Origin of the sequence: Pseudescherichia sp., from assembly GCF_031998825.1 — a bacterium.
Classification (GTDB): Bacteria; Pseudomonadota; Gammaproteobacteria; order Enterobacterales; family Enterobacteriaceae; genus Pseudescherichia.
In genome coordinates this window covers 1-57,671 of record NZ_DAMACX010000021.1, presented here as the reverse complement: position 1 = coordinate 57,671, position 57,671 = coordinate 1, and the positions used below count along the sequence as shown (strand labels likewise).

Genomic DNA, 57,671 nt, shown 5'->3' with positions numbered 1-57,671 from the left:
GATCGAGCGCCGCTCGGTGGCTGACGGTCCCTTCCGCGACTACCGTCGTTAATACTCTGACGTTGATGTACTTCGGGAGCCGGCTACTCTGGCTCCCGCAGCCACTCCCGGTTAAGCGTTTCGCTATCCCCTAAATAGTCCAGCAGCCAGCCCAGCGCGGGTGAGTTATCGTTCTGCTGCCACGTCAGGCAGCAGGCCGCGTCTGGAAAAGGCTCCTCCAGCTGCAGCTCCACCCACTCACCGCAATCGAGCCACGGCCTGGCAAAATGGCCTGGCACCATACCCACGCACAGTCCGGCACTCAGGCACGCGGAGGAAGAGGTCCAGTCAGGCACCACCATACGCCGTTGGTTATCCAGCAGCCAGGTGATCCGTTTGGGCAGCAGCCGGGAGGTATCCTCCCACACCAGCGACGGCCAGCCGCGCAGGACGTCATCGCTCAGCGGGCCACTCATACCCGCCAGCGGGTGATGGGCGGCCACGACGCAGCGCCAGTTGAGCATCCCCATATCGCGAAAAGCAAAGCGCCCACCCACCGGTATTGCTCGGGTGGCCCCAATGGCCAGCTCCACGCGCCCGTCAGCCAGCGCGTCCCAGACGCCGTTAAATACCTCTTTTTGCACCAGCAGCTCAACGTCTGAAAAATGGCGATAGAAGTCGACAATCATCTGCCGGGTGCGCTCGGGCCGAACAATGTTATCCACCGCGATAGCCAGCTGGCCGCGCCAGCCGTTAGCGATCTGCTGGCACTGTTGCCGGGTGACCTGCATTTTTTTGATGACAGAGCGCCCCTCCTGCAAAAACCAGCTGCCCGCTGGCGTAAGTACCACGTCCCGGTGCCGTCGCTCAAACAGCGATACGGCCAGCCACTCCTCCAGCTGACGTACGGTATAGCTAATCGCCGAGGGAACCCGGTGCAGCTCCTGCGCTGCGGCGCTAAAGCTACCGGTACGGGCAACGGTATCTACCACTTCAAGAGAGTAATCTGACCACATAATCTGCCTGCAAAAAATTTGAATGCACTGCGCAAATATTACCGTTTCACAACCGATAATGCACTGCCTACACTTTGCGGCTTTGTCACCTGCGCTGTTACACCACTATTGTGAAAAGATAAGAAGAAGGAAAGATGATGTTACCTGGTAAAGGATTTTTAGTCTGGCTAGCAGGATTAAGCGTGCTGGGCTTTCTGGCGACGGATATGTACCTGCCGGCGTTTACGGCCATTCAGCAGGATCTCAATACGCCTGCATCAGCGGTTAGCGCCAGCCTGAGCCTGTTTCTGGCCGGTTTCGCCCTCGCCCAGCTGGCCTGGGGGCCGCTCTCGGATCGCTTTGGCCGTAAGCCGATACTGCTCTGCGGGCTGGGGCTGTTTGCTTTCGGCTGCCTCGGTATGCTGTGGGTGCGTGATGGCACCACGCTGCTGGCACTGCGTTTTGTCCAGGCCGTGGGAGTGTGTGCCGCAGCGGTGACCTGGCAGACGCTGGTCACGGACTACTATCCGGCCCAGCGGGTCAACCGCATCTTTGCTACCATCATGCCGCTGGTTGGACTGTCACCCGCCCTCGCCCCGCTGCTGGGGAGCTGGATCCTTGCCCACTCCCACTGGCAGACCATCTTCGCGGTGCTGTTCGTGATTACGCTAGGGCTTATGCTTCCCGCGCTGCGTCTTAAAAAGCCAGCGAGGAAAAACCAGCCGCAGACGGCTCCCGTGACCTTCGGACTGCTGTTACGCTCCCGCTTTTACTGCGGAAACGTGATGATCTATGCCGCCTGCTCGGCCAGCTTTTTCGCCTGGCTTACCGGCTCGCCGTTTATCCTGAGCGCGCTGGGATACGGTCCTACCGCGATTGGCTTAAGCTACGTCCCGCAGACGATTGCCTTTCTGGTGGGCGGCTACGGCTGTCGTGCCGCCCTGCAGCGCTGGCAGGGGCCACGCATGCTGCCCTGGCTGCTGGCGCTCTATGCGCTGAGCGTGATTGCCGTCTGGCTGGTCTCTTTTATCCCGCAGGTTTCACTAACCCTGCTGCTGGTGCCGTTCTGCGTCATGGCGATGGCGAACGGTGCGATCTATCCCATTGTCGTGGCTCAGGCGCTAAGTCCTTTTCCACAGGGTGCGGGACGCGCAGCGGCGCTGCAAAATACTCTCCAGCTGGGCCTCTGCTTTTTCGCCAGTCTGCTGGTCTCAACGCTTATCGCTACGCCTCTGCTCACCACGACCAGCGTGATGCTGCTGACCGTCATGCTTGCCGGACTAGGCTATTGGATACAAAACAAGCAGTAAAATAATTAGTTAACTAATCATAATGGGTTGAACGACCCTTTTTTGCGGCCTATACTCAATTCGATAATTCTTAAGCGTTAAAATAATAGGTATTAACAGGCGTCGGAGTGCGCCTGTTCTTCCATGGACGGCATTTTCGGCAAGGGCGATCTCCCTTCCTCTGTTCTACGTCGGATATCAAGCTCACGGCCCGTTCCGTGGGATTTCTCACAAACCATTAAAAGCGTCTACGCTGTTTGAAGGTTCTGATCACATAGGGTGATGGAGAAGCTATGAGTTCATCGTGTATAGAAGAAGTCAACATACAGAGCGATAACTGGTTCCGTATCGCAAGCGAACTGTTAGGCCGCGCGGGCATCAACATTAACGGCACCGCCCCCTCGGATATCCGGGTTAAAAACCCCCGTTTTTTTAAGCGCGTGCTAAAGGAAGGCTCGCTTGGGCTGGGCGAGAGCTACATGGACGGCTGGTGGGAGTGTGACCGGCTGGATATGTTCTTTAGCAAGGTTCTCCGCGCTGGCCTGGAAAACCAGATGCCGCGCCACGTCAAGGATACCCTCCGCATTGCGGCAGCGCGGGTGTTCAACCTGCAAAGCCAGAAGCGTGCCTGGATAGTAGGCAAAGAGCACTACGATCTTGGTAACGATCTCTTTAGCCGCATGCTCGATCCCTATATGCAGTACTCCTGCGCCTACTGGAAAGAGGCGCAGACGCTGGAGGAGGCGCAGCAGGCCAAACTGCGGCTAATCTGTGAAAAATTGCAGCTGCAGCCCGGCATGCGCGTGCTGGACATCGGCTGCGGCTGGGGTGGCCTGGCTTACTTTATGGCTAAAAACTATGGCGTCAGCGTTACCGGCGTCACCATCTCAGCAGAGCAGCAGAAGATGGCCCAGGCGCGCTGCGAGGGGCTGGATGTGACTATCCTGCTGCAGGATTATCGCGATCTGAAAGATCAGTTCGACCGGGTGGTCTCCGTCGGTATGTTTGAGCACGTCGGTCCGAAAAACTACGCCACCTATTTTGCAGTGGTCGATCGCAACCTCAAGCCTGAGGGCCTGTTCCTGCTCCACACTATCGGCTCGAAAATAACCGATAACAACGTTGATCCGTGGATTGACAAGTATATCTTCCCCAACGGCTGCCTGCCGTCGGTGCGCCAGATTGCTAATGCCAGCGAACCCCATTTTATTATGGAGGACTGGCATAACTTTGGTGCAGATTACGATACCACGCTGATGGCCTGGCATGAGCGGTTTATGGCCACGTGGCCAGAAATTGCCGACAACTACTCCGAGCGCTTTAAGCGCATGTTCAGCTACTATCTGAATGCCTGCGCCGGTGCGTTCCGCGCACGTGATATTCAGCTCTGGCAGGTGATGTTCAGCCGCGGCGTAGAAAACGGGTTGCGGGTGGCACGCTAACGAATGCGATCAAAAAACCCCGGCTCGCCGGGGTTTTTTATTTAGTCACTCTTCGCTGCCGCTGACCGAGGCGGCAATCATCGCTGCCTCCCGGCTGGCCAGCACGCGCTCTACCGTATCGACAATGGCCTGAGTCTGCGGATCGATCTCAATATTCACCTTATGACCGAGCTTTTTACTGCCCAGCGTGGTGCGCTCAAGGGTTTCCGGGATCAGATGCACGCAGAAACGCGTCGGCGTGACCTCACCTACCGTCAGGCTAATACCGTCCACGCCGATATACCCTTTATAAAGAATATACTTCATCAGACTTGCATCCTGAACTTTAAACCAGATCTGACGGTTATTTTCGGACGCCAAAATCTTAACGACTTCGGCAGTAGTAATAATATGTCCCGACATCAAATGGCCGCCGATCTCATCGCTGAACTTCGCGGCACGCTCAACGTTCACTTCGCTGCCAACGCTCAGTTCGCCGAGGTTGGTGATACGCAACGTCTCTTTCATCAGGTCAAAGCTCACCAGCGGCCCGTTGATGCGGGTAACGGTCAGGCAGCAGCCGTTATGCGCCACGGAGGCACCGGTCTCCAGACCCGGCAGCATCGGCTCGGGCAGCGCAACGACGTGAGTGCGGAAGTTGGGTTTTTCATCAATGGAGACGACTTTTGCCGTGCCCTGTACAATACCAGTAAACATGCCTACCACTCCTGTAACCATTAATTCGGCGCAAGCCGTTTTGATAATTGCACAATAACAGGTGGAAAAAGAGGTTGCCAGCGCGGCACCCGCCCAGGCTGTTTTTTCTCTGGCATATTCGCTTTTCCCCGTTACAATGGACTGGCTATTTATCCTGCAACCTCTTCTTGCTGCCAGCTAAGGCGGCTTTTTTATGCTTCCCTATAACAACAATATACAGGTGTTTCCGTGCAGAAGTATTATATCGAAGCGCGCCAGCTGCTGGCGCTGGCTATCCCAGTGATCCTTGCGCAAGTTGCACAAACCGCCATGGGATTTGTTGATACCGTCATGGCGGGTGGCTACAGCGCCACCGACATGGCGGCGGTCGCGATCGGAACCTCCATCTGGCTACCGGCGATCCTCTTTGGCCACGGCCTGCTGCTGGCTCTAACGCCGGTCATCGCGCAACTTAACGGTTCAGGCCGACGGGATCGCATTGCCCAACAGGTGCGCCAGGGGTTCTGGCTGGCGGGCTTTGTCTCCGTGTTAATTATGATCGTGCTCTGGAATGCCGGGCATATTATTCATGCTATGCATAACATCGATCCAGAGCTGGCGGACAAAGCCGTACGCTACCTTCGCGCCCTGCTCTGCGGCGCGCCTGGCTACCTCTTCTTCCAGGTGGCGCGTAACCAGTGTGAAGGGCTGGCAAAGACCAAACCCGGCATGGTCTTTGGCTTTATCGGCCTGCTGGTGAATATCCCGGTTAACTATATCTTTATCTACGGTTACTTCGGCATGCCGGAGCTGGGCGGCGTCGGCTGCGGCGTGGCTACCGCAGCGGTCTACTGGGTGATGTTTATCTGTATGCTCTCATACATTAAACGCGCCCGCTCCATGCGCGATATCCGCCAGGATCAGCACTTTGCTAAGCCTGACTTCAGCGTTCTTAAACGCCTGGTACAGCTCGGCCTGCCTATTGCACTGGCGCTGTTCTTTGAGGTAACCCTGTTTGCCGTGGTGGCGCTGCTGGTCTCTCCGCTGGGCATTGTTGATGTGGCAGGCCACCAGATTGCCCTCAACTTTAGCTCGCTGATGTTTGTCCTGCCGATGTCGCTGGCGGCGGCAGTCACCATTCGCGTCGGTTTTCGCCTGGGTCAGGGGTCGACCCTTGACGCGCAGACCGCGGCACGCACCGGATTGGGCGTCGGCGTCTGCATGGCGGTGATTACCGCGATCTTTACCGTATCCCTGCGGGAGCAGATCGCCCTACTCTACAACGATAACCCCGAGGTAGTGCACCTGGCGGCGCAGCTGATGCTGCTGGCGGCAATCTATCAGATCTCCGACTCCATTCAGGTGGTGGGCAGCGGCATTCTGCGTGGCTATAAAGATACGCGTTCGATCTTTTTCATTACCTTCATCGCCTACTGGGTGCTGGGATTGCCGAGCGGCTACGTGCTGGCGCTGACCGACCTGGTCGTCGACCGCATGGGTCCGGCAGGTTTCTGGATGGGCTTTATCATTGGCCTGACCTCGGCGGCGATCCTAATGATGCTGCGGATGCGCTTCCTGCAGCGCCAGCCCTCAAGCGTGATCCTCCAGCGCGCTGCACGATAATTCACCATTAGCCGCCTGCGGGCGGCTGTTTTATCAACGTTTTGTGCAGTTGTTCCGCAATCGCGTGAAATCAGTGATAAAAGTGCTTTTTTCTGCTTGCCACAGCCGCCGCCTGCCGCTAATATTCGTCCCCGTTGTCACACACAACGTTGCGTTCATAGCTCAGTTGGTTAGAGCACCACCTTGACATGGTGGGGGTCGTTGGTTCGAGTCCAATTGAACGCACCATCTTCTTAGTGCGTCCGTAGCTCAGTTGGTTAGAGCACCACCTTGACATGGTGGGGGTCGGTGGTTCGAGTCCACTCGGACGCACCAAATCTTCGCAGTACCCTCCTCAATTCTGTTTTCATATTATTATCCAGCAAAATAGCAACCTTATTTTTTAACCAATATTATCGTCCTGCCCAAACTTTACTACCTAACATCTCTTCCCTTTTTTAAACATCCTACGTACTTTTTTTTGACCGACCGCAGCCTTCAATTATCGATATAGTTTCCGGGTTTCACAGTGATTATCTGTTATCTGGAACAATAGATTTTATATGAGGCCTGCCAGTCTTGCGCCCGATGTCAGCTACCAGGCTTGGAGTAGCGCAAGAGGTGAATGCTGAATCCTTAAATACTTAGGTAAATATTATGATAAAATCAACGACTCAACTTTATCTGAATGCCGCAACGGGCGCGCCTTGGCGGGATAATACCAGCGCGCCGGTTGTTCCCGTCAATACCCTAACCATTTCCGGTCCTGCCGGGGCTGGTGTTACTGTTTCGCTTTCACCAAATGCTTATTTCAACGAAACAGGCACCTCAATATGGCAAAATAATCTCGATGAGAACGGCAGCGCAATTCTGCATGTGTTTAGCCTTGCGCCAGGATTAACCAGCATTAGCGCCTATCTCACCACGAACCCCGGCATGACGGCAACGGCCAGCATGATGTTCGGTGACTATTTGCCGGGAACGGGCTCGTTAACGGGCTATGCGATCTCCACGGGTGCAGCGGCAAATGGCCGCTCTCAAGGGCATATTTATATTCGTTCTTACCCCTCTGAAGATATTACTACCGCCCGCGTTAGCCTTAACTCAAGTAATGCGACAATGGAGGGCTATCTTTTTTCCGTAGCCGATATCCCTCTCTATGAAGATGGCTCCTGTAGCGTCGCAATACTGGATACGATGGCCGAAACCGTGAATTTTACCATCAGCCTTCCCAAAGCCTCTGGTTCCGTGGTCAGTTCTGATATTGTTTTTATTTCATTCCCACCCATTGCTATTCAAACTGAAACGATCGCTGATATTTAACTGCTATTAACCCGCGCCTCTTTGGGTGAAGCGCGGGTTAAGCAGGTGTTCGAAACCGCACCGATTTACCTGCTGCCGGGAAGTTAAAATCACTGAAACACATCAATAGTAAGCAATTAAGAACGCACTTCTTCCTATTTCACTCCTTTTGTTGCTTTATTTGCCCAGCCTACTCTTCCATTGCCGTTACAGTTTCAGGGCCCTGTAGCTTCTTTCTATTTTTATCTTCTGTTTGAGGAATTTTATCATGGAATCATCCGTCACTGACGTCCAGTCTTCATTACTGGTATTCTACTCACTGGCTAATTATGCGGGTACTGCACTGCCCGTTGTGCACGGCCAGACGGGAATCGTCGCCTCTTCCGCAACCTCATGGGTAGAACAGTCTGTCTCCGTTCCCGGCTCCGATAACATGTTCGCTTTTTTGTGGAGCAGCGTTGACACCGGCAACCCGAGTTTCGTCTATAACGGCCATCTTGAGCAGTACATCACCGCCAATATCCCTGACATTGAATCTGCCTTTCCTGACCCACAGTACCCGGTGCAGTTTCTCGGTATTGATGCCAACTTTGCGGTACCGGTTTTTGTGCAGCTTAGCGGAGAGTTCAGCGCGCAAAACTGTTTTGCCTCCTCAACCCTGGTACCCGGATCGACTACCCACGTTTCCACCTTTACGTCACCCATCAATCAGGGTGCTATCGCCTTTATCCAGAATATAAACGGCGCGTCCGCGCTTGCCTCGCTTCTGTTCGGCTCGTTTGACGGATCATCGGGCACAGTGACCTGGACCGATTCCGGCTCCGTCATGCTCATCTACAATAATGACATGCTGACGTTCGCCTCTGTCTCGGGGCTTCCGGACGGCTGGTCCTTCGGTAATCCGGCGCGTCAGGCTGACGGCTCCTGGCTTGTCATGCTCTCTGCTACTTCCCTGCCCGCGACGGCAGAGATCAGCAGCCTGACCAGCAACAAAACCAACATAGAAAATAATGGCACCGACACGGCCATCTTCTCTGCCGCCGTCACCGACTCCGCATCCGGTCTGGCGCTCGCTAACGTCTCCGTTGAGTGGAATACGACGCTTGGCGATCTCAGCACCAGCACCTCGTTAACTGACAGTAGCGGCATTGCCACCGTTGCCCTGACAGATACAGGAGACGCCGGTACCGCTACGGTAATGGCGCGTATCAGCAGCGGCAGCGCTAAATCGCAGACAATTAGCCTGGTGACTTCGTCTGGTAACGCTACGTTTTACCGCGAGGCCAGTTATCAGGGAGAGATGTTGGAGCTTGAAGAGCATGGCAGTATCTATCTGCGAACAACGCTACGCCAATGGCTCTGGAAGTCAGCCAGAGTTGGTGCTGAACGCTTACTAAGTCGAACAGTTATTCAGGATGAAAATACTTTCAATTTTTGGGGCTATGCCGATAGCTTTGACGTAACGGATGTTGCCGATCTCACCTCGCTTTATGGTTTAGAGACCTTTTCTCAGGTCGCAGCAACCGCATTAGGCAGTAATGATATTGTCATACGAAGCACCCTGCTCTCTTCCGATCCCACATCCATGCTGGTTGCCTGTGCCAAACAAAGCTGGCCATCAGCAATGATAACCGCCACCTTCAGTGATGCGGGTAAAAGCAACATGGGTATTATTGCGGTTATGGACATAACCCAAAGTACGACAACAATACCGCTCCTGGTCGGTACGTTAGATGCTGCGGGGAGTGCAACCTGGACATATGAAACATCATTGATTGCCGCATGGGATAAAGAAAAACAGATGCCTGTCGTCATGCTCGCAGGCGGGGACTCACAGGATTTACGCTTAGGATCGGTAACCACAACCGCTCTTTCCGGAGAATATACCATTCCTCTTATTATAAAAAACGAGCAGAGTTCGATTAGCACACTGACGAGTAATAAAGATACACTTCTTGTGAATGGTAAAGATGTGGCGTTGATTACCGCAAACGTGGTTGATGGGCAGCAGCTCCCGTTGCAATATGCAACTGTACGCTGGACAACAACGTCAGGTAAATTGGCTAGCCAGGAGAGCGAAACTAACGCACAAGGCAATGCATCTACTTCACTCATAGCAACCCAAGAGGGATCCATTACCGTCACCGCTGCGCTGGAGAATGGCGACAGCAAGTCTGTCACCCTTCAAGCGATATCTGGATCGTCTGATTTCCCACAGTTTACCGCATCCAACGTCAAAAAAGGCTCAAGAGCAGGAACAATCAGCTTTGAGCTGATCGCGCGCAATTATCCAGGAGGGCAACATTATGTATTTAGATTTTATACAAACCCACTGAGTGGTAATAATCCAGGTTCTCCTACCACAACCCTTTACTTGACAGACACCTCGTCCGTTTATCTGAGCAACACAACCTATTCAGTCACCAGCAGCTATATTCAACAAAACGCCTCGACGTATATTTCAGGTTCGGACTGGACTGCAACACTGCATATTATTATTGACAACTTAAATCTTGCCACCTCTGATTGGGAGGGAGGCACTATCGATATGACTCTATCTAATGGCGGGGGCGCTTTCAACTCCGGACCAAGTATTTATATTCCGGCAATGTAGCGCAGATAAGGCCTGAAATTTAGGCCTTATCTCATTTTTTAGCAAGAATATTTCCCACGTAGGATAACGGGTTTTATTTTCATATTTTACACCCTTTCCCGCTTTATTTGCACAGTTCACCCACTCCTTGACGTTACAGTTTCTCCTGCTTGAAGGTTCTCTCTCATTCTATTTATTATTTAAGGAGTTTTTTCATGGAACCATCCATAACTGACGTCAATGATTCCTCACTGGTTTTCTACTCCCTGCCCAACTACGCGGGTAATGCGCTACGGGTTGCGCACGGGCAGACGGGTATTGTCGCCTCTTCCGCGACCTCATGGGCCGAACAGTCTGTCTCTGTTCCCGGCTCCGATAACATGTTCACGTTTTTGTGGAGCGGCGTTGACACCGGTAACCCGAATCTCGCCTATAGCGACCATGTAGAGCAGTACATCACCGCCAATATTGCCGATATATCATTGGCCCTCCCTGCCCCTCAATACCCGGTACAGTTTCTCGGTATTGATGCCACCCTCGCAGTACCGGTTTTTGTACAGCTTAGCGGGGAGTTTATTGCACAAAACTGCTTTTCCTCTTCTTCCCTGGTGCCAGGATCGTCCACCAGCGTTACAACTTTTGTTTCGTTTGCCACCCCCGGCGCACTCGCCTTTATTCAGAATGTTAATGGTGCGTCTACCCTTGCATCTCTGACCATCGGCACACAGGACAAGGCTTCTGGCACGGTCACCTGGTCCGGCTCCGGTTCTGTAATGCTTATCTATAACAACGATACGCTGACCTTCTCTTCTGTATCCGGACTTCCGGACGGCTGGAGCTTCAATGAACCCGCCTTGCAGCCTGACGGCTCCTGGCTTGTTGTGCTTTCCGATGCCTCTCTGCCTGCCACAACGCAAATCGACAGCCTGACCAGTGATAAAGCCACTATTGTAAACAGCGGTATCGACACCGCGACCTTCACGGCTACCGTCATTGATTCCACGACGGGCCTGCCGATGACTAACATCTCCGTTGACTGGAACACAACTCTCGGTAGCCTTAGCGCCAGCGCCACCCTGACCAACGATAGCGGCATGGCTACGGTTGCCCTGACAGATAAAGGCGATACCGGCACCGCTACCGTTATGGCACGCCTCGCCAACGGCAGCTCAAAATCGTACAGCATTACCGTAGCCTCCTCTGAAAAATTCGCTATTATCCGTGGCGCGCGCAGCTCTATCCGCGGGGCGGGTCAGGTACAGAGAGGCTATCTGGTCGCGCTCCATCCGCAAACGCTTATGCCGATATCCGTCGTCTGGCGTTATGAAAATGACGCTAATTACACCATTAATAGCTACTTTATCGATACGCAGCCCGATCAATATCTCAACGTTAGCAACATTCATGGCGATACCTTTACCCTCAACGTCGCTAATATTTTGGGCAACGGTGAGTGGACCGATACAGACATTTCCGCAGGCGCATTTGCTGCAAGATTAAATAGCGGCAGCTATGTGGGATGGGGTATGGCAACCAACGGTGGTTATACGCTTCCCGTCAGTATTAATCATGATGTGCAATCACTCTACGCTGCATACGGTTCTTTCGCGGCAATCCGTACCGATCGCTCTGTTTTCGCCTGGGGAGATACAGCCGAAGGTGGAGACATTCCTGCCAGCGTAGCGCTGCTGCGCAGCGTCGAGGATATTAAAGCCGCCCGAGGAACCTATGCTCTGCGTTCGCTACTCTATCCCTATATTCAAACCTGGGGGTGGGGAGCTGACGGCAGCGAATCGTTTGATCTATCCGTTCCTGAGAATATTGCAGCGATGAGTGACATCCAGTCAATCGTTGCCAATGAAAATGCATTTGCAGTTATTAATCGGGCCGGCAATATTTTTGCATGGGGCAGCACAGGTACTGGCGGGGCAGTACCTGAAACCGTTAGCTCTCTTAGCGGTATCGATGATTGCTGCGCCAGCCGCCGTGCTTTCGCTGTTCTCGTCAACGGTAAAATTGCAGCGTGGGGTGATACCGATTACGGCGGCAATGCCAATGCAGTAAGCACGATCGATAACGCCACGCGGCTTATTTCAACAGAGTCGGCCTATACGGCAATGCTCTCAAATGGCGGCGTTGCGTGCTGGGGTAACAGTAGCTATGGCAACAGCTTACCAGAAGAGTATAAATCGAGAACCGACATTATCGATGTAAAAAGCACCTATGGTGCCTTTGCCGCACTGTGCAGTGACGGTACCGTCATTGCGTGGGGAAATGAGGCCTATGGCGGAGATATAAGCGCAGTCGAGTCGTTGCTGAACAATATCGTCTCCCTTAGCGCGAACGGCAGCAGCTTTGCCGCATTGACCAGAGCAGGACGGGTTATTACCTGGGGGGATCCCGACACGGGTGGTCGCAATTCATTTATTCCAGGCCTGAATGATGTCGCCGCTATTTATAGTAATACCCGCGCTTTTGCCGCATTGAAAACCGATGATTCAATTTTTGTATGGGGTGACGCTACGTCTGGCGTGATTGATTTCCCTGCAAAAGATATCGATGGCAACATCTCTTATTATGCAAAATAACAACAGAAACAGACTGGCGGTTTTATTACCGCCGGTTTAATTTAATTAGAGAATACATTATGAAAACATCTATGTACCCTTATGTGTTACTTTTTGTATCCTTTACTCTTCTCGCACAAAACAACGTCACATTAGAGCAAAGTGGCTGGCAGGATCTGCATGGCCAACAGGTTGCGGTAAATTTATCTACACAATATAAGAATACTACTGCCGCCTGCAAGCAGAATAACTCACCTGCCTTTAACTGTTCGGGCGTAGAGTTAAGAGGAACCGATCATTCATCGAGCTATTTCGCATGGAATCCTAGTCCCTCTTCCGTTACCAGCGGCGGGGTTTCATTCTCTTATCTCCGAGCGGATTCAAAATATAATAAATTGGCCTATAGCTACTACAACGGTTTTTTTGTCTACCCCAACGATAATAAACCTGACGGTAAGATTGATCTCGATGTGCTCTGTTCATTCCCTATTGATGCTGCAACAAATAGCCGTAATGATGCAGGATGCGGAATGTATAATGGACAGAGTGAAAGTAAAGAGTGCCAGCTACAGGGCATTACTGATGCTGATGGCTGGTACGATCACTATGTGAAATATAACTCCTCGCATACTTCGCAGTGTGGTTTTGGTCTTACAAAAGATTATACCGGTGTAACGGATGCGTTTTACCAAACGATTTTGAGTATGACCAAGATAAGCAATGAATCTTTTCAAACGCAAAATGAGATGCGCATCGCCACGTGGCAGCAAGATATTCCTGAGCAGCTGCCTATCCAGTCCTTCTTCTATACCAATGCCAGCGGCCTGGCAGATGCCCAAGCTGACCAGCGTGATTTTTATGAACAAACCAACGGTATGTTCGTCCCGGTCATACAGCTAACCCTGCCAGCCTCGAAAACCGATGACGCCACCTTTACCTATGATCCAGGTGCTCAGGTAGAGACCGACGCTCTATCTGTAAGTAATATGCTGGCGATCCCCCCTACAATTGAGACATCCGGCGATAAAGCGGTGGCCCACTTAACAGCAAAAGTCCATGCGTCAAATGGTGAGGCCATTGCAGGGGCGATGGTGACGTGGGTAAATATGTCTGCTAACGGCAAGCTGGCGCACAATATCACGTATACCGACACAGCCGGCGTTGCGACTAATACGTTTACCGATACCAAAGCTGAAAATGCCATGGTATATGCCTATGGGCCAGATGGTAAAAGTCACCAGCTCAGGATTATTCCGGTGAAAGATAGCGCCGCTCAGGATCTCTATATTGATGCCCTGAACGTGAGTAAAACGACTATTAGCGCCGACGGGCAGGATAACGCGACGATCACGGCGTTCGTGAAGAGTAAAACAGGCGGTACCGTTGCCGGGGCAAGCGTCCACTGGACCACGACCCTGGGTAGTTTGGATTCCGCAGCGTCGACCACGGACGCAACGGGCGCTGCGAACGCCACACTACGCAGTGCTACGCCTGGAGAAGCGGTGGTAACCGCGACGCTGGACAACGGCAGCGAACAGTCTACCTGGATAGATGCTGTAAATTAAATTAACTTGCCAGGCTGGCTTTTCACCGCCTGGCAAACTGCTCTCCGGCCAGGGCTTACTCCACTGTCTATACTGTAGTGTTCTTGCGCTATAAACTGGAGGTAAAATGGAGTATTTGGCACGGCTAAACATCGTGACGGTGTTGATGTCCCCCGCTTTTTGGATCAATCTGGCTATCGTCTTTTTTGTCACTCTGCTTACCTACTGGCTGACGAACCGTCTGCTGAGCTTTGTCTATAAAACTATCCAGCAGGCCAGCAAAAAAGAGGGTAGCAACGCGCGCCCGCACTTTATTGCTTTCGACATATTAAAACGAACCAATAAGGTTCTGCTGTTCATAGCGGCTTTTCTTTTCAGCCTGCGCTTCGTTGACCTGCCTGACCGCCTGTTCTCAACGGTTTCCCACATCTGGTTTTTCGTTATTGCCATTCAGGTTGCCATCTGGCTCGACCAAGGCGTGCAGTCATGGATGCGTCATCTGCTCTATGCGCCAGGATCCAATAAGAATCCGGTGACGATGGTGATCCTGGGGATGATCCTCCGCGTCGTGGTCTGGTCAATGATGCTGCTGTCGATTCTGGCGAATATCGGCGTCGATATTACCGCGCTGGTTGCCAGCCTTGGCGTCGGCGGTATTGCTATCGCCCTGGCGGTGCAAACCGTGCTGAGTGATGTCTTCGCCTCCCTGTCGATCGGTTTCGATAAGCCCTTTGAGATCGGCGACTTTGTGGTGTTTAACGATGTTGCCGGCACTATTGAGCATATAGGGCTGAAAACTACGCGCATTCGCAGCCTCAGCGGCGAGCAGATTGTCTGCGCCAACGCCCAGCTGCTGCAGCAGACCATTCACAACTATAAGCGTATGCAGACCCGCCGTATCGTCTTTACCTTTGGCGTCGCCCTCGCCACGCCGCCGGAAAAGCTGCGCATTATCGGCGACATGGTAAAAACGATTATTACTGAGGTAGGCGAAACGAAATTCGACCGTGCTCATCTGCTGGCGTTTAATGCGGACCGCCTGACCTTCGAGGTCGTGCATATAGTGAATACGGCGGACTACAACAAGTACATGGATATTCAGCAGGAGATCAATATTCGAATTATTGAAAAGCTGAATGAACATGAGATCGAGCTGGCGCTGCCGAGCCTCGTCGTCAGAACGCCTGCCCAGCCTGAGGCGACGCCGTTCCCTGTCGCCATGCAGCGCTGGCCTAAGGAGGCGTGATTCAGGTGCAGGTTAGCATTTCTCGCCATCCCGAACGGATGGCATATAATGCTAAAGTATCCGTTCAATCGGCTTTTAAAAGGGGTAGCTAATGGAAATTGATCTCGACAACCTGGAGTTTGCCGGGCTTGACGAAGCGCAGGAGCGCAACGCGGAACGTCTGGAAGACGCGGATAAAAAAGCGCAGGCGATCGTTGCCGACGATGACTGCGGCGACGCCTGCAAAATCTGATGCACAAACCGGCCGTTCTGGCCGGTTTTTTTATAGGTTGATAGGACAGACGGCGGCGAACTCCGGGTGCTGCTCCGGCTCTGGCTTATACTGCTCCAGCCGCTCAAAGAGCGTTTGCACCACCTCCAGCCGCTCCCTTTGCGTGGCATACTCTCTCTGCTGTAGAGCGTTCTGGGTTAAATTGTCTACCAGTACCTTCGCCTCAGCTGCCGCCGCGCTACGCAGGGTGGGCGGATAGACAGGATCCAACGCGATATCAATATTCATGTCCGTCTGCAGCTGGTTGCTATTGACGACGATTGGGCTTTCCGGCGGGAACGTTGCAGAAACCAGACGGTGGCCTAGGGTGACCAGCTTGATGTTGTAGTCCTGACGGGAACGATCCCGAGGTCTGGCAAGATCGACCAGCTGCACGATATCGGCAGCAAAGGCAACCGCTTCGCGATCCGGCTGGTCAAACTGGGCCTGCGCAACCGAGAGCATCAAAAAGGCCAGCCCCACCGCCTGTTTGGCCTGTGTTTCTGCACGCTCGGCTGTAGCAAACCCCAGGCCGAGCACCACTAACCGTCGCGCCTGCCGCAGGTTGGCCTCATCCAGCCCCGTATCGCTTTTCAGCAGAGGATAGCGTTTGATAAATTCCAGCATCGCCTTCATACCGGCACCATCCTGCTGAATTTGATTCAGGCCATGTTCCAGCAGATGGATACGCTGTCGGGCAACGGTGCACATCAGTTGGGCGATATCATGCTCCACGCTGACCGTCGCTGAATAAGGGGGAAAACAGACCTTCTGGTAGTGCGCAATAGTTAGCCTGTCCGCCTCTTCACGTTGCCAATCGGTAAAGACGCCGTTATCCGGATCGCTGGCCCACGCCCAGGCGAAGCGTGCCTCTGCCAGCAGCCAGGCCGGAGGTGCCTCCATCTCTTCGATCTGTGCCAACGCGGCGCCTGCCTGCTGCCGATAAACCGTTCTGTCTAAGCCCGCTTCGGCTGCCACGTCGCCCATCAGGTAAACCTGGTCCAGCAGGCAGCGTCCACGCCCTACATCGTCTGGGCTACTGCTGCACTCCGCAGGGGGATCTGGCGGATAGAAGCCATAAGCGTACTGATTTGGCAGAGAGAGAATGCAGAGCAGAAGAAGGACGACAATGTTCTGGCTTCCATGCTGAAAAGCGAAAAGACGTTCTGTTAGCGACATTAAAAGAGACCCGGCGACGATCGGTCCCACGAGTATAGGCAGCCTGGGAGAGGCTAAAGTATGAAATTACCCCACCCTTTTGTTTCACATTCGTGTGACATACTATCGTGTATGTCAGCACACCCGTGAACAAGGAGATAATGATGTATAACAAGGGCGAAGGTCTGACGCCGGAGCAGGCGTTGGAGAAGCTTGACGCGCTCTATGAGCAGTCGGTGAACGCACTCCGCGACGCCATCGGCGCATTTATTGAAAAGGGCACGCTACCCGATACCCTGACGCGAGCCCAGGGCAAGTTTGTCTATCCTGAGCTGTCGGTCTCCTGGGATGGCAATACCACCAATCCGCCAAAAACCCGCGCCTATGGTCGCTTTACCCACTCCGGTCGCTACACCACTACCATCACGCGTCCAGGGCTGTTTCGTTCTTACCTGCTGGAGCAGTTAACTCTGCTCTACAATGATTATGGGGCCGTGATTGACGTTGGGCCATCCCAGCATGAGATCCCCTACCCCTACGTGATTGATGGCTCAGCGTTGACCCTGGATCGCTCCATGAGCGCGGGACTGACCCGCCACTTCCCGACCACCGAGCTGGCACAGATTGGCGATGAGACCGCTGACGGCCTGTTTCACCCGACTGAACTCTATCCGCTGTCGCACTTTGACGCCCGTCGGGTCGATTTCTCGCTGGCTCGCCTGCGACACTACACCGGTACGCCTGTTGAGCATTTCCAGCCCTTCGTGCTCTTCACCAACTACACCCGCTACGTGGATGAGTTTGTGCGCTGGGGCTGTAGCCAGATCCTCGATCCCGATAGCCCCTATATTGCGCTCTCGTGTGCGGGAGGAGTCTGGATCACCGCCGAGACAGAAGCACCGGAAGAGGCTATTTCCGATCTGGCATGGAAAAAGCACCAGATGCCCGCCTGGCATCTGATCACCGCCGATGGGGAGGGTATTACGCTGGTGAATATTGGTGTTGGCCCGTCGAATGCCAAAACTATCTGCGATCACCTTGCCGTACTGCGCCCCGCGCTATGGCTAATGATTGGCCACTGCGGCGGCCTGCGTGAAAGCCAGTCTATTGGCGATTACGTGCTGGCGCATGCTTATCTGCGCGACGATCATGTGCTGGACGCGGTACTGCCGCCGGATATCCCGATCCCCAGCATTGCTGAGGTGCAGCGCGCGCTCTATGACGCCACCAAGGTGGTCAGCGGTATGCCCGGTGAGGAAGTTAAACAGCGGCTGCGTACCGGGACGGTAGTGACCACTGACGATCGCAACTGGGAGCTGCGCTATAGCGCCTCAGCCCTGCGTTTTAACCTGAGCCGTGCGGTAGCAATCGATATGGAGAGTGCCACCATTGCCGCCCAGGGCTATCGCTTCCGCGTGCCGTACGGCACCCTGCTCTGCGTTTCTGATAAACCGCTGCATGGCGAAATCAAGCTGCCGGGCCAGGCGAACCGTTTTTACGAGGGGGCGATTTCCGAGCATTTGCAAATTGGGATCCGGGCGATTGACCTGCTGCGCGCCGAGGGCGACCGCCTGCACTCGCGTAAGCTGAGAACCTTTAACGAGCCACCGTTCCGGTAAGTAGAAAAGCAAAAAGCCCGCTAAAAAGCGGGCTTCTTTAAATTTGGCTCCTCTGACTGGACTCGAACCAGTGACATACGGATTAACAGTCCGCCGTTCTACCGACTGAACTACAGAGGAATCGTGTGAACGGGGCGAATATTAACGGCGGGGATGGGGCTTGTCAAAGGGTGATTTAAAAAAATCGTCCGATTGCCCAATTATTCCCCAGGCCGCACAAAAAACAGCAACACTGCGATGGTTTACTGTGTTTTTTGCCGTTTGGCACGTGGATATTTCCATAACCAGCGACCGCTGATCATACGCCAGTAAAAAAGCACCCCGCGCACCGCCCAGTCGAGGAACATCCCTAGCCAGACGCCAACCACGCCCATCCCCAGCACCACGCCCAGCGTATAGCCTGCAACAACGCGGCAGCCCCACATGCCGAGCATGGAGACCCACATCGCAAAGCGAGCGTCACGCGCGCCCTTCTGCCCTGCCGGCAGCACCCACGAGGCTGCCCAGATCGGCATAAAGGCGGCGTTAAGCCAGAGCAGAATTTTCACGACCTCTTGCACATCCGGCTCCGGGGTGTAGAACGAGGCCAGCAGCCCCGCAAACGGCGCGCTGAACCAGGCGATACAGGTCAGGCCAATAGTCGAAAGCCAAAAAACATGGCGCAGCTGGCGTTCGGCCTGGCCGATCTGCCCTTTACCCAGCCGCCTGCCGGTGATGATCGTTGAAGCAGAGCCGAGCGCATTCCCCGGCAGGTTGATCAATGCCGCCACGGAGAAGGCAATAAAGTTACCGGCGATAACGTTAGTGCCCATTCCCGCTACAAAGATCTGCGTCAGCAGCTTGCCGCTGTTAAAAAGCACTGACTCGATGCTGGCCGGAACGCCAATCCCCATCACCTCCCAGATAATGGCGAAATTAAGCGGCTTAAAATAGCTTTTGAGGGTAATTCGCAGCGCCGGGTTGAAGCCAATCATCAGCACCCAGATAATCGCCACCGCACCGATATAGCGGGAGATAGTCAAACCCAGTCCGGCTCCGGCAAATCCCAGTCCAGGCCAGGAGAAGACGCCGTAGATCAGTGCGCTACTGATAATGATATTGAGAATGTTCATACCGCCGTTAATCAATAACGGGATTTTGGTATTCCCTGCCCCGCGCAGCGCCCCGCTGCCGATCAGGGCAATCGCTGCCGCCGGGTAGCTAAGCACCGTCAGCTCCAGATAGGTCAGCGCCAGCGCTTTAACCTCCGGCGTCGCCTCTCCTGCGACAACGTCAATAATCTGCGCGCCAAAGTAGTGAATGACCGCCGCAAGTACCGCCGCAAACAGGGTCATGATCACCAGCGACTGTCGCGCTGCCGCCCGTGCCCGCCGCCGATCGCGCTTGCCCAGGCTGAAGGCGACAACCACAGTGGTCCCAAGGTCAATCGCGGCGAAAAATGCCATCACTACCATATTGAAGCTATCGGCAAGGCCTACGCCTGCCATCGCCTCTTTACCCAGCCAGCTGACCAGAAAGGTGCTAAGCACCCCCATTAGCAGTACGCAGGTATTTTCCAGAAAAATAGGTACCGCCAGCGGAGTGATCTCACGCCAAAAAAGGACTCGGTAACTATTGCGTTTTTTATACCAGGACGTGCGTACGACGGCCTGTCGTAGAGCGGCAGTGACGTTCAAAATGGACCTTAGCGAGAGTGCGAGAGAGAAAGTTGAAACTTCATTTCAAATGATGAGGGAGAAATGCCGATCCTGCAAAGTATTTTGCGCAGATTTTGTTGCGAAAAGCATCAGAGTGGTGAGAGAAGCAGCAGACAAACCCTGTTGATTAAAATGGGGTTTGACAAAAATTTTTATGCCGCTAATATTCGCTGCGTTCACACGATTCCTCTGTAGTTCAGTCGGTAGAACGGCGGACTGTTAATCCGTATGTCACTGGTTCGAGTCCAGTCAGAGGAGCCAAATTCTAAAAACCCCGCTTCGGCGGGGTTTTTGCTTTCGATGCATCGCCAGCCGCTCTGTGACTCTCGCTAAATACGCATTTGTTATCATCCTAAGCAGCGCAATTAAGAGTCAATTTACCTACTCCTGCCGTGACAAAGTGAGTTTCCGGGTGATCTGTTCATCGGGAATTCATTCAAGCAACAGGAGTCATTTATGTCACTTAATTTTCAAGCCTATCGAGATATGATTTTTTACAGCGAAACCGATTTTCAGGGCGATGCAGTGAGCGTCCCCGCCCATGAAGCGTTATCGCTATTTTCTAACAGCGTCTGGAGTTATCGCTCTGTAAAAATTAATGGTTATAAATTTTATGCAAACGTACGTTATAATACAGGAGATGAACAATATTATAACTTTTTCAGAAAAGAATTTTTTGTAAATGAAGATATAGCAGATTTAACACGCCTGACCCAGGGCATAGATGGAGTCGTCAGCGTAGATGCAGCGGTTTTGTTAACCGATGATATCATTGTCAGCATGGACGTTATTAACAAAATGCGTGGCTTTGAAACAATCATCAAGACCACACTTTCAGCGCCATTTACTCTGGATACTCAGTGCGCTTTTAATGATACGCAGCAAGGTACGCCTGCCGTGCTGGCAATATTAAATGCGGAGAGTTTGTTGTCTTCTACAGCGATTGTCGCCCCAGAGGCATCCAGTCTGGAATTCCCGCAAGCAGACAAATCATCTTACGGCGAATTTGATGAGATAACAGTAAGTTACGACCCTTCAAAAGGAACCATTACGCTCTTTCCTGATTTTACCGACCTGCCAGCAACCATTGAAAAAATAGACCAAAACCACTTTATTGTACATTTTGAATACCTTGTGACGGACTATAGCCACTGTTACGCTTATGATCAGGAAGAGTATCGAGGGAATATCGAGACCTGTATCAATGCAGTTACCTTTGATTTAAAAGATAGTTATAACAACTGGTTTTATAAATCAGTGAGCATTTACAGTGCTTACAACGCGTCCTTTTTATGGTTTAACACGCCTTATCCGGAAGGGGGTGTTGATTTTAACTTCAACCAGTATCGAAATCTTATTACCAATCAGGGTGTCGATAATGTTCCTGCTGCATTGAATAATACCCTGGCAACCTCTGTTCAGGCCCTGTTTGCTACAGATGTAATCCCTGTTTTTATTCGTTTGAATAATGCTGCCAATCCTGGCTACTGGCAAGGTTTTGTTTTGCAAAGCACTTTTATTACTCCTCTTTTACAACTCCACCTCAATCAGTATGTAAGTTTCTGCATGAGTAAGCCAGATACCCAACCGGGGCTGCTTTGCCCGGTAAGCTATGCGGCTTCTGGCTCCCAGGAGTGCGACCTCCGCTATGGGTCCTTAAGCGAAGACGGATCGGTGGTCACATGGTCAGGTGAGTGCGGAATAGTGGTTGAGCAGACATCATCCGGTGAGCTGAACGTGACGCTTAATTCAGATGCCCCCACGGACTGGGTTATTCGTGCTGTTACCCGTGAGGATGATGGCTGGTATGTTGATCTGACAGGTTCAGTTCAGTCAGCATAAATTCCGTCGCTTGCCAGTTAATAGACTGCGTAACAATAACCAGCAGTCGGTAACCGGTACCGGCTGCTGCATTAACGCATCTATCCTACTCACGGACGTGCTGCATAAATGTTAGGTATCCTTTATGCTGAGTACCAGCAATTTGCTTCAATACATAAGATCACAGGAAAAACGGATGAGTATCACGATTCGCCAGGCACGCCCGACAGACGCTAATGCTATTTACGACATGATCTATGAGCTAGCGGTATACGAAAAAGCACCGGAAGAGGTAGTGACTACGCCCGAGGAGATCGGCAAAACGCTGTTTGATCCGGAAAGCAAAACCGAGGCGTTAATCTGTGAGATCGATGGAAAAACGGTGGGCTATGCCGTTTTCTTCACCAGCTACTCCACCTGGCTTGGGCGTAACGGCATCTACATGGAGGATCTTTATATTTCTCCGGAGTACCGCGGTAAAGGTGCCGGCAAAGCGCTGCTGAAATATATCGCTCAGTGCGCGGTTACCCGGCAATGTGGCCGCCTGGAGTGGAGCGTTCTCGACTGGAACCAGCCCTCTATCGATTTTTACCTCAGCATCGGCGCACTTCCGCAAAGTGAATGGGTACGCTACCGCCTTGATGGCGATGCATTGCTGAAATTTGCAGAAAAATAGATCGTAAAGCCAGGCTTGCCTCCGCAGGACTGGCGCGAATACAGCTGCCCGCTACTCTATAAACCCTGTCCGTCTTATCTCCCGAAGCAGAATGATAATAGAGTCTTAAATGAGACACGTAAGCTGACCTATTATTTGTAATAAATTTTTTCAAGGCTGCTGGCGATCCCCACGGTGTAACGATAAACACAGCGATGTTCAAACTCGTTATAGAACATAATGACTGCTTGATTAGTCGCTATTTTTGTGACGCTAAATTTTTGCCCACACGCCTGGGGATGGTGGAAGAAATCATAGCTCACACACTCTTTAATCAGCGCGGTCGGACAGAGCTCTCGTAGCGTTTTGACGTCATACAGGCTGAGACTTATCCGGCCTTTAGCAAGAGAGATCTGCGAGAGCAGTAAAACATTTTCGAACTGTATGACTGTAGGCAACGTATTGTTTTCTATCCCTGCAAAGTTTGACTGCAATAGATCGACCCGCTCTACAACGAACGCGTCGTCGAAGCTGAGCAGATAAGTTCCAGAATGTTTATGCTGCCGATCGAACCACGCCAGCCATGTAATCATAATCGTGTTTGTTACCTGTTCCTGAACAAACCTGACATCCTGAACAGGATAATCACAACAATAGATATCATGAATATACCCATTTTCAGCAACCTTTATTATTGACTGACCATGAACCTCAGAAACGTCACAAATTAGCGTTAAAGTGTTACCATGATGATAAAATATATCGCGGTGAATATTCATTCATTTATCATCCTAATCTAAATAGTGAATTTACGCGGGCAATCTCAATGGTTTTATACTAAATTATTTCTCGGATATATATATTAAAAAACATTAATCACAAGAAACCATTACGTAAAGCATATAATTAACACCCAGCATGTCTTAGCCGGTCATAACAAGCACGTTTATACATTGAAAGCCGGAGATTATGTAGTTATTATTATGTTTCCACAGTGAGACAGGTGTCATATGTTTACTTTGTTTCTTTTTCCTTTGATTAAAAAGGCCAGATCGCCATCAACGGAAAATATAGCGATACAAAAAAGAATATTGATAACCATTTGTGCCAGCTCGGCAAGTTTGAAATGACCATGAAAGATCCATACGATAAGCGCGCTGCAGGCTACGGCCAGCGCCCATGTCATCCAGGAGTAAGCGGGGTGTTGCGATGAATGAACCACACAGGTAAAGACAATCTTAGCGATAATCAGCCCTGCGGAAATAATATTAATTACGTAGCTAAAATAGAGAATGCTCATTTTTCACCTTTTCTAAAGTTATGATCAAAAATTGACCCAGTCTTTTTAGGCCGAGTAGTGAGGTACATGAGTAATCGAACCGCCGCCGCCGCGCTGACAACCGCCCCCACTACGGGCGGCACATCGAGCCCGAGTCCCAGCAGCTTACTGCTTAATTGAGATAATACCTGGGCAGAGAACTCTGAACAGATCAGGCCAATCATCATCGAAGCGGCGAACAAGAGTACCCGTGCCCAGACGGCAAAATCGATAGCAGAAACCACAAAAATGATACTGCCAGCAAAAGCGGCGATAAACGTATCCGGATCATGGCTAATAATAGTTGAGAGAGCCATAAGTATTGCCACCTGTAATGGCTTTGGGCCATTGATAATGTTTAAATGCATTGTTACTGTCGTCAATTAATCCTGCCCCTTCGTAGGCTGTAGTGACCGATGATATTGCCATCCCGATTTAATAGTGTTCATAAATTACCTAGAGTTAATCGAAAAATGATGTTATCACGCATCATATTTAACTTTAATTTAAAAACTATAATGGTCTGGCAAATGACATTACACCTTTTAATCAATATAGTTTCAGATGTACTGCAATCGTATGGACCTGACTCTCATTTTCACATCGGAGAAAACCGGATGGGCGCATTACTTGCTAAAAAAATGAAATATTTTATGGTAACGATGGAAGAGCGCAATTTTGCTAAAGCTGCGGAAGCACTCTGTATCACTCGTTCCCCCTTAAGTAAAGCCATATGCGAACTGGAAGACTACCTGGGAGGTAAACTGTTTACCCGCGCTTACAATAGTCTTGAGCCTACTGAGCTTGCTTTTGACTACTATCAGAAGTGCAAGCCTATTTATGAGATGATTCTGGCGCTCGAAAATGAATGCCGCTCAGTAAATGTTGATATCCCTTTAACAATTATTTTTGATATTAGTGTACCTGAACTGCTGTACCAACAGATCGTTATGGCAATGAAGAGTGAAAATCTCATCTTTAATTGTGAAAGATATGTTATTAACTTGTCTGATATTGATGAGGTTGCTCGCAAGCACATGATTATTGTTTCGCTGCGTGAGGTCGCTTCTAATACGAACTGTGAGGTAGATAAATGGCAGGGTGATGAAATTGTGATCTGTAGGTCGGTGCACTGTCAGTCTAAAAGTGATACGCCACGTATCTTTATTTGGAAGGATCTAACCTCAAATTATCTTCAACGTAGCTTTTCCCAGGTAGTGAAAGGCTACTTTACCGACGTTGTTTTTATTGAACATAATCTCAGCCTTACCGGTCTCCTTTATAACATCCGAGTCGGCAAGGGGTGCTCACTATTAACGAGAAAAATGGCGACGATGTTTAAAGTTGACGGGGTAGAATACATTCCGGTTAAAGACATAAAGCCCATGATTTACATGTACCATACAACCGATAAAAAAATGAACAAAATTGTCATGCAGATCAAATCAATAATAAATAATTTCATTTAGGTCAGCGCTATAAACATGAAGCGAGTTAACCCTCGCTTCACTGGTGAAATTTTCACTCACCGTACTTTAATAAAAGTTATGTGTTCCCAATGCGCTAACATAATATATGTTAATATTAATAAATGTATTATTGCCGCCCTGGTCAGTATGCTATAGGCAATTTACTACTATAATTAGCCACGTTATCCAGATGAACATTCATCACTATGATATCTGTAGCGATGCCCAGCGTACGTGACGCGTTGAGCACCGCCTGGTTTTCGACAATACTTAACACCTTGATCACACTTCGTTGTGAAACTGCCTGGAACACTTTTGAAACGGTGTTTTCATTTTCCTTTTGCACTTTTTTCAGCGTATAATGGGTGCCTGGTCGCTATTGAATGGTTTCAGCTCATTGAACTGTAAAATTCAACTATCACATCGCATACTCCCGTTTTGGGCTGAAACTCAAGCACACATTACTCTGCACGCTCTTTTGATGTCACCTATCCTTAGGCTGTGGCATCGCAACTTTCGCAACACAGGTTTGACTCCGCGGCGGTGCGCCCCCGGAGCGCTATTCTCCTATCCTTCACAACTTAAAGACTAAGACTGTCATGAAAAAGACCAAAATTGTTTGCACCATCGGCCCGAAAACCGAATCCGAAGAGATGTTGACCAAAATGCTGGACGCCGGGATGAACGTTATGCGTCTTAACTTCTCTCACGGTGACTATGCAGAACACGGTCAGCGCATCCAGAACCTGCGCAACGTGATGAGCAAAACCGGTAAAAAAGCCGCCATTTTGCTGGATACCAAAGGACCGGAAATCCGTACCATTAAGCTGGAAGGCGGCAACGACGTCTCTCTGAAAGCAGGCCAGACCTTCACCTTCACCTCCGATAAATCCGTCGTCGGTAACAACGAAATCGTCGCTGTGACCTATGAAGGTTTCACTACCGACCTCTCCGTCGGCAACACCGTGCTGGTTGACGATGGCCTGATCGGTATGGAAGTGACTGCTATCGAAGGCAACAACGTTGTCTGTAAGGTACTGAACAACGGCGACCTCGGCGAAAATAAAGGTGTGAACCTGCCGGGCGTCTCTATCGCCCTGCCTGCGCTGGCCGAGAAAGACAAACAGGATCTGATCTTCGGCTGCGAACAGGGCGTCGATTTCGTTGCGGCCTCCTTTATCCGTAAACGTTCTGACGTTGTTGAGATCCGCGAGCACCTGAAGGCGCACGGCGGCGAAAACATTCAGATCATCTCCAAGATCGAAAACCAGGAAGGCCTGAATAACTTCGACGAAATCCTCGAAGCGTCTGATGGCATCATGGTTGCCCGTGGCGACCTCGGCGTAGAGATCCCGGTTGAAGAGGTTATCTTCGCGCAGAAGATGATGATCGAAAAATGTATCCGGGCGCGTAAAGTGGTGATTACCGCCACGCAGATGCTGGACTCCATGATCAAGAACCCGCGTCCAACCCGCGCTGAAGCAGGCGACGTAGCCAACGCCATCCTTGACGGTACCGATGCTGTGATGCTCTCTGGTGAATCTGCCAAGGGTAAATACCCGCTGGAAGCCGTGACCATTATGGCGACCATCTGTGAGCGTACCGATCGCGTGATGACCAGCCGTCTGGACTTCAACAACGACAGCCGTAAGCTGCGCATCACCGAAGCCGTCTGCCGTGGTGCGGTAGAGACTGCTGAGAAACTGGAAGCACCGCTGATCGTTGTAGCAACCCAGGGCGGCAAATCGGCTCGTGCAGTACGTAAATACTTCCCGGATGCTACCATTCTGGCCCTGACCACCAATGAACAGACTGCCCGTCAGCTGGTGCTGAGCAAAGGCGTGGTCGCCCAGCTGGTGAACGAGATCGCTTCTACGGATGATTTCTACCTGCAAGGTAAAGAGATTGCGCTGGAGAGCGGCCTGGCACAGAAAGGCGATGTGGTTGTGATGGTATCCGGTGCTCTGGTCCCGAGCGGTACAACTAATACCGCTTCTGTACACGTACTGTAATTATTAACAGCTCTATTAATTTACATTAAAAGCGCCCTCAGGGCGCTTTTTTTATTCCATCAATAGCCACTATCAATAGAAATGCAAATCGGCTTAAACTATTTAACGTCGTATTTCATAAGATATATCCGATGAAAGTGGTCTGTTTTCACACAGTTTTTTTGCCTCCCCCACAAAAGTCGATGCATCTTTGAGCGAACGATCAAATTTAGGGGTATTCCCATCAAAAAAATATTCTCAACATAAAAAACTTTGTGTAATACTTGTAACGCTACATGGAGATTAACTCAATCTAGAGGGTATTAATAATGAATCGTACTAAACTGGTACTGGGCGCGGTAATCCTGGGTTCTACTCTGCTGGCAGGTTGCTCCAGCAACGCTAAAATCGATCAGCTGTCTTCTGACGTTCAGACTCTGAACGCTAAAGTTGACCAGCTGAGCAACGACGTGAACGCAATCCGTTCTGACGTTCAGGCTGCTAAAGACGACGCAGCTCGCGCTAACCAGCGTCTGGACAACCAGGCTCACTCTTACCGTAAGTAAGAGTTCCTGTAATAAAATGGCGCACACTGTGCGCCATTTTTTTTGCCTGCGATTTATCAGCCTCTCTGACTACTGCGTCATCATCCTGCCCGAACCTTCACTTCCTGCTGCGGTCACTGCGGAAGAACTGCTGTTGTGCGCTGAAAGCACCGCTGCCGGACCAGACTCGCTCTTTGCCACCGGCACGCTTACTGGGTAACCCGCACGCCGGAGCATGGCTTTATCAATCGTTGATCGATCCCCGCCCGCCTGGCGAATCGTGTCGCTAAAGGTCGCCGTCAGCGAAATAGGCACGGTTTGCGTATTCTCCTCCGGCAGCTGCGAGAGCGGACGGTGCACCTCAATATACTGCTTGCCGTCAGGCTCTACGGAGTACTTCACGGGTTCATTGATGATGCGCACTGGCATTCCAGTTGAGGCCTGAGAAAAGAGCGCCTGAATATCCGGCGCGGCCATACGGATACAACCCGAGCTGACGCGCAGCCCGACGCTGTCAGGGGCATTGGTCCCGTGAATGAGATATTCACCCCTGCCCTCTGCGAGACGCAGCGCAAAGCGTCCCAGCGGGTTATTAGGTCCGGCAGGAACAACGGCCGGTAGCGTGATGCCTTTCGCCTGCGAACGCGCCCGTATGCCCGCAGGAGGCGTCCAGGTAGGGTTAGGTATCTTCTGGCTTATCCTGGTCAGCGTGACGGGCGTTTCGAGCCCCTGCTGGCCAATACCGATAGGATAGACCTGCACGCTGTTTTCACCCGGCGGATAGAAATAGAGCCGTAGCTCCGCCAGGTTAATCACAACGCCCTCCCGCGGCGTATCGGGCAGCAGCATCTGAGAAGGGATTGTCATCACTGTTCCCGGCTTCGGCACCGGCGCAATGGTATTGTTTGCTTCAATAAGCAACATCGCGGGGGTGTCAAAGTGGCGACCAATGGCCTGCAGGTTGCGATCCTGCGGCTGCACGGTATAGGTCTGATTTTGACCAATGAGACGACTGCCTGGCGGCGGCAGTAAATAATCCGCTGCATGGGCAGTTTGAATAGCGCTAAATGCGCTGATAAGGCTAACTGTTATTAGAGACGCGCGTTTCATACTGAAGTTCCCGTATTCACTGGCCCAGCGCCAGAAAGCTGAAAATTACACGAGGCGGCAAGCCACCTCGCGTAACAGGATGAAAGCTATATAAACAGTTTAGCTAATGTTGGAAGCTTTGTTACGAATTGCGCGGATCATGGCTTCCAGTCCCTGGGAGCGCGAAGGGGTTAAATGCTGAGCAAGGGCCATTTTCTCAAACCATGGGCGAACATCAAAAGCGACAATATCCTGGGCCGTCATCTGCTGATACAGAATAAAGACCACGGCGATAAGTCCTTTAACAATGGCCGCGTCGCTATCGCCCTGCAACTCGATAATGCCGCTCTCATTTTGCTGCATAACGATCCATACCTGGCTCTGGCAGCCCTGAATGGTGTTTTCCGCGCTGTGCGCCTGCTCGCTCAACGCCGGCAGACGCTGACCCAGCTCGATAATATAGAGATATTTCTCTTCCCAGTTTGCGCAGCGCGTAAAATTACGCAGCAGTCGCTCTTTATCGGGTAATTCAGCCATAACCGCTCCTTTGTTAGCCCAGCAGCTGATGAATACGTTTCAGCCCGGCTACCAGACGATCCACCTCTTCCTGCGTGTTGTAAATAGCCAGCGATGCACGACACATGGCCGGAACGTTATAAAACGCCATCAGCGGCATTGCGCAGTGGTGACCAGTACGTACTGCAACGCCGTAGTTATCCAGGAAGCTCCCTACGTCATAGGCATGATGCTTACCTAAATTGAATGCAATGACGCCCTGGCGGTGTGCAGGACCATACAGCGTGATATCTGGCACGCTCGCCATTTCAGCTAGCGCGTATTCCATCAACGACTTCTCGTAAGCCTGAATATTATCGAGGCCCAGGGTGCTGACATACTCTATTGCTGCACCGAGGGCGATAATCCCGCCGGTGTTCGGCGTCCCGGCCTCAAAGCGCCAGGGCGCTCTGGCATAGGTTGTGCCGTCCGTCAGGCTAACGGTAGCGATCATCGACCCGCCCCCTTCCCACGGCGGCATTGCCTGGAGGATATCCTCTTTGACGTAGAGAATGCCGATCCCGGTAGGCCCATAGAGTTTGTGCGCGGAGAAGGTATAGAAGTCGCAATCCAGCGCCTGGACATCAACGGTGTGGTGCATGACAGCCTGGGCGCCGTCCACCAGCACCTTCGCGCCATGCTGATGGGCAAGCGCGGTCATCTCCGCAACAGGGTTTTCGGTACCCAGCACGTTTGAGACATGAGTAATGGCCAGCAAGCGGGTGCGATCGTCAAGCAGCTCGCGCCAGACGTCCATCTGCAGCGTGCCGTCCGAATTAAGTGGAATGACCCGCAGCTCTGCGCCGGTGCGCTCGCACAGCATCTGCCAGGGAACAATGTTGGCATGGTGCTCCATCATCGTAATGATGATGTTATCCCCGGCGCGAATCTGGCTGCTGCCCCAGCTGTTCGCTACAAGATTGATCCCTTCGGTCGTACCGCGTACAAAAACGATCTCTTCCGCCGTCCGGGCATTGAGGAAACCGGCCGCCTGCGCACGCACGTTCTCCATCCGCTGCGTTGCCTCTGCGCTCAGGGTATGAATACCCCGGTGCACGGCCGCATAGCCGTGACGATAGAATTCCGCCTCGGCGTCGATAACCTGATTGGGTTTCTGCGCGCTGGCGGCGCTGTCGAGATACGCCAGCGGCACGCCGTTCACTTCACGTCCCAGAACGGGAAAGTCCGCCCGTACGTCGCTCACGGAATAGCTCATGCATTACCCCCTGCCAGGCGCTGACCGATACGACTCAGCACCTGCTGCTTTAACGCTTCGTCACTGATGGCTTCCGTCAGTTCAGCGGCAAAGGCATAGATAATCATCTGCTGCGCGGCCTGTTGATCGATACCGCGCGAGCGCAGGTAGAACATCTGTTCATCATCAATACGGCCAACGGTCGCTCCGTGGCTGCATTTCACATCGTCGGCGTAGATCTCCAGCTGCGGCTTGGTATCCACCTCCGCCAGCCGGCCCAGCAGCAGATTGTTGTTGGTCATCTGCCCGTCGGTTTTGATGGCATGCTGCGCCACGTTAATCATGCCGTTAAACACCGCCCGGCCTTTGTCGCTGACAATGGTTTTATGCAGCTGGCGGCTATTGCAGAAGCCTTTGTTATGCTCAAGCCAGGTTCGGGTATCGCATACCTCATTGTTAACCGGCATTGCCAGGCTGTTGATGCGCAGGGTGGTATTTTCACCATTGAGCTGGGTGCTGGTATTGTGGCGCAGCACCGCTCCGCCGAGCAGGAAGCTGTGGCTCCAGGCGGCGGCATCCGCAGCCATAAAGAGATCGTTATGGGCAAAGTGGTAGCTGCCCGCGTTCTCAAAGGCCAGCTTCACATGGTGCAGCTGCGCGTTCGCGCCAACGTTCATCGTCAGGCGCGAGCCGGTAAAATGGCTCCTGTCGTTCAGGCTGACATAGTGCTCATAAATTGTCGCCTCTGCGCTCTCGGCCAGCTCAAGGTGGTGCCGGTAGTGAGCGGTATTCATCTCATCACCGTCCAGCCCCTGAGTAATGTGCATTAAGAGCAACGGCTTAGCAGGCCGCTGGTTACGCGCCACGCGAATGTGCGTCACGCTCGTCGCGAGGCTTTCGGTCAGATGTAAAAAGACCTCAGACTGAACCGGCGCGGGCAGCGCGCTACGCTCGTCGCCGATCGTCACGCTATACCCGCTGTTATCCAGGCTGTCGCTCAGGTCCGCATCAAACTGTCCGTCAATAAAGACCAGCCGCAGAGCATCTACCGGCAGCGCCAGCGCATCACGCTGTTCAGCGCTAATGCGGCTGCTTTTAGCGACAAACTGGCGCTTCAGCAGTCCGTCGAGAGAGGTATATTTCCAGTCTTCCTGTTTGCGCGTCGGCAGGCCTAAGCGCAGCATCTGCTGTAGGTGCTGCTCGGCCTGCTCGGATCGGGTCTCGCCCCGGGCTTCAAACAGATGATGCCACTGCTGCAGCGCGTTACTGCTGTTCGGTAAGCCAGCCATAGCCCTGCTCCTCCAGCTGTTTGACCAGCGTAAAATCGCCTGATTTGACAATGCGCCCCTGATAGAGCACATGCACATAGTCTGGTTTGATGTAGTCGAGGATACGCTGGTAGTGCGTCACGATGATAAAGGCACGCTTGTCATCACGCAGGGAGTTCACGCCGTCGGCGACGATTTTCAGCGCATCGATATCCAGACCAGAGTCGGTTTCATCCAGAATACACAGCTCCGGTTCGAGCACCGCCATCTGCAGAATGTCATTACGCTTTTTCTCACCGCCGGAGAAGCCGACGTTGACCGAACGCGTAAGCAGATCTTCTGGCATCTTCAGCAGCTTGATCTTCTCTTCCATCAGGTCCTGGAAGTCGAAACGGTCCAGCTCCTCCTGGCCACGGTGCTTGCGTACCGCGTTAAGGGCAGTTTGCAGGAAAAACTGATTGCTGACGCCGGGGATCTCTACCGGGTATTGAAAGGCCATAAAGACGCCTTCGCCCGCGCGCTCCTCTGGATCCAGCTCCAGCAGGTCTTTGCCTTTAAACTCAACGCTGCCGCCGGTGACCTCATAGTCTTCCCGGCCGGCGAGGGTTGCTGACAGCGTACTTTTACCGGAGCCGTTGGGTCCCATAATGGCGTGTACTTCGCCAGGGCGGACTTCAAGGCTCAGGCCGCGCAGGATCTCTTTATCTTCAACGGATACCTGTAAATCTTTAATACTTAACATAGGGATTCCCTTATTCCTTAACCGACGCTGTGTTCAAGGCTAATTGCCAGCAGTTTTTGGGCTTCTACGGCAAACTCCAGCGGCAGCTCAGAGAAGACATCTTTACAGAAGCCGTTAACAATCATGGAGATCGCATCCTCTTCGCTAATGCCGCGCTGCAGGCAGTAGAAGAGCTGATCTTCGCCAATGCGCGACGTGGTCGCCTCGTGCTCTAGCTGAGCGCTGTTATTGCGGCACTCGACGTAGGGGAAGGTATGCGCCCCACAGTCTGGCCCAATCAGCATGGAGTCACACTGGGTAAAGTTACGTGCGTTGGTCGCCGTCGGCATGATTTTCACCAGCCCGCGATAGCTGTTCTGGCTCTGCCCCGCCGAGATCCCTTTCGAAATGATGGTCGATTTGGTGTTCTTACCAATGTGGATCATCTTGGTGCCGGTATCAGCCTGCTGATGGCCGCTGGTCAGCGCCACGGAGTAGAACTCGCCGATGGAGTTATCGCCGCGCAGGATAACGCTTGGGTATTTCCAGGTGATTGCCGAGCCGGTCTCTGACTGCGTCCAGGACATCTTGCTGTTCTCACCTTCACACAGCGCGCGTTTGGTCACGAAGTTCAGGATGCCGCCGGTATTGTTATCCCCTGGGAACCAGTTCTGCACGGTGGAGTATTTCACCTCCGCGTCTTTATGGATGATCACCTCTACTACCGCAGCATGAAGCTGATAGCTGTCGCGCACCGGGGCCGAGCAACCCTCAATGTAGCTAACGTAGCTCCCCTCATCGGCCACCAAAATGGTGCGCTCGAACTGACCCGTTTTCTCCGCGTTGATACGGAAATAGGTCGACAGCTCCATGGGGCAGTGCACGCCTTTTGGCACATAGATAAAGGTGCCATCGGAGGCGACGGCGGCGTTCAGGGCCGCAAAGAAGTTATCATTGCCCGGTACAACGGTACCAAGATATTTCTTCACCAATTCTGGATGATCGTGGATCGCTTCCCCAAACGAGCAGAAGATAATTCCCTGCTCCGAGAGTTTTTCCCGGTAGGTGGTCGCCACGGAAACCGAGTCAAAAATGGCATCGACTGCCACTTCGCGGCCTTCACGCACCGGAACGCCCAGCTGGTTAAATGCCTCTTCCACCTCGTTGGTCAAAAAGGCATTCGCCCCCGTCTGCTGCACCGCACCCGGCTCTGACGCACAGGTATCGTCGCAGTTGCCGCAGGAGGGGGCAGAGTAGTAGCTGTAATCCTGATAGTTGAGGTTGTCGTAGTGTGCCTTGAGCCAGTGCGGCTCCTCCATGGTCAGCCATGCCCGAAAGGCATTCAGGCGGAACTCAAGCATCCATTCAGGTTCATTTCGTTTGGCCGAAATAGCCCGCACAACATCTTCATTGATGCCGTGAGCCATCTCGTCAGTTTGTAACCGAGTAAAAAAGCCCTCTTTATAGTTAAGGTGGCCTGACCAGGTCTGGACATCGTCCATTGCTTCAGTTTTATGAGACTCAGAATTACGCGACATAGTACCGCCTATACCCCAAAGCTTTCACCACAGCCACACTCGTGCTGAGCTTTCGGATTATAAAATTTAAATATCTGGTTTAATCCTTCACGCACATAGTCGACGGTCGTTCCATCAATGAACGGCATGGCCTGTAAAGGAACGTACAGGTGCGCGCCGTCTAGCTCAAACAGCAGATCGTCTTCTGTCGGCTCGGTCACCGTATCCAGCACATAGCCGAAACCTGCACAGCCTGTCTGTTTAATGCCGAGGCGAACGCCGCGCAGTTCTGGCTGCTTGCTGGTAAGTGCGCGAATATGCTCCGCCGCTGCCGGAGTCAACGTTACCCCTTCCCAGCCCGGATTGTTTGGATCGAAAGTCCCTGAATGCAATTCCATAGGTTTACCTCACACGATTACGTCAGAAGGACATAACGCTATGTTAGTGATAATGATTATCACTTCAACCTCTAATCCGCAGGGTTATTCGCGTTAGATGCCCTTTTTGAACACTTCTATTAAGCATAGACCCTGCTGTCAGGGTTAACAGGAAAGGATTTACAAAGATAACACAATGATTTTATTATCTTTTAAATGCGAAGAGTTACTGTTTGATAACAAAAATGAAACATGTATAGGCAATGCCTATTTATGCGATTAGCGATAAAAAATTTCATGCATTCGTGACGATATCTGATATGTGCTTTATGTGTCCTTTTTCTGCACAAAAGAAGTTTAAGCGAAACAATTGATAGAATTAATCGATCGAAACGATAATTACGATCGCTAAAACCAATTAATATAGCGATAATTACCTATCTATGACATTTAGTAGCAGGTGAAAAATTTATTCAGCAGAAAGCGCTCGTCATAGAGTGGATTATGCTGGAGTGAAAAGGAGATGCCAGATGATAATTTGTGTGAAATGGCTTATTTGTGAGAAATCTGTGCTATTACGAGCGCGCTTACCATTAACCCTGTGACTGCTTAAAAATCATGCTAAATTGGTGTTTCCACTCAACGGGCCGGAGGGGTCATCCCCAATCTCAAGTTTAAGTGCCCTGTCTGCAACGGTTCTAAGTTCATCTTCACAACTTTTTGCCCTGACAAAAATTATCCCCATGGGGCCGTCTGTTCCGTTTGCGGAGTCAGACTCACTGCGAAAACTACCCTCCCGAAAAGGCGGAGATGGAAAAAAGTGGCATAAACCCAGGCCTCACGCGAGGCCTGTTTACGGCATTACTCTTGCGTACAGCGCAACAGGATATGCCGATAGTACTTCCTCATTATGTAAACGTTGAACTGTGTCCAGAGTTGAACGCAGGGTACGACACAAATTACGCAGCGAAAAATCTCTCTCTCTATCCCCGGCTCGCCTGGAAATAGAGAATCAAATAGTTCAAATGCGCCCAGCAGCAGCACAAAATAGAGCACTGTACCAATCCAGAACTCCCTGTGCGTTCTCGCCATTCTAAAAGCATCCCGATAGTTTTTATTGCGCACTTTTCGTGGCAGGTTAGCCAGTTCGGGAATGCTTCTTCTGCACCAATAAAGTTTCATGCCTGCTCCTTGCTATTATCAACATGAGAATGATAAGCATAATCAACAGGCATGCACAGCCGCTAAAATGGGTAGAGCTGTCAGGATTGCAACTGCCCGCATCAGCAGGCAGCTTTTATCAATGAATCAGAGGTAGAGCGAGGCTTCGCCCATGGGGCGGGTTTTAAAGCGGCGATGGATCCACAGATACTGCTCAGGGGCACGCATAATCTCCCGCTCAATTACCCGGTTCATATAGCTTGCCGCTTCGAACTCATTGTCAACCGGATAGTCCGTTAGCGCCTCGCCGATATGCAGCTGGTAGCCAGAGCCGTCAGGCTTGCGTACCATTGTCACCGTCAGCATGGCCGAACCGGAGAGGCGTGACAGCACATAGGTACCGTTGGTCGTCGCGGCGTTAACAGAGAAGAACGGGGCAAAAGTGCTGCCTTTACGGCCATAGTCCTGATCGGGAGCAAACCAGACTGCCTCACCCTTACGCAGCGCGCTAACCAGGCCCTTCAGGTTGCGACGGTCGATCATCGATTTATTGGAGCGCATACGGCCTCGGGTCTGCACCCACTCCATCACCGGACTGTTGTGCTGACGATAGGTTGCCATCATCGGCTGGCACAGCCCCATCACCCGTCCCCCCAGCTCCAGCGACATAAAGTGCACGCCAACAACCATCACGCCATTGTATTTTTTCTGCGCCTCGACCAGGTTTTGATAGCCCTCTACGTCGAACCAGCGGCGCACCCGCTTGTCCGGCCAGAACCAGGCCATGCCCGTCTCGATCAGTCCCATGCCCAATGACATAAAGTTTCTTTCGATGAGGGTCTCACGCAGTGCGGGCGTCATCTCAGGGAAACAGAGTTCGAGGTTGCGTCGGGCAATACTCTCCCGCCGTTTAAGGAACGGTCGCGCCATGCGGCCAAGCCCGGTACCGAAGCGATAGAGCAGAGGATACGGCAGTTGAACAAGAAGCCAGAGAACGGCAAGGCCAAACCAGGTCGACCAGTGACGGGGATGCAGAAAAGCCAGTTTAAACGAAGCGCACATAACGTTGTTACCTTTAAGCTTATAGTAAGTAGCGCTTAAGGAAACAACGAATCCCTTCATTAGGTCAGTCAGCGTTACGGTCTTCGATTAAGACAATAGTTTTAGCCGAAGATTCAATCGCGCGGATTTTAGCATGTTTTTAAAAAATCGCATCTGGGGAAGAAAAAAATAGATCGGCAGGAAACGGCAGGCAAAACCTGCCGCAAAATCTCAGACGACGGCGGTAGTCAGCCGCGATGAACAGCACAGCCGATCCTGCTCATCAAAGATATCAATCTGCCAGACCTGATGGCGGCCGCCGGTATGCAGTGCGGAACAGACGCCACGCACCCGGCCGCTGCGTACGGCACGAATATGGTTGGCGTTGATCTCGATCCCTACCACGTTATGCTCAGCCTCGGTGCAGAGGTAGCCCGCCACCGAACCGAGGGTTTCCGCCAGCACCACCGACGCGCCGCCGTGCAGCAGACCAAAAGGCTGATGGGTGCGGGCATCAACGGGCATCGAGGCTTCAAGTACATCGTCACCGATGCGCTCAAAACGAATATCAAGCAGTCCTACCATATTGCCCTCGCCCATTGCGTTCAACGCGTCGAGGGTAGCCGTACGTTTCCAGATCATCCCATTATCTCCAGCAGAGCCTGTAGCGGATGGCGCACGCCGCTACCCTCAATGCGCTTAACCTGGCTGCGGCACGAGTACCCCGTCGCCAGGCAGCGGTTGCGCGGCAGACGCTGCATTGCCTGGTGCCAGGATAGCTCGTAGATCCCCAGCGAGTTAGCATGATTGTTAATCTCATGGCCGTAGGTTCCGGCCATGCCGCAGCAGCCAACGCTAACGTTCTCAAGTTTAGCGCCAAAGCGGGCAAAAATGTTTGCCCACTGTCCCGGCGCACCCGGTAGCGCGGTGACCTCGGTACAGTGACCAAACAGATACCAGGCCTCGCCGCCCGACGCCTGCTCCTCATGCGATGCCAGTGCAGCGGGTAGCCACTCGTGCACCAGCTGGACGTTAAACTCGCCGCGCTTGTCCCCTAACGTCTGCTTGTACTCATCGCGGTAGCAGAGCACCAGCGCCGGATCGACGCCGACCATCGGCATTCCAAGCCGTGCTACCCGTGCCAGGAAGTCAGAGGTTTTTTGCGCCGTCTTAGCAAAACGCGTCAGGAAACCTTTGATGTGCTGCGCCTTACCGTTCGGCGAGAACGGCAACAAGACCGGTTGATAGCCCAGCTTCTCTACCAGCCGGACAAAATCGCTCACTACCTGGGCGTCGTAGTAGCTGGTAAAGGGATCCTGCACCACCAGCACCGTTTTCGCCCTCTGCTCTTCGCTGAGCTGTTCCAGCTCGTCGAGGGTCATATTGGCGGAACGATGCCCAACCATCTGCTGCTGGAGAGAAGGCACCGACAGCAGAGGCAGATCCACCATCCCGATGTGGGTGGCTGACATTGAGCGCACCCACGGCTGGTTTATAAAGAAGTTAAAGGTCTTCGGCGCACGGGCCATCAGCGGCGCATAGCTCTCCACGCTGGCAATAACGTGGTCGCGCAGCGGTCGCAGATAGCGGGTGTGATAGAGCTGAAGGAAGCGCGAGCGAAACTCCGGAACGTCAATTTTAATCGGACACTGGGTCGAACAGGCCTTGCACGCCAGACAGCCGGACATCGCCTCTTTCACCTCATGCGAGAAATCATACTCACCGTGGCGCGCATGCCAGCTGTTACGGGTGCGTTCGATCAGGCTCCGCAGGCTGGCACGTTTTTCCGGCAGCTCCTTCTCCAGCTTGATGGGATCGACACCGCGATCCGCGAGCAACCGCAGCCATTCGCGCACCAGCGTGGCACGGCCTTTGGGTGAGTGAATACGGTTGCTGGTGATTTTCATCGACGGGCACATCGGGCTTTTCGCATCAAAGTTAAAGCACAACCCGTTGCCGTTACACTCCATCGCGCCGCGCCATGAGGAGCGCACGCTAATAGGGATCTGTCGGTCAAAGGTGCCGCGCTTTACGGCATCGACCTGCATCATTGGCGCATCGAGGCCCGCTGGCGGGCAGATTTTACCCGGGTTGAGCCGGTTCTGCGGATCGAACGCCGCCTTAACCTTGCGTAGCTCGCCGTAAAGCTGCTCGCCAAAGAAAGCCGGGCTGTATTCGGCGCGGAAACCCTTACCGTGCTCACCCCAGAGCAGACCGCCATACTTCGCCGTCAGGGCCACCACCTCGTCGGAGATCTTTTTCATCAGCATCTCCTGCTGCGGATCGCACATATCCAGCGCCGGGCGAACGTGCAGTACGCCCGCATCCACATGACCAAACATGCCGTAGTTCAGCCCGTGACTGTCGAGCAGCGCGCGAAATTCAACGATGTAGTCCGCCAGATGCTCCGGCGGCACGCAGGTATCCTCCGCAAAGGGAATCGGCTTCGCGGCACCTTTGGCATTCCCCAGCAGTCCGACCGCTTTTTTACGCATCGCATAGATGCGTTCAATCCCTGCCAGCTCGCTGCACACCTGCCAGCCAATAACCCCACCCTCCTCGGCAGCAATCAGCGCATCCAGACGCTGACAGAGGGCGTTGACCTGACCGTCGATAAGTTCAGCATCATCGCCAGCAAACTCAACGATGTTCAGCCCCAGCATGGTTTTATCCGGCACGTCGGTAATCAAATCGTGCACGGAGTGCCAGACAATATCCTCCCGCGCCAGGTTGAGCACCGTAGAGTCAACGGTCTCTACCGACAGCGCCTGGGCCTCCACCATAAAGGGGGCGTTGCGCAGCGCCGAGTTGAAGGAGTCATACTTAACGTTAACCAGCCGGCGCACCTTCGGCAGCGGCGTAATATCCAGCCGCGCTTCGGTAATAAAGGCCAGCGTCCCCTCCGATCCGGTCAGGACGCGGGTGAGATCGAAGGTAGTCATCTCATCATCAAAGACGTGACGCAGATCGTAGCCGGTCAGGAACCGGTTTAGCCTGGGAAACTTATCGATAATCAGCTGGCGATTGTTATAGCAGCTCTCATATACCGTTTTATAGATCCGCCCCTGCGCGGTCTGCGCCTTGCCAAGCGTACGCGCCAGCTCCAGCGAGACCGGCTGCGTATCCAGCAGATCGCCACCCAGCAGAACGGCCCGTACCCCCAGCACGTGATCGGACGTTTTACCGTAAACCAGCGATCCCTGTCCGGAGGCGTCGGTATTGATCATGCCGCCAAGGGTGGCACGGTTGCTGGTGGAGAGCTCCGGGGCGAAGAAGAAGCCGTACGGCTTCAAAAACTGATTGAGCTGATCCTTGATCACCCCAGCCTCCACGCGTACCCAGCCCTCTTCAGGGTTTATTTCGAGAATGCGGTTCATATAGCGGGAGAGATCGACAATGATGCCCTGGTTTAGCGCCTGGCCATTGGTGCCGGTCCCCCCGCCGCGCGGGGTAAAGACCAGCGACTGGAAGCGGGCCTCTCCGGCAAGCCGGGTGATCAGGGAGACGTCGGCGGTTGAACGGGGAAAAACCACTGCATCGGGGAGAAGCTGGTAAATACTGTTATCGGTCGCCATGGTTAGCCGATCGGCGTAACCCGTGGCGGTATCACCTGTAAAACCCTGTTGCTCCAGTGCCTGCAAAAAATTGAGCACCAGCTGAACGACGCCGGGTGCTTGAGAAATCTGTGGGATCATTACCGTTGACCCTGCCTGACTGTTAATGTTGTAAGTGTATCGTTTGCGTTGTGCATTTATCGTTGTATCACATTTTTTTATGCTACGCCCCTTTGAATTACGGGCAAAATAGCGCGGACAAAACGTGCTGAAATAAACAGCCGTATTCATGTATTAAACAGACGCTGCGCCGACGGTTCGGCGAAAACAAAAGGTGGATAGATCTTATGATCAATAGTCGTCAGCCCGGAGATGTAGCTCAGATCTTGCTCTCGGTGCTGTTTTTAGCCGTTATGATTGTTGCCTGTTTATGGATAGTGCAACCCTTTATTCTCAGCTTTGCCTGGGCAGGCACCATCGTGATTGCCACCTGGCCGCTGTTTTTACGCTTCCAGCGTGTGCTGGCAGGCCGCCGCTCCCTGGCGGTGCTATGTATGACCGTGATCTTAATCCTGGTCTTTGTTATTCCTATTGCCCTGCTGGTGAATAGCCTTGTTGACGGCAGCGGCCCGGTGATCCGCGCCATTACCTCTGGTGATTTGACCCCGCCGGATCTGGCCTGGCTCAAGAGTGTTCCGCTGGTGGGCCATAACCTCTATCTCGGCTGGCATAACCTGCTGGATATGGGCGGCAGCGCGATTATGGCTAAGGTACGTCCCTATCTGGGCGCAACGACGACCTGGTTCGTCGGCCAGGCGGCGCATATTGGCCGCTTTATGATGCACTGTGCATTGATGCTGCTGTTCAGCGCCCTGCTATTCTGGCGCGGTGAGCGGGTGGCCCAGGGCATTCGTCACTTTGCCACTCGCCTGGCGGGTCGACGTGGCGATACCGCCGTGCTGCTGGCGGCGCAGGCGATCCGCGCCGTGGCCCTCGGTGTTGTCGTGACCGCGCTGGTACAGGCGGTGCTGGGCGGCATTGGGCTGGCTGTCACCGGCGTACCCTACCCAACCCTGTTTACGGTGGTCATGATCCTCTCCTGCCTGGTACAGATTGGTCCGCTGCCGGTGCTGATCCCGGCTATCATCTGGCTCTACTGGAGCGGGGATACCACCTGGGGCACGGTGCTGCTGGTCTGGAGCTGCGTGGTGGGGACGCTGGATAACGTTATCCGCCCGGTGCTGATTCGCATGGGTGCCGACCTACCGCTGATTCTGATCCTCTCCGGCGTGATTGGCGGACTGATCGCCTTTGGCATGATCGGCCTATTTATCGGTCCAGTTCTGCTCGCGGTCTCATGGCGTCTTTTTGATGCCTGGGTACATGAAGTTCCTCCTCCCGGTGAAGCCAGGGATAATCTTCTGGAAAAGGTTAACGATCGCGAACTGGGTAATAAATAGTCATTAAAGCGGGGAAACCCGCTTTACTATTAAGCCACGCTTATCAATTATTTATATTCCCTTTCTGGTCGGACCCTGCAACTCACTATATATACGCTATATCTGCAATTTTGCTTGTCGCAAAATCGTTACTTATGGTTAACTATTGAGACGAATCTGATCGACGCTAATAAGGGCGATGCCTACTATTAAGGCACGGTTATAAATCAAGGCGTTGATTTATAAGCATGGAAATCCCCTGAGTGAAACAACGAATTGCTGTGTGTAGTCTTTGCCCATCTCCCACGATGGGCTTTTTTTTAAGCTAAATTCCGGCCCTTCAAAATAACCATAAAAAAAGCCAGACCGGAGTCTGGCTTGATGTTTAAATAACAGGCAATATTATCTGATGCGGTCGGTCGTTGTTACCTGACGCGGCTGAGTACGACGTCCTACCATACCCATGGCACCCGCCAGTACCGCTTCAATGAGCAGCATAAAGAAGGTAAACCAGCTTGCTTTAGCAGTAGCGGCGGCCGCTTTCTCACCTGCTTCACGGGCTTTCTGCTCCGCCTGTGCTTTCAGCTCGTTAAATTTAGCCCGGGCTTCCTGATAGCTTTTCTCGGTCTGGGCAACAATCTGCTCCGCTTCCGCATCAGATTTTCCGGTACGCGCTTGAATGATATTTTTCAGCGCTTCGCGGTCAGCTGCCTGGAAGGTATCCTGATTCCTGTCGATTAAGCCTTTGATAAACCCTGCGACATCGGTGTCGGCCGTCTGCGGCGTGTTAGCCGTTGCCGCCGCCTGATTCTGGGCATTGTTGGCTTCATTCTGCGCCTGATTTTGCAACGCCTCGGGCTGCAATTCAGGTTTACCGGTTTGTCGCAGCGTCGTCTCCAGCTCTTGCTGTAAGCTATCGAGATTAATATTGTTCTCGGCGAGTTTATCCCTCACCATATCCTTAACCGGTGGCGCGGCGGCGCTGATACCACTGCCTACGGCCTGCAAGCCCGCTCCCATAATATTCATCGCGCCGGTCACCGCGCTGCTGGCTAGCGTAATAACAAACCAGGCGCTAATGATAGTATTGACGCCAAACATCAGCACTCCATGCAGAGCACCCTCTCGCTGTGCCAGCCTGCCTGTGGCATAGGCCCCCGCCGCAATGGCGATCAGCATGCTCAGGCCGGTCCAGATCGCCGCCCCCATGCCGATACCACCCATCGGGTTTTCCTCTTCCAGAGGATCGATAGTGGTGGTACCAATGGCCGTTCCAAGAATGGCGAGCATCAGGTAGAGCACCATCGAAATAATGACGCCAGCAAATACTGCACTCCAGGAAATACGTTTTAGTGGGACGCCTCTACCCGGCGTATATATGTCATCGTAATCGTTTCGGACATGCACATGTTGATCGGTCATCTCTTCTTCTCCCTTATAACCATACGGCTTATGTCGCAACTTTCGACGGTTTAATAAGTAGAGCTGAAAATAGATCAGCTTTAACCTCTGTAAGAGTAGTCTGACATCAGCAAATAAACCTGGTTGTCATCACATCAGCAGAATTTATTTTGACCAGAGGCAAACCGGCAGAAGAAAAGAGAGCCTTCCGGGGACGGGAAGGCTCTGGGGGTAGGAAAGGTTACGGCTTGATCTCGGCGAGGCTCAGCCAGGTCTGAACAACGGTATCCGGGTTCAGCGACAGGCTGTCGATCCCCTCCTCCATCAGCCAGGCGGCAAAGTCCTCGTGATCGGATGGTCCCTGACCACAGATGCCGACGTATTTGCCCTCTTTTTTCGCCGCGCGGATCGCCATGGAGAGCAGCGCTTTAACCGCTTCGTTGCGCTCGTCGAAGAGGGCAGATACCACGCCGGAGTCACGATCCAGGCCTAGCGTCAGCTGCGTCATATCGTTCGAGCCGATAGAGAAGCCATCAAAGTGCTCAAGGAACTGCTCCGCCAGCAGGGCGTTGGACGGGATTTCACACATCATAATGACCTTCAGCCCGTTCTCGCCGCGCTTCAGACCCTGACGTGCCAGCTCGTCTACTACCGCTTTCGCCTGCTCAACGGTACGGACGAATGGGATCATAATTTCGACGTTGGTAAGACCCATATCGTTACGTACGTGTTTAACCGCCTCGCACTCCAGAGCAAAGCAGTCGCGGAAGCTGTCAGAGACATAGCGGCCCGCGCCACGGAAGCCGAGCATCGGGTTCTCCTCTTCCGGCTCGTAGCGCTCACCGCCCACCAGGTTGGCATACTCGTTGGATTTAAAGTCAGAGAGACGCACGATAACGCGTTTCGGCCAGAAGGCAGCACCGAGGGTGGCAATGCCTTCGCTCAGCCGACCGACGTAGAAGTCCTTCGGTGATTTGTAGCCCTTCATCATCTCGCGAATTTCGTTTTGCAGGGCGGGCTCCTGGTCGTCAAACTCCAGCAGCGCACGCGGGTGCACGCCAATCATGCGGTTGATGATGAACTCCAGGCGCGCCAGGCCAACGCCTTCGTTCGGCAGGCAGGCGAAGTCAAAGGCGCGATCCGGGTTACCCACGTTCATCATGATCTTCAGCGGCAGATCGGGCATAGTGTCAACGCTGGAGCTCTGCACGCTAAAATCGAGCATCTCGGCATAGACATAGCCAGTGTCGCCTTCAGCACAGGAGACGGTAACCTTCTCGTCGTCGCGAATGCGCTCGGTCGCGTCACCGCAGCCCACCACCGCCGGAATACCCAGCTCGCGGGCAATAATCGCCGCATGGCAGGTACGTCCGCCGCGGTTGGTCACGATGGCCGCCGCTTTTTTCATGATCGGTTCCCAGTCCGGGTCGGTCATGTCCGTCACCAGCACGTCGCCGGGCTGAATGCGGTTCATTTCGCTGATATCGTGGATCACCTTTACCGGACCCGCGCCAATGCGGTGCCCGATGGCACGGCCTTCGACAACCACCTTGCCTTGCGCATTAAGCGTATAGCGCTCCATAACCTGACCACGGGAGCGCACGGTCTCCGGACGTGCCTGCACGATAAAGAGCTTGCCGGTATGACCATCTTTGGCCCACTCGATATCCATCGGACGACCATAGTGTTGCTCAATCAGCACCGCCTGCTTCGCCAGCGCCTGGACTTCCTCATCGGTCAGGGAGAATACGTCGCGATCGGCTTCAGGAACGTCTTCAATACGTACCTGTTTGCCATGCTCCTGACTTGGGGCATAGACCATACGGATCTTTTTCGAGCCCATGGTGCGGCGCACAATGGCGGGACGATCGTTCGCCAGCGTCGGCTTGTGCACGTAGAACTCGTCCGGGTTAACCGCCCCCTGCACGACCATTTCACCCAGACCCCAGGCGGAGGTGATAAACACCACCTGATCGAAGCCGGATTCGGTATCGATTGAGAACATGACGCCAGAGGAGGCTAAATCAGAGCGTACCATGCGCTGCACGCCAGCAGAGAGCGCTACCCCGCGATGATCGTAGCCCTGATGCACGCGATAGGAGATGGCGCGATCGTTAAAGAGTGACGCAAAGACGTGCTTCACCGCCACCAGTACCGCATCGTAGCCCTGCACGTTGAGGAAGGTCTCCTGCTGACCGGCAAACGAGGCATCCGGCATATCTTCCGCCGTGGCGGATGAGCGCACGGCGAACGACGCTTCGGCATCGCCCTCAGAGAGCTGGTCATAGGCCTCATGGATTGCCTTTTCCAGCTCCGGCTGGAAAGGGGTATCAATGATCCACTGGCGGATCTGCGTCCCGGCCTTCGCCAGTTCGCCTACATCATCAATGTCCGTTTTATCCAGCAGTTCGTAGATACGCTGGTTGACGCCGCTTTGATCGAGGAACTGATTAAACGCATCCGCCGTGGTGGCAAACCCGTTCGGGACAGACACGCCAGTTTCAGACAGGTTAGTAATCATTTCACCCAGGGAGGCATTTTTGCCCCCAACGCGGTCAACATCATTCATGCCGAGTTGGTTATACCAGAGCACCAGCGGTGACGAGCCATTGTTGGACATCGGACAATCCTTTTTTGATATATGATTGAGTTAGCAACACCTGACGTACCTATTTATCCTGGCATAACTGGCTCGCTTAAAAAAACGGTGAATCGTTCAAGCAAATTTATTTTTCTATTTTTCGGACAGTTTCACGCTATTTTGTAACCTGCTGATTTGGTTGCACTCTATTTGAGATTTTTTGTATACATGAAAAATAAAAGTGAAATGCACATTTCAGTAAAAATAAAAACGGCATTTCATTTTGTGCAAATGCGCAATGCGCAGTAGTATGGTACCTAAATTATTTTTAGCCTTAACACCATCATGCAAACGGGGGATAAAAAATGGAAAATTCAGCCGATCGCCAGGTGTTTTATATTTCTGATGGCACGGCCATCACGGCAGAAGTGCTCGGGCACGCGGTCATGTCGCAGTTTCCCGTTGCCATTCACAGCATCACGCTGCCGTTCGTCGAAAACGTCCAGCGCGCCAATGCGGTCAAGGAGCAGATTGACGCCATCTACCAGCAGACAGGCGTGCGTCCGCTGGTCTTCTACTCCATCGTGATGCCGGAGATCCGCAGCATCATTACCCAGAGCCAGGGCTTCTGCCAGGATATCGTCCAGGCGCTGGTTGCTCCGCTCCAGCAGGAACTTAAGCTCGATCCTAGCGCAGTCGCCCACCGCACCCACGGTCTCAATCCGGGGAACCTGACGCGGTATGACGCCCGTATCGCTGCGATTGACTACACCCTTGCCCATGACGACGGCATCTCCATGCGCAATCTGGAGCAGGCGCAGGTGATCTTGCTCGGCGTCTCCCGCTGCGGCAAAACGCCTACCAGCCTCTACCTGGCGATGCAGTTTGGCATTCGCGCCGCTAACTACCCCTTTATCGCCGACGATATGGATAACCTGGTGCTGCCCGCTGCGCTAAAACCGCTTCAGCACAAGCTGTTTGGCCTGACCATTAATGCCGAACGCCTTGCAGCTATTCGTGAGGAGCGCGTTGAGAACAGCCGCTACGCCTCAATGCGTCAGTGCCGACTGGAGCTGGCCGAAGTGGAGGCGCTCTATCGTAAAAATAATATTCCCTACCTGAACAGCACTAACTATTCGGTGGAGGAGATCGCGACTAAGATCCTCGATATCATGAAGCTGAATCGCAGCATGTACTAATTAGCTAGTACAATCCGCCATTTTCCGCTATCATTGCCCGCAGCATTGTGATGTGCATCACGCCCATACTTGAAAACATCACGGATTGGTTTATCGTGATGCCCATCACTTCCGGCAGGTCTGCCGCTGAAGCCATAAATTTCTGAGATAAGTCATGAACAAAACTGATGAACTCCGCACTGCGCGCATTGAGAGTCTGGTGACCCCGGCCGAGCTGGCCCAGCGGTATCCCGTCTCCCGGCCGGTTGCGGAACACGTTAACGCCTCGCGTCGGCGGATAGAGAAAATAGTAAACGGCGAAGATCGTCGCCTGTTAGTGATTGTAGGCCCCTGCTCAATTCACGATCTTGATGCGGCGATGGATTACGCTCACCGACTCCAGAAACTGCGTGAAAAGCATCAGGATACGCTTGAGATTGTGATGCGTACCTATTTTGAGAAACCGCGCACCGTCGTGGGCTGGAAAGGATTGATCTCCGATCCGGATCTTAACGGCAGCTATCGGGTTAATCACGGTATGGAGCTGGCGCGTAAGCTGCTGCTGCAGGTGAATGAGCTGGGCGTACCGACCGCCACCGAGTTTCTCGATATGGTGACCGGACAGTTTATTGCCGATCTCATTAGCTGGGGTGCAATCGGGGCGCGCACCACGGAGAGCCAGATCCACCGTGAGATGGCGTCCGCGCTCTCCTGTCCGGTAGGCTTTAAAAACGGAACGGATGGCAACACCCGTATTGCGGTTGACGCTATTCGCGCCTCACGGGCGAGCCATATGTTCCTCTCGCCGGATAAAAATGGGCAGATGACCATCTATCAGACCAGCGGTAACCCCTATGGGCACATCATTATGCGCGGTGGCAAGACGCCTAACTACCATGCAGAGGCGATTGCCGAGGCCTGCGTTACGCTGAGCGAGTTCTCTTTGCCTGAGCATCTGGTGGTGGATTTTAGCCATGGCAACTGCCAGAAACAGCATCGTCGACAGCTTGATGTATGCGACGACGTTTGTCAGCAGATCCGTAGCGGTTCGACGGCCATTGCCGGGATTATGGCGGAGAGTTTCCTCCAGGAAGGGACGCAGAAGATTGTCGCCGGGCAACCACTCACCTATGGGCAGTCAATTACCGACCCGTGTCTGCACTGGGAAGACACGACTCTGCTGGTGGAGAAACTCTCTGCCGCGGTGTCCACCCGTCTCTAACGTTCCGCCCGCCATGGTGGCGGGCGTTCTCTTCTAGCTTGAACAGCTCACTTCCAGATGCTTACCCCAGTCAGGCGGCCGGCTGACGTAGTCATCATTACGATCGCTAAAGGGATCGCGTAACGCCTGGTGCAGCCGCTCCAGCTCATGGGTATCGCCCTGCTCGGCATCGCTGATAGCCCGCTGCGCCAGCCAGTTACGCAGGACCAGCGCCGGGTTTACGCTTTTCATCTGTCGCTGGCGCTCGGCATCGTCAATCTGCTCACCCTGCAACCGCGTACGGTAGGTACTAAACCAGGCATCAAACGCGCCGCGATCGATAAACTCATCGCGCAGCGGTGAGCTGGCGCTGTGCTGTTCGGTGCTGCTCAGCATGCGGAAGGTACGCGTATAGTCGCTGCCCTCACGCGCCATCAGGGCAAAGAGCGTATTCAGCAGATCGTTATCGCCGCGCTGCTCGGTGAACAGGCCCAGCTTGCTGCGCAGCAGTTTACCGTACTCCTGCAACAGCACCTGCTGATACTCATCCAGGGCAGCGTTCAGCGTGTCAACATCGATAAAGGGCGACAGCGTTTGGGCAAGCCGCTGAAGATTCCACAGGCCAACCGCGGGCTGATTATCAAAACGGTAGCGGCCCTGATAGTCAGAGTGGTTACAGATAAAACCAGGCTGATAATCATCCAGGAAGCCGAACGGACCGTAATCGATGGTCAGGCCAAGGATCGACATGTTGTCGGTATTCATCACGCCGTGGGCAAAGCCTACCGCCTGCCACTGAGCGATCAGTCGCGCGGTACGGGCGACGATATCCCGCAGCCAGAGCACATATTTATCGCTCTCATCAGCAAGGTGCGGCCAATGATGACGGATGGCAAAGTCGGCCAGCTGGCGGACCTTCTCCGGCTCGCGGCGGTAGTAGAAGTGTTCGAAATGGCCAAAGCGCAGATGGCTCTCCGCGATGCGCATTAGCATGGCTCCCTGCTCGGTGGTTTCTCGCGCTACCGGCGTATCACTGGTGGCAATCGCCAGCGCCCGGGTGGTGGGGATCCCCAGATAGTGCATCGCCTCCGAGGCCAGACTTTCACGAATGGTCGAGCGCAGCACGGCGCGTCCGTCACCCATGCGGGAGTACGGCGTCTGCCCTGCCCCCTTAAGGTGCCAGTCCACCGTTTTGCCATCGGCCAGCAGCTGCTCGCCAAGCAGAATGCCGCGGCCATCGCCCAGCTGCCCAGCCCAGACGCCAAACTGATGGCCACTATAGACCTGAGCCAGCGGCGACATGCCCGGCAGCAGCGTTTCACCGCCCCAGACGCCTGCCCCCTCGGCAGGCGCAAAAAGCGCATCGGGCACGCCCAGCGTCTGGGCCAGCGCAGCGTTGTGCCACAGCACGCGCGCATTGCGCAGCGGCGTAGGCGAAAGCGAGGTGTAAAAGCCCGGCAGCTCATCGCGCCAGTGTGTCGTAAACGAAAGGGTCATGGTTCCTCCTCTTCCTGTAGTGTAGAAGGTATCAGGAGGAATAAACACTGGCAGAGTGCGCGGTTATCCCTGCACCAGTTGGGTAACCTGCTGCGGAGGCACCGGCGGCCACAGGCGCCCCTGCATCGCGCTAAAGGCAAACGGCGTCACTTTCTTCAGCGCCTGTTCGCTGTCAATGCCTGCAATCATCATTGAGCGGCAGTAAGGTTTTATTTGGGTAACGATGGCCTGCATAAATGGCTGAAACGATCGCGCCCTGAGACGCTGATTAACAAAGTTTTTATCCAGCGCAACACGCGTAAAAAGACCATCAAATATAGCTCGGGTCGACGCCGTCCCTGCCCCAAAATCAGCCAGCACCATAGAATAACGATTAGCCAGTTGCTCCAGTAAAGGATTCTCATTCCCCCTGTTTAACTGCGGGTAATTTTCATTGATGGTAAATTCAATAAAGGGGAAACGATTTACCGAAGCGGCCAGCTTTTCATCCATTAAAAGTGCACCAGCAATAACCGGATTAATATTGATCCATGCTATAAGATGATGCTGAATAAAAAAGAGCTGGCAGGCGTCAATCAGCTCCAGCTGTTCGTTAAACAGCGCAATAGCCTGCTGCGACGTCAGGCGCGGCAGCACAAGCTCTGTGGGAATGCGCACGTCGGGGTCTATACCAATAAAGTTAACGACAATTTCAAGCCCCTGAAGCCTGCCCTGCGCATCGCGCGCTGGGTTGAATAGCAGTTCAGAGCACCAGGTATTGTCGAGCGATACAATCATTGTCTGCTCCACGCTCCCAAAATAATTTTAGACGGTCCCTTGCCCATAATTAAGGTTATCCTGGGAGGAAGATAATTGCCAGTCGGGCATTATAAATTAGTACGATAGTTGATAATTATCAGCTGCCTAATTAGTAAGCATTAATATATTGAGTAAATACTTTCCAACGTGTGGAAATGTTACGTTATGCAAAAAGAAAACGGCGCCATGTTATGACCCCGTTTCCATAATATGGCGAAAAAATTAAATTCTGCGCGCCTGCCAGAACTTTTTACGCCAGTAGACGTTATCGAGAGAGGACCTCATTACCCCCCGGCTGGTGGAGGCGTGAATGAACTGGTTATCGGTATCGTAGATCCCCACGTGCAGGCCGCTGTCGCCGGAGCCGGTCTTGAAGAAAACTAAATCCCCAGGTAACAGTTCATCTTTATCAATTTCTGTTCCCACCTTTGCCTGCTGACGCGTCTCGCGAGGCAGACGGAGATCGAAGCGATCCCGGAAGGTCATCAGCACAAACCCGGAGCAGTCTATGCCGCCCCGGCTCATACCGCCGTAACGATACGGCGTACCCCGCCAGTGGCTGAGCTGATCGTTAAGATTAGCGATAACGGTAATCGAGTCCGCCAGCCGTGGATTCGGCGGTGGAGCCCGGTGGTGGCTGCACCCTGCTAAAAAAAGCACGGTGGCGAAAAGAAACCATAGGCGCATTCAGGGCGGATCCTCTGCTCTATTATTTTTCCAGTAATTTAACGTGGCGGGAAAGCGCCGCGCAATATGCTATGCGTTTACAGCGTAGAAATAAGTACGCTATGCCCCTCTACATCAAGGCGACGAAAAGGCATACCGTAGGCCTGGGCCAGCCTGGCAGGCGTCAGCACGCTATCACGTGGGCCGCTGGCAATCAGCTTACCGTTACGCAGCAGCCATGCCTGGTGGGCATGACGCAGAGTATGGTTAAGATCGTGGCTGCTCATCACAACGGTAATACCCGCCCGATAGAGCGCGCTAAGCAGGCGATCGAACGCCGCCTGCTGGGCAACGTCCAGGCTATTCATCGGTTCATCCAGCAGCAGCAGCTCTCCCTCTGGGTTACCGGCCGGATGGATCTGCAAAATCACTGCCGCCAGACGCACCCGCTGCCACTCCCCGCCTGAGAGCTGGTTCGCCGTGCGCCCGAGCTTATCCTCAAGCCCCAGCGCACCGGCAACGTCATGCAGCAGTTCAGTATGCTTACGATCGGGCTGGTGCAGCGTCAGGTAGTGCCAGACCGGCATGGCAAAAGGCGGATGCTGCTGCTGGGTAAGGTAAGCACGACGCCGGGCCAGCGCGGTCGCATGCCAGGCACTCAGCGGTTTGCCGTTTAGCGTGATGCTTCCCGGCCCACTCGCCAGTCCTGCCATACGTGCCAGCAGGGTACTTTTCCCGGCGCCGTTTGGCCCCACCAGATGCAGGATCTCACCGACATTTACCCTGGCCGTGACGGGCCCCAGCCTGCCAGATTCCGCTACATCCTGTAGCGTCATCAGCGCGTTCACTATTTTGCTAACGCCAGCTTGATGGCTTCCATCACGATGGGATCTTCCGGCGTCATGTCTGGCGCAAAGCGCTGGACGACCTCTCCATCGCGGCCAATCAGGAATTTTTCAAAGTTCCAGAGAATATCGTCAGGATAGAGCGGCGCGCGGCCTTTGCTGGCGAGGCGCTCGTAGAACCCGCTTTTTTCCGGCGCAACGGCAGTGGGTGCAGCGGCGATCAGCTTCTGATAGAGGGGATGACGATTCTCACCGTTAACGTCAATTTTGCTGAACATCGGGAAGGTAACGCCATAGGTTGTGCTGCAGAAGGTTTTAATCTCCTCTTCACTGCCTGGCTCCTGGCCTAAAAACTGGTTGCAGGGAAAGCCGAGCACCACGAAACCGTCTTTCGCCCAGGCCTTGTGAATGTTCTCCAGCTGCTCATACTGCGCCGTCAGGCCGCATTTTGACGCTACGTTGACCACCAGCAGCACCTTGCCCTGGTAATCTGCAAGCGTGGTCTTCTCACCATCAATTGTCGTCACGTCAGTGTTCAGAATATCGTGTTGCATAGCTTCCCCTTGGTTATCAAACGTGCCACCGGTTCAGTCGCCGGCCTTTAATAATAGACAATAAGACGGCGTGCATTCATCCGCAATTTTATCGTAAAAGTTTCTTCGCGATAGGGAGTTAAGTGCGGTGCGGTGGCGAGATTACCGCGCCGCCTTCAGCAGCAGCCAGATAAACACCGGTGCACCTAGCGTGGCGGTGACGACCCCAATAGGCAGCTCTGCCGCGTTAAGCGCCTGGCGGGCGACAATATCCGCAAACAGCAGCGCGCTTGCCCCTGCCAGCGCACAGCCGGGCAGCAGCACGCGGTGATCGGTCAGGCCACAGAGGCGCAGAATATGGGGGATCACCAGGCCGATAAAACCGATCGATCCAGCCAGCGCGACGCTGACGCCCACCATCCAGCCGGTGGCGACCACCAGTATGTTGCGCCAGAACCATAGAGGCAGGCCCAACTGGCGGGCAGAGGGCTCCCCCAGCGCCAGCATATTGAGCGGCTGCGACTGCATGCAGACCCATCCCATCACCGGTAGCAATGCCAGCATCAGCCACCCCTGTTGCCAGTCAACGCCGCCAAACCCGCCCATCATCCAGTACATGAGCTGGCGCAGGTCAAATGAGGTAGAGAAGTAGATGGCCCACGTCATCAGTGCGCTACAAATAATGCCCAGCGCAACGCCCGCCAGCAGCAAACGGCTGATAGAGAGATGGCGGCGGGCGAAGTGCAGCAGAATAAGGGTGATCATCAGCGCCCCGGCGATGGCGCACAGGCCAAGCGCCCAGACGGGCAGCGTCCCCTGCCCCAGCATGACGGCAGCAATCAGGCCAACGCCCGCGCCGTTAGAGACGCCAAGCAGCCCAGGCTCCGCCAGCGGGTTTTCAAACAGCGCCTGCATCAGGGTGCCGCAGAGCGCCAGCGCCGCCCCGACCAGCACCACCGCAAGGGTACGGGGCAGACGGATTTGCCAAACGAAGAGCTGCCCGCGCGGGCTTAGCCAGTCGCCGGGCGCAATCCATTGATCGCCCGCACAGAGGCTAACCACAATAGCCAGCAGCAGAAGCAGTGAGAGTCCGCCAAGCCAGCGGGCGTGGCGACGGGTCTGTAGGTGAGCAAGAGCTAGCATCGGATCCATCCTGCTTAACGTCATGAGGGTTGATTTTAAGATGCCGAGCGGCGAGTGAAAAGAAAAAAGGCCGCACGGGCGGCCTTTTTGGTTAGTTCAGATTACTCTGCTTTGGGCGAAGCGTTTTCGACACGGCTTTTTAGCTTCTGGCCGGGTCTGAAGGTCACCACGCGCCGGGCTGTAATGGGAATATCCTCGCCCGTTTTCGGGTTACGTCCCGGGCGTTGATTCTTATCACGCAGATCAAAGTTACCAAAACCGGAGAGTTTTACCTGCTCACCATTTTCCAGAGCGCGACGGATCTCTTCGAAAAACAGCTCTACCAGCTCTTTGGCATCCCGTTTGCTAAGCCCAAGCTTATCAAACAGATATTCTGACATTTCAGCTTTTGTAAGCGCCATAGGTTCAATCCCTCAATGATGCCTGGAATCGCTCTTTCAATGCCTCTACACATCTGGCAACGGTAGCGGCAATCTCCTCTTCTTCGAGTGTACGGCCGGTATCCTGAAGGATCAGGGTGATAGCGAGGCTCTTATAGCCCTCCGCTACGCCCTTGCCGCGGTACACATCAAACAAGTTTACGCCAACTACCTGATTTACGCCAACTTTCTTACACTCAGCCAAAACATCTGCTGCAGGGACGTTTTCCGCGACCACAACCGCGATATCACGACGGTTTGCCGGGAAGCGTGAAACCTCCCGCGCCTGCGAAATCACACGGTCTGCGATGGCGTTCCACTCAATCTCAAACACCAGCGTCCGGCCGTTAAGATCCAGTTTACGTTCCAGCTCAGGATGCACAACCCCAATAAAACCAATACGTTCGCCTTTCAGATAAATCGCGGCGGACTGGCCTGGGTGCAGCGCCGGATTGGCTTCAGCTTTAAACTGAACGTCAGCCAGCTTGCCGGTCAGATCGAGAACGGATTCCAGATCGCCTTTTAAATCATAGAAATCGACGCTCTCTTTTGCCAGGTTCCAGTGCTCTTCGTAGCGACTTCCGGTAATAACTCCGGCCAGCATCACATCCTGACGGATCCCCAGATTCGCCTGCGTATCAGGTACAAAGCGCAGCCCGGTTTCAAAAATGCGTACGCGGCTCTGCTGACGGTTCTGGTTATAGACCACCGTGCCCAGCAGACCGGTCAGCAGCGACAGGCGCATAGCCGACATTTCGCTGGAGATCGGGCTTGGCAGGATCAGCGCTTCTTCGCCCGGATGGATCAGCTGCTGCAGTTTCGGATCCACGAAGCTGTAGGTGATCACTTCCTGGTAGCCTTTGTCGATAAGCATGGTTTTCACCCGCTTCATTGACAGCTCTGCTTCGCGATGGCTACCCATGATCAGACCCGCCTGCACCGGCTCATCAGGAATGCTGTTGTAGCCGTAGACGCGCGCAACCTCTTCGACCAGGTCCTCTTCAATCTCCATATCAAAACGCCAGCTTGGCGCTACCGCCTGCCACTCGTCCTGACCTTCGGTCACCTCACAGCCCAGACGGCGCAGAATATCGCTGACCTGCTCGTCGGCAATGTGGTGGCCGATCAGTCGATCCAGCTTGCTGCGGCGCAGGGTGATGGTTGCGCGCTTCGGCAGCGCGGCGTCGTGAGTCACATCGATAACCGGACCGGCTTCGCCGCCGCAGATATCCAGCAGCAGGCGGGTCGCACGCTCCATCGCTTTATACTGCAGCGCCGGATCGACACCGCGCTCGTAGCGGTGAGAGGCATCGGTGTGCAGACCGTGACGACGGGCGCGACCGGTGATGGAGAGCGGGCTAAAGAAGGCGCACTCCAGCAGCACGTCCTGGGTCTCCCCATTTACGCTCGAGTGTTCGCCACCAAAGATACCGCCCATCGCCAGGGCTTTGTTATGGTCGGCGATAACCAGCGTATCGGACTGCAATTTCGCTTCGCTGCCGTCGAGCAGAACCAGCGTCTCGTTCTCTTGCGCCATACGAACAACGATCCCGCCCTCAATGCGGCCCAGATCGAAGGCATGCATCGGCTGACCCAGCTCCAGCAGGACGAAGTTAGTCACGTCCACAACGGCGTCGATAGAGCGGATGCCACAGCGGCGCAGCTTCTCACGCATCCACAGCGGGGTTGGTGCGGTGACGTCGATACCCTTGACTACACGGCCCAGATAGCGCGGACAGGCGACAGCAGCTTCAACACGGATAGGCAGCGTATCGCTGAGGGTTGCCACAACCGGCGCCATCTCAGGCTCGGTCAGCGGCAGCTTGTTCAGCACGGCAACGTCGCGGGCGACGCCGATAATCCCCAGGCAGTCGGCACGGTTCGGCGTTACGCTGATCTCAATGGTGTTATCGTCGAGCTTGAGGTAGTCGCGAATATCGGTGCCGATCGGCGCATCCGCCGGCAGTTCGATAATCCCGCTGTGATCGTCGGAAATGCCCAGCTCGGAGAAGGAGCAGAGCATCCCTTCGGACGGTTCGCCGCGAAGCTTGGCAGCTTTAATTTTAAAATCGCCCGGCAGCACCGCGCCGATGGTCGCCACGGCCACCTTCAGCCCCTGGCGGCAGTTTGGCGCACCGCAGACGATATCGAGCAGGCGTTCGCCGCCGACGTTAACCTTGGTCACCCGCAGCTTGTCGGCGTTCGGATGCTGGCCGCACTCAACGACTTCGCCCACCACGACGCCGTTAAAGCTGCCGGCCACGGCGTCAACGCCGTCGACTTCCAGGCCTGCCATAGTGATTTGATCGGAGAGCGCGTCGCTGTCGACCGCCGGGTTAACCCATTCACGTAACCACAGTTCACTGAATTTCATTATTTTTTCCTGCCTTTATTTAAACTGTTTGAGGAAACGCAAATCGTTTTCGAAGAATGCGCGTAAGTCAGTCACGCCATAGCGCAGCATGGTCAGGCGCTCCATCCCCATGCCGAATGCGAAGCCAGAGTACACCTCTGGATCGATGCCCACGTTGCGTAGCACATTCGGGTGCACCATACCGCAGCCCAGCACCTCCAGCCATTTACCGTTTTTACCCATTACGTCCACTTCAGCGGAGGGCTCGGTAAACGGGAAGTAGGAAGGACGGAAACGTACCTGCAGATCTTCCTCAAAGAAGTTGTTCAGGAAGTCGTGCAGGGTCCCTTTCAGGTTGGTAAAGCTGATGTTTTTATCGACGATCAGCCCTTCCATCTGGTGGAACATTGGGGTGTGGGTCTGATCGTAGTCGTTACGATAGACGCGGCCCGGGGCAATAATGCGGATCGGCGGCTGCTGGTTCTCCATGGTGCGGATCTGCACCCCAGAGGTCTGGGTACGCAGCAGGCGAGTCGCATCGAACCAGAAGGTATCGTGGTCGGCGCGTGCCGGGTGGTGACCTGGAATGTTCAGGGCATCAAAGTTGTGGTAGTCGTCTTCGATTTCCGGACCGGTTGCCACGGTAAAGCCCAGCTCGCCGAAGAAGTTCTCAATGCGGTCGATGGTGCGGGTAACCGGATGCAGACCGCCGTTCTCAATGCGACGACCCGGCAGAGAGATATCGATGGTCTCCGCCGCCAGACGTGCGTTCAGCGCGGCGCTCTCCAGCATCTCTTTGCGGGCGTTCAGCGCCTGCTGCACCTGCTCTTTGGCTTCGTTAATCACCGCACCGGCGGCTGGACGCTCTTCAGGCGGCAGCTCACGCAGGGTTGTCATCTGAAGGGTCAGTTGCCCTTTTTTGCCCAGATATTCAACGCGTACATTATCTAATGCCGCAATATCTGTAGCCTCGTTAATGGCTGCCGTGGCGCTGGCAACCAGCTCTGCGAGATGTGACATGGTTTTCCTCATTATGTCGGTGCTGACACCGTTATGGTGATCTCATATTTTTTACATACAGGCATAAAAAAAGCCTCCCTGGGGAGGCTTTCTGGCGCTGTTTTTCGTTTCTTCTTTCACGCGCAAGCCTCCTGGAATCAGGTGCTAAAGTAAAAAAAGAAGCGGAAAATAGCAGCATTCATGCTTGCGTTACCTTGTGTGATCAGGAATAAAAAGAGGGAGCCAGGCTCCCTCTCTCTAACTGGCTTAGGCCAGAGCTGCTTTCGCTTTTTCGACCAGGGCAGAGAATGCCACTTTGTCGAATACAGCGATGTCAGCCAGGATCTTACGGTCGATTTCAACAGAGGCTTTTTTCAGGCCGT

General features: G+C 53.5%; 50 protein-coding genes, 4 tRNA genes, 1 other RNA gene, 1 pseudogene and 1 other annotated feature (1 of these 57 running past the window's edge). Of the genes and pseudogenes, 23 read left to right on the top strand and 33 right to left on the bottom strand.

The genetic code is table 11. The features are described from left to right. On the top strand, positions 1–52 hold the 3' end of the coding sequence (purR, locus tag RTP97_RS11610) for an HTH-type transcriptional repressor PurR (RefSeq protein WP_312413694.1). 974 nt of this gene lie to the left of the window's left edge; only the last 52 of its 1,026 coding nucleotides appear in the window; its start codon lies off the left edge, out of view; its stop codon occupies positions 50–52. A 31-nt stretch (positions 53–83) separates the two neighbouring features. Here the strand turns inward: purR and punR are convergent, their stop codons facing one another. Beyond that, a complete protein-coding gene (punR, locus tag RTP97_RS11605; protein WP_312413692.1) occupies positions 84–995 on the bottom strand; it encodes a DNA-binding transcriptional activator PunR in 912 nt (303 codons plus the stop codon). 137 nt (positions 996–1,132) lie between these two features. On the opposite strand from punR, the gene punC reads away from it, so the two are divergent. Together punC and cfa are read left to right on the top strand one after the other, a co-directional pair. Then, positions 1,133–2,284 carry a purine nucleoside transporter PunC gene (gene punC, locus RTP97_RS11600; RefSeq protein ID WP_312413733.1) on the top strand — a complete coding sequence of 384 codons (1,152 nt, stop codon included), beginning with the start codon at positions 1,133–1,135 and terminating at the stop codon, positions 2,282–2,284. 272 nt (positions 2,285–2,556) lie between these two features. Continuing rightward, positions 2,557–3,705 carry a cyclopropane fatty acyl phospholipid synthase gene (gene cfa / locus RTP97_RS11595; RefSeq protein WP_312413690.1) on the top strand — a complete coding sequence of 383 codons (1,149 nt, stop codon included), beginning with the start codon at positions 2,557–2,559 and terminating at the stop codon, positions 3,703–3,705. A 45-nt stretch (positions 3,706–3,750) separates the two neighbouring features. Here the strand turns inward: cfa and RTP97_RS11590 are convergent, their stop codons facing one another. After that, positions 3,751–4,401: a riboflavin synthase subunit alpha gene (locus RTP97_RS11590; RefSeq protein WP_312413689.1), complete on the bottom strand. Its 651-nt coding sequence runs from the start codon at positions 4,399–4,401 to the stop codon at positions 3,751–3,753. A gap of 228 nt (positions 4,402–4,629) precedes the next feature. On the opposite strand from RTP97_RS11590, the gene mdtK reads away from it, so the two are divergent. From mdtK to RTP97_RS11545, 9 genes are all read left to right on the top strand, one after another. Further along, positions 4,630–6,003 (top strand): MdtK family multidrug efflux MATE transporter, encoded by a 1,374-nt coding sequence (mdtK, locus tag RTP97_RS11585; RefSeq protein WP_312413687.1) that lies wholly within the window; start codon positions 4,630–4,632, stop codon positions 6,001–6,003. A gap of 151 nt (positions 6,004–6,154) precedes the next feature. Beyond that, positions 6,155–6,231: transfer RNA gene (locus RTP97_RS11580), tRNA-Val, on the top strand. 10 nt (positions 6,232–6,241) lie between these two features. Further along, positions 6,242–6,318, top strand: a tRNA-Val gene (locus RTP97_RS11575). Between the two features lie 321 nt (positions 6,319–6,639). Then, positions 6,640–7,305 (top strand): hypothetical protein, encoded by a 666-nt coding sequence (locus RTP97_RS11570; RefSeq protein ID WP_312413685.1) that lies wholly within the window; start codon positions 6,640–6,642, stop codon positions 7,303–7,305. Positions 7,306–7,552: 247 nt separating this feature from the next. Continuing rightward, positions 7,553–9,898: an Ig-like domain-containing protein gene (locus RTP97_RS11565; RefSeq protein ID WP_312413683.1), complete on the top strand. Its 2,346-nt coding sequence runs from the start codon at positions 7,553–7,555 to the stop codon at positions 9,896–9,898. A 194-nt stretch (positions 9,899–10,092) separates the two neighbouring features. Continuing rightward, positions 10,093–12,465, top strand: a complete 2,373-nt coding sequence (locus RTP97_RS11560) for an Ig-like domain-containing protein (protein ID WP_312413681.1) — start codon at positions 10,093–10,095, stop codon at positions 12,463–12,465. Between the two features lie 59 nt (positions 12,466–12,524). Next, on the top strand, positions 12,525–14,009 hold the full coding sequence (locus RTP97_RS11555) for an Ig-like domain-containing protein (RefSeq protein ID WP_312413678.1): 1,485 nt from the start codon (positions 12,525–12,527) through the stop codon (positions 14,007–14,009). A 106-nt stretch (positions 14,010–14,115) separates the two neighbouring features. Next, the gene (locus RTP97_RS11550; RefSeq protein WP_312413675.1) at positions 14,116–15,234 is read left to right on the top strand and encodes a mechanosensitive ion channel family protein; all 1,119 of its coding nucleotides are present in this window, start codon (positions 14,116–14,118) and stop codon (positions 15,232–15,234) included. A gap of 91 nt (positions 15,235–15,325) precedes the next feature. Next, the gene (locus tag RTP97_RS11545) at positions 15,326–15,466 is read left to right on the top strand and encodes a hypothetical protein (protein ID WP_144811972.1); all 141 of its coding nucleotides are present in this window, start codon (positions 15,326–15,328) and stop codon (positions 15,464–15,466) included. Positions 15,467–15,496: 30 nt separating this feature from the next. Here the strand turns inward: RTP97_RS11545 and RTP97_RS11540 are convergent, their stop codons facing one another. Further along, a complete protein-coding gene (locus tag RTP97_RS11540) occupies positions 15,497–16,663 on the bottom strand; it encodes a hypothetical protein (protein WP_312413672.1) in 1,167 nt (388 codons plus the stop codon). A gap of 143 nt (positions 16,664–16,806) precedes the next feature. On the opposite strand from RTP97_RS11540, the gene RTP97_RS11535 reads away from it, so the two are divergent. Beyond that, entirely contained in the window at positions 16,807–18,261 is a 1,455-nt protein-coding gene (locus RTP97_RS11535; RefSeq protein ID WP_312413731.1) for an AMP nucleosidase, read from the top strand. Positions 18,262–18,305: 44 nt separating this feature from the next. On the opposite strand, the gene RTP97_RS11530 is transcribed toward RTP97_RS11535, so the two are convergent. The 3 genes from RTP97_RS11530 to RTP97_RS21435 form a co-directional block, all read right to left on the bottom strand. Next, positions 18,306–18,381, bottom strand: a tRNA-Asn gene (locus RTP97_RS11530). 122 nt (positions 18,382–18,503) lie between these two features. After that, positions 18,504–19,940 (bottom strand): EmmdR/YeeO family multidrug/toxin efflux MATE transporter, encoded by a 1,437-nt coding sequence (locus tag RTP97_RS11525; RefSeq protein ID WP_312413729.1) that lies wholly within the window; start codon positions 19,938–19,940, stop codon positions 18,504–18,506. A gap of 42 nt (positions 19,941–19,982) precedes the next feature. Beyond that, on the bottom strand, positions 19,983–20,138 hold the full coding sequence (locus RTP97_RS21435; RefSeq protein ID WP_409455939.1) for a DUF5951 family protein: 156 nt from the start codon (positions 20,136–20,138) through the stop codon (positions 19,983–19,985). A 5-nt stretch (positions 20,139–20,143) separates the two neighbouring features. Between RTP97_RS21435 and RTP97_RS11520 the strand changes: the two genes are divergently transcribed. The 3 genes from RTP97_RS11520 (at position 20,144) to RTP97_RS11510 (ending at position 22,455) form a co-directional block, all read left to right on the top strand. Further along, positions 20,144–20,219: transfer RNA gene (locus RTP97_RS11520), tRNA-Asn, on the top strand. 195 nt (positions 20,220–20,414) lie between these two features. Beyond that, a complete protein-coding gene (locus RTP97_RS11515) occupies positions 20,415–21,800 on the top strand; it encodes a hypothetical protein (protein WP_312413669.1) in 1,386 nt (461 codons plus the stop codon). Positions 21,801–21,975: 175 nt separating this feature from the next. After that, positions 21,976–22,455, top strand: coding sequence for a GNAT family N-acetyltransferase (locus RTP97_RS11510; RefSeq protein WP_312413668.1), 480 nt, complete (start codon positions 21,976–21,978; stop codon positions 22,453–22,455). A 131-nt stretch (positions 22,456–22,586) separates the two neighbouring features. Here RTP97_RS11510 and RTP97_RS11505 read toward each other — a convergent pair whose 3' ends face one another. The 3 genes from RTP97_RS11505 to RTP97_RS11495 form a co-directional block, all read right to left on the bottom strand. Then, the gene (locus RTP97_RS11505) at positions 22,587–23,213 is read right to left on the bottom strand and encodes a hypothetical protein (RefSeq protein WP_312413666.1); all 627 of its coding nucleotides are present in this window, start codon (positions 23,211–23,213) and stop codon (positions 22,587–22,589) included. A gap of 227 nt (positions 23,214–23,440) precedes the next feature. Beyond that, positions 23,441–23,734, bottom strand: coding sequence for a phage holin family protein (locus RTP97_RS11500; protein ID WP_312413665.1), 294 nt, complete (start codon positions 23,732–23,734; stop codon positions 23,441–23,443). Further along, positions 23,731–24,069 carry a putative holin gene (locus RTP97_RS11495; RefSeq protein ID WP_312413663.1) on the bottom strand — a complete coding sequence of 113 codons (339 nt, stop codon included), beginning with the start codon at positions 24,067–24,069 and terminating at the stop codon, positions 23,731–23,733. The genes RTP97_RS11500 and RTP97_RS11495 overlap by 4 nt, the downstream gene beginning before the upstream one ends. A gap of 300 nt (positions 24,070–24,369) precedes the next feature. Between RTP97_RS11495 and RTP97_RS11490 the strand changes: the two genes are divergently transcribed. The 3 genes from RTP97_RS11490 (at position 24,370) to RTP97_RS11480 (ending at position 27,778) form a co-directional block, all read left to right on the top strand. Beyond that, a complete protein-coding gene (locus tag RTP97_RS11490; RefSeq protein WP_312413661.1) occupies positions 24,370–25,221 on the top strand; it encodes a LysR family transcriptional regulator in 852 nt (283 codons plus the stop codon). 599 nt (positions 25,222–25,820) lie between these two features. After that, positions 25,821–27,233, top strand: coding sequence for a pyruvate kinase PykF (pykF, locus tag RTP97_RS11485; protein WP_312413659.1), 1,413 nt, complete (start codon positions 25,821–25,823; stop codon positions 27,231–27,233). A 308-nt stretch (positions 27,234–27,541) separates the two neighbouring features. Then, entirely contained in the window at positions 27,542–27,778 is a 237-nt protein-coding gene (locus RTP97_RS11480) for a major outer membrane lipoprotein (RefSeq protein WP_007374746.1), read from the top strand. A 69-nt stretch (positions 27,779–27,847) separates the two neighbouring features. Here RTP97_RS11480 and RTP97_RS11475 read toward each other — a convergent pair whose 3' ends face one another. The 11 genes from RTP97_RS11475 to RTP97_RS11425 form a co-directional block, all read right to left on the bottom strand. After that, positions 27,848–28,867, bottom strand: a complete 1,020-nt coding sequence (locus RTP97_RS11475; RefSeq protein WP_312413656.1) for a L,D-transpeptidase family protein — start codon at positions 28,865–28,867, stop codon at positions 27,848–27,850. A 99-nt stretch (positions 28,868–28,966) separates the two neighbouring features. Next, entirely contained in the window at positions 28,967–29,383 is a 417-nt protein-coding gene (gene sufE, locus RTP97_RS11470; RefSeq protein WP_312213355.1) for a cysteine desulfuration protein SufE, read from the bottom strand. Positions 29,384–29,396: 13 nt separating this feature from the next. Continuing rightward, a complete protein-coding gene (gene sufS / locus RTP97_RS11465) occupies positions 29,397–30,617 on the bottom strand; it encodes a cysteine desulfurase SufS (RefSeq protein ID WP_312413654.1) in 1,221 nt (406 codons plus the stop codon). Next, positions 30,614–31,885 (bottom strand): Fe-S cluster assembly protein SufD, encoded by a 1,272-nt coding sequence (gene sufD / locus RTP97_RS11460; protein WP_312413652.1) that lies wholly within the window; start codon positions 31,883–31,885, stop codon positions 30,614–30,616. Before sufD ends, sufS begins: the two co-directional genes overlap by 4 nt. Next, positions 31,860–32,606, bottom strand: coding sequence for a Fe-S cluster assembly ATPase SufC (gene sufC, locus RTP97_RS11455; protein ID WP_312213352.1), 747 nt, complete (start codon positions 32,604–32,606; stop codon positions 31,860–31,862). The genes sufD and sufC overlap by 26 nt, the downstream gene beginning before the upstream one ends. A 17-nt stretch (positions 32,607–32,623) precedes the next feature. Further along, complete coding sequence (sufB, locus tag RTP97_RS11450) at positions 32,624–34,123, bottom strand: Fe-S cluster assembly protein SufB (protein WP_312413649.1); 1,500 nt, start codon at positions 34,121–34,123, stop codon at positions 32,624–32,626. A gap of 8 nt (positions 34,124–34,131) precedes the next feature. After that, on the bottom strand, positions 34,132–34,500 hold the full coding sequence (gene sufA / locus RTP97_RS11445) for a Fe-S cluster assembly scaffold SufA (protein ID WP_312413647.1): 369 nt from the start codon (positions 34,498–34,500) through the stop codon (positions 34,132–34,134). Positions 34,501–35,340: 840 nt separating this feature from the next. Further along, positions 35,341–35,661, bottom strand: coding sequence for a hypothetical protein (locus RTP97_RS11440; RefSeq protein ID WP_312413645.1), 321 nt, complete (start codon positions 35,659–35,661; stop codon positions 35,341–35,343). A gap of 126 nt (positions 35,662–35,787) precedes the next feature. Beyond that, positions 35,788–36,702, bottom strand: coding sequence for a kdo(2)-lipid IV(A) palmitoleoyltransferase (gene lpxP, locus RTP97_RS11435; protein WP_312413642.1), 915 nt, complete (start codon positions 36,700–36,702; stop codon positions 35,788–35,790). A gap of 210 nt (positions 36,703–36,912) precedes the next feature. Beyond that, on the bottom strand, positions 36,913–37,323 hold the full coding sequence (gene menI, locus RTP97_RS11430; RefSeq protein ID WP_312210985.1) for a 1,4-dihydroxy-2-naphthoyl-CoA hydrolase: 411 nt from the start codon (positions 37,321–37,323) through the stop codon (positions 36,913–36,915). Beyond that, positions 37,320–40,376 (bottom strand): FAD-binding and (Fe-S)-binding domain-containing protein, encoded by a 3,057-nt coding sequence (locus RTP97_RS11425; protein WP_312413640.1) that lies wholly within the window; start codon positions 40,374–40,376, stop codon positions 37,320–37,322. The genes menI and RTP97_RS11425 overlap by 4 nt, the downstream gene beginning before the upstream one ends. A 206-nt stretch (positions 40,377–40,582) precedes the next feature. Here RTP97_RS11425 and ydiK point away from each other — a divergent pair, with 206 nt between their 5' ends. Both ydiK and rprA read left to right on the top strand, forming a co-directional pair. After that, positions 40,583–41,695: an AI-2E family transporter YdiK gene (ydiK, locus tag RTP97_RS11420; protein ID WP_312413638.1), complete on the top strand. Its 1,113-nt coding sequence runs from the start codon at positions 40,583–40,585 to the stop codon at positions 41,693–41,695. Between the two features lie 195 nt (positions 41,696–41,890). Then, positions 41,891–41,998, top strand: an RNA gene (gene rprA, locus RTP97_RS11415) — antisense sRNA RprA. 78 nt (positions 41,999–42,076) lie between these two features. On the opposite strand, the gene RTP97_RS11410 is transcribed toward rprA, so the two are convergent. Both RTP97_RS11410 and ppsA read right to left on the bottom strand, forming a co-directional pair. Further along, positions 42,077–43,096, bottom strand: a complete 1,020-nt coding sequence (locus RTP97_RS11410) for a hypothetical protein (RefSeq protein WP_312413637.1) — start codon at positions 43,094–43,096, stop codon at positions 42,077–42,079. 220 nt (positions 43,097–43,316) lie between these two features. Next, positions 43,317–45,695: a phosphoenolpyruvate synthase gene (ppsA, locus tag RTP97_RS11405; RefSeq protein WP_312413636.1), complete on the bottom strand. Its 2,379-nt coding sequence runs from the start codon at positions 45,693–45,695 to the stop codon at positions 43,317–43,319. Between the two features lie 326 nt (positions 45,696–46,021). Between ppsA and RTP97_RS11400 the strand changes: the two genes are divergently transcribed. Continuing rightward, positions 46,022–46,855 (top strand): pyruvate, water dikinase regulatory protein, encoded by an 834-nt coding sequence (locus RTP97_RS11400; RefSeq protein WP_312413634.1) that lies wholly within the window; start codon positions 46,022–46,024, stop codon positions 46,853–46,855. 154 nt (positions 46,856–47,009) lie between these two features. Further along, the gene (gene aroH / locus RTP97_RS11395) at positions 47,010–48,056 is read left to right on the top strand and encodes a 3-deoxy-7-phosphoheptulonate synthase AroH (RefSeq protein ID WP_312413632.1); all 1,047 of its coding nucleotides are present in this window, start codon (positions 47,010–47,012) and stop codon (positions 48,054–48,056) included. Positions 48,057–48,089: 33 nt separating this feature from the next. On the opposite strand, the gene selO is transcribed toward aroH, so the two are convergent. The 11 genes and pseudogenes from selO to rplT form a co-directional block, all read right to left on the bottom strand. Then, positions 48,090–49,532 (bottom strand): protein adenylyltransferase SelO, encoded by a 1,443-nt coding sequence (gene selO / locus RTP97_RS11390; RefSeq protein ID WP_312413630.1) that lies wholly within the window; start codon positions 49,530–49,532, stop codon positions 48,090–48,092. A 63-nt stretch (positions 49,533–49,595) separates the two neighbouring features. Continuing rightward, a complete protein-coding gene (locus RTP97_RS11385; protein WP_312413726.1) occupies positions 49,596–50,309 on the bottom strand; it encodes an EAL domain-containing protein in 714 nt (237 codons plus the stop codon). Between the two features lie 243 nt (positions 50,310–50,552). Continuing rightward, positions 50,553–51,017: an NlpC/P60 family protein gene (locus RTP97_RS11380; protein WP_312210969.1), complete on the bottom strand. Its 465-nt coding sequence runs from the start codon at positions 51,015–51,017 to the stop codon at positions 50,553–50,555. Positions 51,018–51,094: 77 nt separating this feature from the next. Continuing rightward, positions 51,095–51,832 carry a vitamin B12 ABC transporter ATP-binding protein BtuD gene (gene btuD / locus RTP97_RS11375; protein ID WP_409455938.1) on the bottom strand — a complete coding sequence of 246 codons (738 nt, stop codon included), beginning with the start codon at positions 51,830–51,832 and terminating at the stop codon, positions 51,095–51,097. 11 nt (positions 51,833–51,843) lie between these two features. Beyond that, positions 51,844–52,395 (bottom strand): glutathione peroxidase, encoded by a 552-nt coding sequence (locus tag RTP97_RS11370; RefSeq protein ID WP_312413626.1) that lies wholly within the window; start codon positions 52,393–52,395, stop codon positions 51,844–51,846. 141 nt (positions 52,396–52,536) lie between these two features. Beyond that, on the bottom strand, positions 52,537–53,517 hold the full coding sequence (gene btuC, locus RTP97_RS11365; protein WP_312413624.1) for a vitamin B12 ABC transporter permease BtuC: 981 nt from the start codon (positions 53,515–53,517) through the stop codon (positions 52,537–52,539). 101 nt (positions 53,518–53,618) lie between these two features. Then, the gene (ihfA, locus tag RTP97_RS11360; RefSeq protein WP_006820203.1) at positions 53,619–53,918 is read right to left on the bottom strand and encodes an integration host factor subunit alpha; all 300 of its coding nucleotides are present in this window, start codon (positions 53,916–53,918) and stop codon (positions 53,619–53,621) included. Between the two features lie 4 nt (positions 53,919–53,922). Continuing rightward, positions 53,923–56,310 (bottom strand): phenylalanine--tRNA ligase subunit beta, encoded by a 2,388-nt coding sequence (pheT, locus tag RTP97_RS11355; protein WP_312413622.1) that lies wholly within the window; start codon positions 56,308–56,310, stop codon positions 53,923–53,925. A gap of 15 nt (positions 56,311–56,325) precedes the next feature. Then, complete coding sequence (gene pheS / locus RTP97_RS11350; protein ID WP_312210959.1) at positions 56,326–57,309, bottom strand: phenylalanine--tRNA ligase subunit alpha; 984 nt, start codon at positions 57,307–57,309, stop codon at positions 56,326–56,328. 63 nt (positions 57,310–57,372) lie between these two features. Beyond that, positions 57,373–57,496, bottom strand: a sequence feature (Phe leader region). Further along, the gene (gene pheM / locus RTP97_RS11345) at positions 57,447–57,491 is read right to left on the bottom strand and encodes a pheST operon leader peptide PheM (RefSeq protein ID WP_001386830.1); all 45 of its coding nucleotides are present in this window, start codon (positions 57,489–57,491) and stop codon (positions 57,447–57,449) included. (Overlaps the previous feature by 45 nt.) A 59-nt stretch (positions 57,497–57,555) precedes the next feature. Further along, positions 57,556–57,671 (bottom strand): annotated as a pseudogene (rplT, locus tag RTP97_RS11340) (50S ribosomal protein L20); the annotation flags it as partial.

What these genes read in the sequence shown, in the direction of transcription:
- pheS (WP_312210959.1), bottom strand. Translation starts at nt 57,309, where the DNA reads ATGTCACATCTCGCAGAGCTGGTTGCCAGCGCCACGGCAGCCATTAAC.
- cfa (WP_312413690.1), top strand. Translation starts at nt 2,557, where the DNA reads ATGAGTTCATCGTGTATAGAAGAAGTCAACATACAGAGCGATAACTGG.
- RTP97_RS11490 (WP_312413661.1), top strand. Translation starts at nt 24,370, where the DNA reads ATGGGCGCATTACTTGCTAAAAAAATGAAATATTTTATGGTAACGATG.
- ydiK (WP_312413638.1), top strand. Translation starts at nt 40,583, where the DNA reads ATGATCAATAGTCGTCAGCCCGGAGATGTAGCTCAGATCTTGCTCTCG.
- ihfA (WP_006820203.1), bottom strand. Translation starts at nt 53,918, where the DNA reads ATGGCGCTTACAAAAGCTGAAATGTCAGAATATCTGTTTGATAAGCTT.
- RTP97_RS11425 (WP_312413640.1), bottom strand. Translation starts at nt 40,376, where the DNA reads ATGATCCCACAGATTTCTCAAGCACCCGGCGTCGTTCAGCTGGTGCTC.
- RTP97_RS11475 (WP_312413656.1), bottom strand. Translation starts at nt 28,867, where the DNA reads ATGAAACGCGCGTCTCTAATAACAGTTAGCCTTATCAGCGCATTTAGC.
- aroH (WP_312413632.1), top strand. Translation starts at nt 47,010, where the DNA reads ATGAACAAAACTGATGAACTCCGCACTGCGCGCATTGAGAGTCTGGTG.
- RTP97_RS11560 (WP_312413681.1), top strand. Translation starts at nt 10,093, where the DNA reads ATGGAACCATCCATAACTGACGTCAATGATTCCTCACTGGTTTTCTAC.
- RTP97_RS11550 (WP_312413675.1), top strand. Translation starts at nt 14,116, where the DNA reads ATGGAGTATTTGGCACGGCTAAACATCGTGACGGTGTTGATGTCCCCC.
- RTP97_RS11410 (WP_312413637.1), bottom strand. Translation starts at nt 43,096, where the DNA reads ATGACCGATCAACATGTGCATGTCCGAAACGATTACGATGACATATAT.
- sufB (WP_312413649.1), bottom strand. Translation starts at nt 34,123, where the DNA reads ATGTCGCGTAATTCTGAGTCTCATAAAACTGAAGCAATGGACGATGTC.
- ppsA (WP_312413636.1), bottom strand. Translation starts at nt 45,695, where the DNA reads ATGTCCAACAATGGCTCGTCACCGCTGGTGCTCTGGTATAACCAACTC.
- punC (WP_312413733.1), top strand. Translation starts at nt 1,133, where the DNA reads ATGTTACCTGGTAAAGGATTTTTAGTCTGGCTAGCAGGATTAAGCGTG.
- RTP97_RS11545 (WP_144811972.1), top strand. Translation starts at nt 15,326, where the DNA reads ATGGAAATTGATCTCGACAACCTGGAGTTTGCCGGGCTTGACGAAGCG.
- sufS (WP_312413654.1), bottom strand. Translation starts at nt 30,617, where the DNA reads ATGAGCTATTCCGTGAGCGACGTACGGGCGGACTTTCCCGTTCTGGGA.
- RTP97_RS11380 (WP_312210969.1), bottom strand. Translation starts at nt 51,017, where the DNA reads ATGCGCCTATGGTTTCTTTTCGCCACCGTGCTTTTTTTAGCAGGGTGC.
- sufE (WP_312213355.1), bottom strand. Translation starts at nt 29,383, where the DNA reads ATGGCTGAATTACCCGATAAAGAGCGACTGCTGCGTAATTTTACGCGC.
- RTP97_RS11515 (WP_312413669.1), top strand. Translation starts at nt 20,415, where the DNA reads ATGTCACTTAATTTTCAAGCCTATCGAGATATGATTTTTTACAGCGAA.
- punR (WP_312413692.1), bottom strand. Translation starts at nt 995, where the DNA reads ATGTGGTCAGATTACTCTCTTGAAGTGGTAGATACCGTTGCCCGTACC.
- pheT (WP_312413622.1), bottom strand. Translation starts at nt 56,310, where the DNA reads ATGAAATTCAGTGAACTGTGGTTACGTGAATGGGTTAACCCGGCGGTC.
- selO (WP_312413630.1), bottom strand. Translation starts at nt 49,532, where the DNA reads ATGACCCTTTCGTTTACGACACACTGGCGCGATGAGCTGCCGGGCTTT.
- lpxP (WP_312413642.1), bottom strand. Translation starts at nt 36,702, where the DNA reads ATGTGCGCTTCGTTTAAACTGGCTTTTCTGCATCCCCGTCACTGGTCG.
- RTP97_RS11505 (WP_312413666.1), bottom strand. Translation starts at nt 23,213, where the DNA reads ATGAATATTCACCGCGATATATTTTATCATCATGGTAACACTTTAACG.
- RTP97_RS11510 (WP_312413668.1), top strand. Translation starts at nt 21,976, where the DNA reads ATGAGTATCACGATTCGCCAGGCACGCCCGACAGACGCTAATGCTATT.
- RTP97_RS11500 (WP_312413665.1), bottom strand. Translation starts at nt 23,734, where the DNA reads ATGAGCATTCTCTATTTTAGCTACGTAATTAATATTATTTCCGCAGGG.
- RTP97_RS11540 (WP_312413672.1), bottom strand. Translation starts at nt 16,663, where the DNA reads ATGTCGCTAACAGAACGTCTTTTCGCTTTTCAGCATGGAAGCCAGAAC.
- RTP97_RS11535 (WP_312413731.1), top strand. Translation starts at nt 16,807, where the DNA reads ATGTATAACAAGGGCGAAGGTCTGACGCCGGAGCAGGCGTTGGAGAAG.
- btuD (WP_409455938.1), bottom strand. Translation starts at nt 51,832, where the DNA reads ATGACGCTACAGGATGTAGCGGAATCTGGCAGGCTGGGGCCCGTCACG.
- RTP97_RS11370 (WP_312413626.1), bottom strand. Translation starts at nt 52,395, where the DNA reads ATGCAACACGATATTCTGAACACTGACGTGACGACAATTGATGGTGAG.
- btuC (WP_312413624.1), bottom strand. Translation starts at nt 53,517, where the DNA reads ATGCTAGCTCTTGCTCACCTACAGACCCGTCGCCACGCCCGCTGGCTT.
- RTP97_RS11480 (WP_007374746.1), top strand. Translation starts at nt 27,542, where the DNA reads ATGAATCGTACTAAACTGGTACTGGGCGCGGTAATCCTGGGTTCTACT.
- RTP97_RS11555 (WP_312413678.1), top strand. Translation starts at nt 12,525, where the DNA reads ATGAAAACATCTATGTACCCTTATGTGTTACTTTTTGTATCCTTTACT.
- RTP97_RS11565 (WP_312413683.1), top strand. Translation starts at nt 7,553, where the DNA reads ATGGAATCATCCGTCACTGACGTCCAGTCTTCATTACTGGTATTCTAC.
- RTP97_RS11495 (WP_312413663.1), bottom strand. Translation starts at nt 24,069, where the DNA reads ATGGCTCTCTCAACTATTATTAGCCATGATCCGGATACGTTTATCGCC.
- RTP97_RS11385 (WP_312413726.1), bottom strand. Translation starts at nt 50,309, where the DNA reads ATGATTGTATCGCTCGACAATACCTGGTGCTCTGAACTGCTATTCAAC.
- RTP97_RS11570 (WP_312413685.1), top strand. Translation starts at nt 6,640, where the DNA reads ATGATAAAATCAACGACTCAACTTTATCTGAATGCCGCAACGGGCGCG.
- menI (WP_312210985.1), bottom strand. Translation starts at nt 37,323, where the DNA reads ATGATCTGGAAACGTACGGCTACCCTCGACGCGTTGAACGCAATGGGC.
- sufA (WP_312413647.1), bottom strand. Translation starts at nt 34,500, where the DNA reads ATGGAATTGCATTCAGGGACTTTCGATCCAAACAATCCGGGCTGGGAA.
- sufD (WP_312413652.1), bottom strand. Translation starts at nt 31,885, where the DNA reads ATGGCTGGCTTACCGAACAGCAGTAACGCGCTGCAGCAGTGGCATCAT.
- RTP97_RS11590 (WP_312413689.1), bottom strand. Translation starts at nt 4,401, where the DNA reads ATGTTTACTGGTATTGTACAGGGCACGGCAAAAGTCGTCTCCATTGAT.
- sufC (WP_312213352.1), bottom strand. Translation starts at nt 32,606, where the DNA reads ATGTTAAGTATTAAAGATTTACAGGTATCCGTTGAAGATAAAGAGATC.
- RTP97_RS11400 (WP_312413634.1), top strand. Translation starts at nt 46,022, where the DNA reads ATGGAAAATTCAGCCGATCGCCAGGTGTTTTATATTTCTGATGGCACG.
- pykF (WP_312413659.1), top strand. Translation starts at nt 25,821, where the DNA reads ATGAAAAAGACCAAAATTGTTTGCACCATCGGCCCGAAAACCGAATCC.
- RTP97_RS11440 (WP_312413645.1), bottom strand. Translation starts at nt 35,661, where the DNA reads ATGAAACTTTATTGGTGCAGAAGAAGCATTCCCGAACTGGCTAACCTG.